Raw genomic sequence first — 57,462 nt, forward strand, 5'->3', positions numbered from 1 at the left:
GGCCAGCATCGGCCTGCACAGGCGACTGCGCCGTCCAGCGCTCGAACCTTATTCCCTGCTCGGCCAGTGTCGCGGCGATGTCTTCAAGGTGGGTCAGCACCTTGTTGGGAATGTCCGGGGTGGACTGGTGAAACACGCTCAGGCTGCTCATGGGGCCTTTTCCTCTGTCATTCGAAACGCAATGATAACGGCTGCGACCAGGGCCGCGACGCTGGCAATACTAAAGGTGATGGTGGCGCCCAGGGCGTTCCAGCTGTAGCCCGAATACAGGGCACCCAGCGCACCGCCAGTACCGGCCAGGGCCGCATACAGCGCCTGCCCCTGGCCCTGCTGGCGAGCGCCGAAGCTGCGCTGCACGAAGGCGATGGCGGCCGCGTGAAAACTGCCGAACGTGGCGGCGTGCAGCAACTGGGCGAACAGCAGCACGCCCGGATACTCGGCAAAGGTCCCCAGCAGCCACCAGCGCAAGGCCGCCAGTAAGAGGCTCGCCAACAGCACCCGACGCAACGAGAACCGCACCAGGATCCAGCTCATGGCCAGGAACATCAGCACCTCGGCCACCACCCCCAGCGCCCACAACATGCCGATGGTGCCGCGGGCATAGCCCAGGCGCTCCAGGTGCAGGGTGAGAAAGGTGTAATACGGGCCGTGACTCAACTGCATCAATGCCACGCACATGTAGAACGCGGCCACGCCAGGGCTGGCCAGTTGCCTGAGAAAGCCGCCACCATCGCTGCGCTCGTGCTGGCCTGGCGGCTGGGCATTGGGCACCCACAGGCTGGCCAGCACGATGCCGGCCATGATCGCCACCAGCGCCACCGGGTAGATGTCCAGGCTCAACCATTCGAACAATCGCCCCAGGGCCACCACGGTGAGGATGAAACCGATCGACCCCCACAGCCGCACCTGGCTGTAGCGCGCAGTCTGACCTTGCAGGTGGGCCAGGGTGATGACCTCGAACTGCGGCAGTACCGCATGCCAGAAGAACGCGTGCAGGGCCATTACCAGCGCCAGCCAGGCGTAGCTCTTGGCCACGAAGATCAACGAGAAGCTGGCCAGGGTGCACAAGGCCCCCAGACGCACGATCAGCAGGCGCTGGCCGCTGCGATCGCCCAACCAGCCCCACAGGTTCGGTGCCACGCAGCGCATCAGCATGGGGATGGCCACCAACTCGCCGATGCGCGCGCTGGAAAACCCCAGGTGATCGAAATACAGCGCCAGAAACGGCGCTGTCGAACCCAGCAAGGCGAAATAGAACAGGTAGAAGCTGGACAGCCGCCAGTAGGGAATCGGCGCCACGGCTCAGCGGGCCGTGGCGTCGACGTCGGGCAGGTGCACTACAGCTGGCCCAGCACCGGGGTGGCTACCCGCACATCGGCGTTCTGGCCGCGGTGGCGCAGCAGGTGATCCATCAGCACGATGGCCATCATCGCCTCGGCGATAGGGGTGGCACGGATGCCGACGCAGGGGTCGTGACGGCCCTTGGTGATGACCTCCACCGGGTTGCCATCCACATCGATGGAACGGCCCGGGGTGGTGATGCTGGAGGTCGGCTTGAGTGCCAGGTGCGCAATGATCGGCTGCCCCGAGGAGATGCCCCCCAGGATGCCGCCGGCATTGTTGCTGAGGAACCCTTCGGGGGTGAGTTCGTCACGGTGTTCGGTGCCGCGCTGGGCCACGCTGTCGAAGCCGGCACCGATCTCCACGCCCTTGACCGCGTTGATGCTCATCAGCGCATGGGCCAGCTCGGCGTCGAGGCGGTCGAAGATCGGCTCGCCCAGGCCGGGCATCACGCCTTCGGCGACCACGGTGATCTTGGCACCCACCGAGTCCTGGTCACGGCGCAGCTGGTCCATGTAGGCCTCCAGCTCCGGCACCTTGTCCGGGTCGGGGCTGAAGAAGGCGTTGTGCTCCACCGACTCCCAGGTCTTGAACGGGATTTCGATAGGGCCCAGCTGGCTCATGTAGCCGCGGATGCGGATGCCCTGGGTGGCCAGGTACTTCTTCGCGATGGCACCGGCAGCCACGCGCATCGCGGTTTCGCGGGCCGAGCTGCGGCCGCCGCCACGGTAGTCGCGCTCGCCGTACTTGTGGTGATAGGTGTAGTCGGCGTGGGCCGGGCGGAACAGGTCCTTGATCGCCGAGTAGTCCTTGGACTTCTGGTCGGTGTTGCGAATCAGCAGGCCGATGGCGCAGCCGGTGGTACGGCCCTCGAACACGCCAGATAGAATCTCGACCTCGTCGGGCTCCTGGCGCTGAGTGGTGTGCCGGCTGGTACCGGGCTTGCGCCGGTCCAGGTCGTGCTGAAGATCGGCCAGCGAAAGCTCCAGGCCCGGAGGGCAGCCATCGACAATGGCGACCAGCGCCGGGCCATGGCTTTCGCCAGCGGTGGTGACAGTGAACAGCTTGCCGTAGGTATTGCCGGACATGCAGGGCGCTCCGCGTTCAGCCTGATTTTTAACTGGATGGTAACAAGGCCAACCAGTATACGCAGGGTATACCCTTAGATCACCTCCAGGCGCGAACCTAATGCCGCCGGACGAGTCAAAACGCCACCTCCTCGCTAATGGCCTGATGATGCTGCGCACGTTCGCCCTGTTGTTCCTCCTGTTTACCGGCCTGGCCCAGGCTGCTGCCCCCACGGTACTGCAACGACCGATCAGCCTGGTGACCGACGACGGCACCCTGCAGGGCAGCCTGCTGTTGCCGCGCAGCGACACGCCGCCACCGGTGGTGCTGATCATCGCCGGCTCCGGCCCCACCGACCGTGACGGCAACAATCCCGCCGGCGGACGTATCGACAACCTCAAGCGCCTGGCCCTGCTGCTGGCCAACAACCGCATTGCCAGCGTGCGCTACGACAAGCGCGGGGTGGCCGCCAGCCGCGCGGCAACCCCCGACGAGCGCAACCTCAGCGTCGAGCGCTATGTGGCCGATGCCGTTGCCTGGGGCCATCTGCTCAAGGCCGACCCGCGCTTCGGCCCGCTGATCGTGCTGGGTCACAGCGAGGGCGCACTGATCGCCAGCCTCGCGGCCGAACAGGCCGGCGCCAGCGCGGTAATTTCAGTGGCAGGCAGCGGGCGCCCGGTCGATCAGGTGCTGCGCGAGCAACTGGGTGAGCGCCTGCCGGCGACCGAGCGGGCCCAGGCCGTACGCCTGATCGAGCAGCTCAAGGCCGGCCAGCCCAGCACCCAGGTACCGCTGCACCTGCGCGACGTGTTTCGCCCCAGTGTGCAGCCGTACCTGATCTCGCTGTTTCGCCAGGACCCGGCCGCCGCCTTCGCCCGCCTCCACTTGCCGGCGTTGATCGTGCAGGGGCGCAACGACGTCCAGGTCGAGGTCGAGGATGCCGAGCGCCTGCACGCTGCCAAGCCGGACGCCGAACTGGCACTGATCGACGGCATGAACCACATGCTGCGCATCAGCCCGCGTGCCATGAGCCAGCAGCGCGACAGCTACAACAACCCCGAGCTGCCCCTGGCCAGTGCCCTGGGCGAGCGGATCGTCGAGTTCATTCGTCGATTGCCGGCGGCATGAAGCGAATTGGCGCAAATTGTGTCTCCAGTCTTGCGCAAAGCGGCCGATAAGCCGGTGCAGGCGTCGCCCTTGCGACCCGCCTGCTGTGCACAAAAGGACCGCCGTGATGACTGAAGCCACCCCCCAGGACGCCCCAGACGCGACCGACGAATCGCCAGCCCCGGAAGCGGCCCCGCTGCCCTGGGCGGACGTTGTGCCCGAGCATTTCCAGATGCTGCGCCTGTCCCCGCAGCCCACCGACCGCAACACCGGCGCGCGGCCGCTGCGCTTCGTGCAGTACGGTTATGCCGAACGGCACAACAAGACCCACAGCCTGCTGCGCATGGAAGTGCGCCTGCCTGGGCAGAAGGTGCGCAAGGAGCAGAATCGCCTGGATATCTGGGTGGACCATGAGTTGCACCAGATCAAGATCGGCCCCGACAGTGGCTTGCAGATCGAGCCGGTCAGCCGTGGCCTGGGGCGCTTCCTGTTGTCGCAGGCGGTGCACTGGGTACAGCGCAAGTGGTCGCACTACCGGGTCGAGGGCATGGCCCTGGCCAACAAGGACGCACTCAACGAAGACACACGCCTGCGCCGCGACCAGGTGCTGCGCAGCCATGGCCTGGAGGTCGAGTACGCCGATGCGCAGCACCTGAAGGGGCGCTGCGTGGAAGTCCAGGCAGGTCAGCTCAAGGGTGGCTGGAACACCGACAAGGTGCAGAAGGTAGACATCCTGGATGCTGCGGGCATGCTGCAGCAGGCCGAGCAGAACCTGCAGGAGAAGGAAGCACAACTGCGCGAGCGCGATGAGCGGGTCAACAAGTACCGCCGCGAAGACAGCGGGTTGCGCTTCACCATCACCTGCCTGGTGGCCTTTGCGGTATTCCAGGCCGGGCTGCTGATCTGGATTGCCACCAACCGCTGAAAGCGTTGCGGGTCAAGCCCGCCCCAACACGGCAATGCGGCCCTGTTGGGGCGGGCTTGACCCGCGACAGGCTTGAAACCTGTATCCCTTACACCCGCGAAGCAAACAGCGCCTGATGCTGCCGGCATTGTTCGGCCGTGAGCATGAACACCCCGTGCCCGCCACGTTCGAACTCCAGCCAGGCGAAATCCACCTCCGGGTACAACTGCTCGACATGCACCTGGCTGTTGCCGACCTCGACGATCAGCAGGCCCTTCTCGGTCAGGTGATCCGCCGCCTCGGCCAGCATGCGCCGTACCAGGTCCAGACCGTCATTGCCGCAGGCCAGGCCCAGCTCCGGCTCGTGGTGGTACTCCTGGGGCATGTCGGCGAAATCCTCGGCATCGACATACGGCGGGTTCGACAGGATCAGGTCGAAACGCTGCCCCGGCAACCCCTCGAACCCATCGCCCTGCACGGTGAACACACGCTCTTCAAGACCATGGCGCTCGATGTTCTGGTTGGCCACTTCCAACGCCTCGAACGACAGGTCGGCCAGCACCACCTCGGCCTCGGGGAACACGTCGGCGCTGACGATGCCGATGCAGCCGGAGCCGGTACACAGGTCGAGAATGCGCGCGGGTTCGGCAGCCAGCCATGGCTCGAAGCGTTTTTCGATCAGTTCGCCGATGGGGGAGCGCGGGATCAGCACGCGCTCGTCGACGATGAACGACATGCCACAGAACCACGCCTCGCCAAGCAGATACGCGGTCGGCACGCGTTCTTCGATACGTCGCTTGAGCAGGCGCTGCAGCTTGACCAGCTCGTCGTCTTCAAGACGGCAATCGAGATAGGCGTCGGCCACTTCCCATGGCAGATGCACCGAACCCAGCACCAGCAGGCGTGCCTCGTCCCAGGCATTGTCGGCGCCATGCCCGAAAAACAGCCCCTGCTCATGAAAACGGCTGACAGCCCAACGGATGTGGTCGCGCAGGGTGCGCAGGCGGGAAGTGATCACGGGCAGACTCCTTTAAAGACGACCGGCAATTCTAACAGCCTGGAACACAAATGGGCCCGCCAATACGCCTCTGGCCGCAATTGTGCTCATGCCTGCAGGCCGCTATCCACGCCGCATGCACGCTAAGCCATTCACATAAGTCGCCAAGCAGGGGACAATAGGTGAAAAGCCCTATCCAAAGGAGCCCCTGATGTCCGTTCCAACGACGATGTTCCACCTCAGCGGTCGCGGTTATCCGCCGGCCAAGCTTAGCAACGCCAGCCTGGTGATTATCGATGCGCAAAAGGAGTACCTGAGCGGGCCCCTGGCGCTGTCGGGCATGGACGAAGCGGTGGCCAACATCGGCAAACTGCTCGAGGCTGCACGCAAGGCCGGCCGGCCCGTGGTGCATGTGCGCCACCTGGGCACCGTGGGTGGCCTGTTCGACCCACAGGGCTCGCGCGGCGAGTGGATTCCGGGCCTGGAGCCGCAGGGCGATGAAGTCGTCATCGAAAAACGCATGCCCAACGCCTTCAAGAACACCACACTGCACGAGACGCTGCAGAAGTACGGCCACCTGGACCTGATCGTGTGCGGCTTCATGAGCCACTCCAGCGTCAGCACCACCGTGCGCCGCGCCAAGGACTACGGCTATCGCTGCACCCTGGTCGAAGACGGCTGCGCCACCCGCGACCTGCCGTTCAAGGACGGCGTGATCCCGGCCGCACAGATCCAGCAGAGCGAAATGGCGATCATGGCCGACAACTTTGCCTGTGTCGCACCCGTCAACAGCCTGATCTGACCACCCGACAGGCAAGTGGAACCACTCTGGGGCGTTCGGGTCCAACCCCGGATACCCTTTGAGGAAAGTCGGAATGAAGTTATCCAGTTTCGACGCCAGGCGCCTGCGTCCCCGGGAACAACGCAATTGGGGCGCACGCCTGGCCACGGCGTTCTCGGCACTGCTGGCGATACTCGGCGTGCTCCTGACCATGGCCGGCGTCGCTGGCCTGCTGGGCCATGCCGAGGCGCTGGGCGAGCTCAACAACAACCGCCCCGGCGCTGCCGTGGTGCTGGGCCTGGGCTTGCTGTCGCTGTACCTGGGCGTCTGGTCCTGGCGCCGCAGCCGGTTGCGCCTGCGCCGTGCCAGGGGGCTGAACCTGTCGCCGCACCTGATGAAGAAACACGATTGACTGCAACCCTGTGGGGAGTCGCGTAAACTGCGCCGCCCAGGCGGAGGCTTACATGCAAGACGACGATTTTTCCCTGTTCAAGAGCCAGATGCACGGCGTCAAGCCGATCCGGCATGATCGCGCCGACACCGGCAAACCCAAGGCCGACCGCAAGCAACTGGCCAGCCTGCGCCAGGCCGCGACCGTGCGCAGCGACCAGACGGTGATCGACGGCCTGTCCGATCAGTTCGTCATCGACGTGGGCCCGGAAGACGACCTGCACTGGAGCCGCGATGGCGTGCAGGAAAGCCAGATGCGCAAGCTCAAGCTTGGCCAGATCGGTTTCGAAGGCAGCCTGGACCTGCACGGCATGACCGTGGAGAAAGCCCGCGAGACCCTCTGGGCATTCCTGGCAGAGGCCACGCGCTTCGAGGTGCGCTGCGTGCGAGTCACCCACGGCAAGGCGGTGCGGCTCGATGGCAAGCGTCCGATGATCAAGAGCCACGTCAACACCTGGCTGCGCCAGCATGCCCAGGTACTGGGTTTTACCTCGTGCCAGGCGCGCCACGGCGGCACCGGCGCGGTGTATGTCATGCTCAAGCGGACCATGCTTGAAGGGCGTGACGAGTAACGCCGCGCTTGCAGCGCCGTCACAGCCGCCGTACCCTTCGCTTTTGCGATAAATCCCACAGGTAGATCCATGTCCCTGGAACAGCACTACACCGCGATTCTCGGCCAACTCGGCGAGGATGTTTCCCGCGAGGGCCTGCTCGATACGCCCAAGCGGGCTGCGAAGGCCATGAAGTACCTTTGCCGCGGCTACGACCAAACCCTGGAAGAGGTGACCAACGGCGCCTTGTTCAGCTCCGACAACAGTGAAATGGTCCTGGTCAAGGACATCGAGCTGTACTCGCTGTGCGAACACCACATGCTGCCGTTCATTGGCAAGGCGCATGTCGCCTATATCCCGAGCGGCAAGGTGCTGGGCCTGTCCAAGGTGGCGCGCATCGTCGACATGTACGCTCGCCGCCTGCAGATCCAGGAAAACCTCAGCCGCGAGATCGCCGAGGCGGTTCAGCAGGTGACCGGCGCGCTGGGCGTGGCCGTGGTGATCGAAGCCAAGCACATGTGCATGATGATGCGCGGTGTGGAAAAACAGAATTCGTCGATGATCACCTCGGTGATGCTCGGCGCCTTCCGCGACAATGCTGCCACCCGCAGCGAGTTCCTCAGCCTGATCAAGTAATCGGCCGAGGTTCTGCGAGCCGACCTGCCCAGGTCGGCTTTTTTCATTGTGAGGAGTTGCCATGATCGTCAAAGCACTGCGGGTTGGCCTTGGCCAGCTGATCGTCTTCCTCGACTGGGTCAGCCGCCCGAGCAAGCTCAAGCGTGATGCGGCCGCCCAGGCGAATGTCGAGCAGCAGGCCAAGGGGCTGAGCCTGTATCAGTTTCACGCTTGCCCCTTCTGCGTGAAGACCCGCCGCACACTGCACCGCCTGAACGTGCCGGTGGCACTGCGTGACGCGAAGAACAACGAACAGGATCGCCAGGCCCTGCTGGAGCAAGGCGGCAAGATCAAGGTGCCGTGCCTGCGCATCGAGGAAGACGGCAAGACCACCTGGATGTACGAGTCCAAGGTGATCATCGACTACCTGAACCAGCGGTTCTCGACGGTCTGATAGCGCTTGGCCGGCAGGGCTGCTCCCTGCCGGCAAAACACCATCAATCGATCATGGGCACATGCCGCTCATGCGAGGCCACGCGTTCCAGCCAGGCGCGAATCTTCGGGTAATCATCCAGCAGGAAGCCAGCTTCGTGGGCCACATGGGTGTAGGCATACAACGCCACATCGGCAATCGAGTACTTGTCACCGACCAGGTAGGGCGTTTCCTGCAACTGTTTCTCCATCACCTTCAGCGCCTTGTGCCCGCCCTTCTGCAACGACTTGTATTCATCGACGCGATCTTCGGGCATGCCCAGGTAGAACTGGATGAAACGTGCCACGGCAATGTAGGGCTCATGGCTGTACTGCTCGAAGAACTGCCACTGCAGCACTTGCGTACGTAAACGCGGTTCACTCGGCAGGAACAGGCTACCTTCGGCGAGGTAGTTAAGAATGGCGTTGGACTCCCACAGATAACTGCCGTCCTCCAACTCCAGCACCGGCACTTTGCCGTTAGGGTTCTTGACCAGAAACTCAGGGCGCTCGGTCTCGCCATTGAGGATGTTCACGGGACACCATATGTACGGAATATCAAGCAAGTGCAACATCAGCTTGACCTTGTAGCAGTTGCCCGACTGGTAATCCCCGTAGACCTTGTACATTGTTCCCCCCTCTCCAAAGCTGAAACGAAACCGCCGTCCATAGTTGGCGACTGTACGGTTAAATGCAATGGTTGCTGTATGGCAAAACTCGCCCTATCGCAGCGTAGTCTGAAAAACCCGCTTACACCCGCACAAGGATTACTGCATGCCTGACGCCACCTCTGCGCCAATGCGTCCGCTGGCCGACACCTCCCCCTCGGCGGTGGTCGCCGGTTTCATTGCCATGCTCACGGGCTATACCAGCTCGCTGGTGCTGATGTTCCAGGCGGGCCAGGCGGCCGGCCTGACCACCGCGCAGATTTCCTCGTGGATCTGGGCGCTGTCGATCGGCATGGCGGTATGCAGCATTGGCCTTTCACTGCGATATCGCACGCCCATCACGGTCGCCTGGTCGACCCCCGGCGCAGCCTTGCTGATCACCAGCCTGGGCGGCGTGAGCTATGGCGAGGCAATCGGCGCCTACATCACCTGCGCCGTACTGGTGGTGATCTGCGGGCTCACAGGCAGTTTCGAACGCCTGGTACGGCGCATTCCGGCATCGCTGGCCGCGGCCCTGCTGGCCGGCATTCTGTTCAAGATCGGCAGCGAGATCTTTGTTGCAGCCCAGCATCGGACCGCCCTGGTGCTGGGGATGTTCTTCAGCTACCTGCTGATCAAGCGGCTGTCGCCGCGCTATGCGGTACTGACCGCGCTGGTGGTGGGCACCGCGATCGCCGCAGTGATGGGGTTGCTGGACTTCAGCAGCTTCCACCTGGAGGTGGCGACACCGGTATGGACCACGCCGTCGTTCTCGCTGGCTGCGACCATCAGCATCGGCATCCCCCTGTTCGTGGTGGCGATGACTTCACAGAACATGCCGGGTGTGGCGGTGCTGCGTGCGGACGGGTACCAGGTACCTGCCTCGCCGCTGATTTCAGTGACGGGCCTGGCCTCGCTGCTGCTGGCCCCGTTCGGCTCGCACGGCATCAACCTGGCGGCCATCAGCGCCGCGATCTGTACCGGGCCGCATGCCCATGAAGATCCGAGCAAGCGGTACACTGCGGCGGTCTGGTGCGGGATTTTCTATGGCATTGCCGGCGTGTTCGGCGCCACCCTGGCGGCACTGTTCGCCGCGTTGCCCAAGGAGCTGGTGCTGTCGATTGCCGCACTGGCGCTGTTCGGCTCGATCATGAACGGCCTGACGGTCGCGATGAGTGAGGCCAGGGAGCGCGAGGCGGCCTTGATCACATTCATGGTCACGGCCTCGGGCTTTACGCTGTTCTCGATCGGCTCGGCGTTCTGGGGGATTGTGGCGGGGGTACTGACGCTGATGATCCTGAACTGGCGCAAGGCTGCCTGATCGACACGGGAGGGCCTGGCCCTCCCCTGCCCCACCCGCTAGATAGCGGTGGCACCACCATCGATTGCCAGAGCCTGGCCAGTGGTGAATGCCGCACCGTCGCTGCACAGGTACAGGACCGCTGCAGCGACTTCCTCGACCTTGCCCACGCGGCCGACCGGGTGCATGGCGGCGGCGTATTCAGCCTTGCGTGGATCGGCCTCGTAGGCACGGCGGAACATGTCGGTGTCGATCACCGCCGGACACACCGCATTCACCCGGATCAGTTTCTTGGCGTACTCGATGGCGGCCGACTTGGTGAGCCCGATCACGGCATGTTTGGATGCGCTGTAGATGCTCATCTTGGGCGCAGCCCCCAGGCCGGCGACCGATGCGGTGTTGACGATCGCACCGCCGCCCTGGGCGAGCATCAGCGGCAACTGGTGCTTCATGCACAGCCACACGCCCTTGACGTTGACGCCCATGATCGCATCGAACTCGGCTTCGCTGCCGTCGGCCAGGCGCCCCTGCTCGATTTCTATACCGGCATTGTTGAAGGCGTAGTCCAGACGACCGTATGCCTCGACAGTGCGCGCCATCAACTGCTGCACGTCCTGCTCGCGGGTAACGTTGCAAGGTACGAACAGTGCCTGGCCGCCGGCGGCCTGAATCAACCCGACCGTGTGTTCGCCACCGGCGACGTCCAGGTCTGCCACCACAACCTTCAGGCCTTCGGCGGCAAATGCCAGCGCCGTGGCCCGGCCGATGCCGGCGCCGGCCCCGGTGACCAGGGCAACCTGGCCGGAAAAAGTCATGCTCATCGATAACTCCCGCAACGTAGTGAGGACAATGGCGGGAGTCTAGTCATCGGCGGTGGCTCCTGGGCAGCATCATCAGGCACGCAGTGAACACACCATCGAACCGGGTGATTTTAGCTGCTAGGCTCAATCATCCAGATGGATCAATCACCATTCGCCACAAGGCTGGACCTTGCCGATTTGCCGATGCAGGCCTATCAACAGGGTTTGCCTTCCAGAGAGAACCTTGCCATGACTGACAGGACCAACCGCCGCTTCGTGCTTGCCAAGCGCCCCACCGGCGCAGTGACACGTGATGACTTTACCTTTGAAACCGTGCCTGTGACCGAGCCTGTCGAGGGACAGGTAGTGGTGAAGAACCTGTACCTGTCGCTGGACCCGGCCATGCGCGGGTGGATGAACGAGGGCAAGTCCTACATTGCGCCTGTAGGTATCGGCGAGGTCATGCGAGCACTGGGTGTCGGTGAAGTGGTGGCGTCCAGGCACCCTGACTATGCCGTGGGTGATACGGTGAGCGGAGCCCTTGGTGTACAGGATTACTTCATTGGCGAGCCCAAGGGCCTGCATAAGGTCGACCCTAGGCTGGTACCGTTGCCACGCTATCTCTCCGCCCTGGGCATGACCGGAATGACGGCCTACTTTGCCCTGCTGGAAGTGGGTGAGCCCAAGACGGGCGAAACCGTGGTGATCTCGGGTGCAGCGGGAGCGGTCGGCAGCATTGCCGGGCAGATCGCCAAGCTCAAGGGCTGTCGTGTGGTCGGGATTGCCGGCGGCGAGCAGAAATGCCGCTACCTGGTCGATGAACTGGGCTTTGACGGGGTTATCGACTACAAGGCCGAAGACGTACTGGAGGGACTCAAGCGCGAGTGCCCAAAAGGGGTGGATGTGTACTTCGACAACGTCGGCGGGGACATCCTCGATGCAGTGCTCAGTCGCCTGAATTTCAAGGCGCGGGTGGTGATCTGTGGTGCCATCAGCCAGTACAACAACAAGCAGGCGGTCAAGGGCCCGGCCAACTACCTGTCGCTGCTGGTAAACCGCGCGCGCATGGAAGGTTTCGTAGTGATGGACCATGTGGCCAAGTACGGCACCGCAGGCAACGAAATTGCCGGCTGGCTGGCCAGCGGCAAGCTTAAGAGCAAGGAGGATGTTGTCGAGGGGCTGGAGACCTTTCCCGAAGCGCTGCTGAAGCTGTTCAGCGGGGAAAACTTTGGCAAGCTGGTGTTGAAGGTATAAGGGGAACGACTTCGCCAGCAAGGCTGGCTCCTACAAGGAGGAGCCAGCCTTGCTGGCGAAGGACCGAGTCGCTTAGCCGCGAATTTCGGCTACCACTGCTGCCAGCGCTTGAGCAGGGTCAGCCGCCTGGCTGATCGGGCGACCGATTACCAGGTAGTCGGAGCCGGCGTCCAGCGCCTGGCGCGGGGTAAGGATACGACGCTGATCGTCCAGGGCGCTGCCGGCAGGACGAATGCCCGGAGTCACCAACTGCAACGACGGGTGCGCGGCCTTCAGGGCCGGGGCTTCCAGGGCGGAGCACACCAGGCCGTCCATGCCGGCCTTCTCGGCCAGGGCGGCCAGTCGCAGCACCTGCTCCTGCGGCTCGATGTCCAGGCCAATACCGGCGAGGTCTTCACGCTCCATGCTGGTCAGCACGGTCACACCGATCAACAGCGGCTGTGGCCCGCTGCGCTGGTCCAGCACGTCGCGACAGGCTGCCATCATGCGCAGGCCGCCAGAGCAGTGCACGTTGACCATCCACACGCCCATTTCGGCTGCGGCCTTCACGGCCATGGCGGTGGTGTTGGGGATATCGTGGAACTTGAGGTCCAGGAACACTTCGAAGCCCTTTTCACACAGGGTTTCAACGATGCCCGACGCACTGCTGGTGAACAGCTCCTTGCCGACCTTGACCCGACACAGCGCGGGGTCCAGCTGATCGGCCAGTTTCAGGGCGGCGTCACGGGTAGGGAAATCCAGGGCGACGATGATAGGCGTCTGACAGGCGGACATGGGCAGGCTCTCTGGGCAAGTCGAAATCGGCGCGCATTGTAGCCGATGCGCAGTGCCAATGGGGGCCGGTGATCGCGAATTCGCCCCCAGGTGGTGGGCCTCTTATACTTGAACCATCGACGCTCGTGTCGAGTCCAACATCACAGAGGCGGCGCCATTCGCCGTCGATAAGGAGAAGCTCATGCCCTGGTATGCCTGGTTGATCTTGCTGGTTGCCATCGGCTCGATTGTCGGTGGTTTGATGATGCTGCGTGATACGGCGAAGAAGCTGCCCTTGACCGAAGAGCAACTCAAGCGCGTGCATGAGCGCAATGCCGAAGCCGATGCCAAGGACGCGCAAGACCGATAAGCGTGGCGCTTCCCCGCCTTCTGCAGGCGCCGGGGGCCCATGCCATTTGATGATAAAAACGGATCGAGCATTGCCCGACCCGCCCCTCCTCAGGTCACTTGACCGCCAGTTTGTCCCGGTTGCGCTCGATCAGCGCCTGGCCGATCCCCTTCACCTCCAGCAACTCATCCACTGACTCGAACGCGCCGTTGGCTTCGCGGTAGGCCACGATCGCTTCAGCCTTGGCCTTGCCGATACCTGCAAGCGACGACTGCAGTGTCGCCGCATCGGCAGTGTTCAGGTTGACGGTGGTTGAGGCGAGCGCTGCGCTGACTGTAGTGACTGGCAAGTCGCCTGCGGCCTTGGTGGCCGCCGCAAACGACGGCAGCGAGAACGCGCTGAGCAGCGCGAGCAGCAGAGAAACAAGAAAGGTATTGCGCATAACGGTGGCACTCCTTGGTGTGTGAGCTTGCTAAGGCAGCGATTCCTTGGCTGCCTGAAGAACCTAGCGGACTAAAACGCGCAAATCCACCGTCAAGGGAAACTTGATTCAAACAAGATATGACAACAAAGAAAAAGCATATAGGAAAAGATACCGCTCGGAGTAGAATAATTTTTTACGGAAGGGTCGCACTTGTAGCGGTCAACTGATCCCGGACACCACCTTAAGTTCGGCAACCGCAGGCGTTAAACCAGCGTCGAACTGATGCGGAAGTTACCGGTTATATCGCTGTACCAAAAACTGAGCGATATCCTGCTGAGCAAGGGGCGTTGATGCAGCCAAAGGTCGGAATCCGCTCTGTCTTCAGGCTACGAAACAAACGCTCCGTCGGTGCGTTGCCATGACAGGTCCCGCGCCGGCTCATGCTCTTTGGCAGCGGTAGCGCCACAGCCGTTGGCGGAAAGACTGGTTATAGGGGCTGTCCTGATCGCTGTGGAGTAAAATATTCTGTGGGGGCCCCGTTGCTCATATGCCATGTCTATGGCCTTGATCACCAAGTCGGCATCGCACTTCGGTGAGAACGACCAGCCCACCAAACGGCGCGAATACATATCAATCACTGCAACCAGTTAGTGCCAGCGATCTTGCGTTCATACGTACCTGATATCGCAGTACCAGACTTCGTTCGGTGCCGAAACATTGAACTCCTTACTCAGTACATTTGACATGTTGGGACGTTCAACCGTTGCCTTTTTATAGTGATGCGAGTCTGGCTGTTTACTGAATCAGCTTCAGCTTGCGCACCTTGGATCGCCCGATCTGTATTCCGTCATCGCGCAACATAAATATGATGCTCAGACTGCCAGCTGCGCTACGGCTCTGGGTGAAAAACTCATTCACCTAAGCGCGTAAAGCGAGCCGTTACATCCGGCGTTCGTCTTTGCGGCAGTGTGCGTAATAGCAAGATCGGGTGACTTCAAAAACCGAGAACAACAGATCAACCAGCTCTTCCGAACGGAATTGATCGACTAACGCAAGTTCTCGTATTCCTCGGCCATCAAGAGCGCGGTAACCTTTTTCAGGATCGACTTTCCCCATTCCAAGCGATTGATCTCATGGATTTTTCGCTGATCAGGTATCAATGCTTTGCTGGTCGGAGTGATAACGCCACATTCTTACCGAAGCTGGCTCTTTCACAGACGCAGGGCTGATTATACCTCAAAGTGAACGGGATCCTCGGCGTGTTATGGCCTTTGTCGAGCACCACGGTGGCGCTGAGTTCAAGTGAGAGGCGAGCATTCTCGTCTAAATAGGTGTCCGATCTCACTAGACCACTACAACTGCAATACGCCAAAAAAGGTAAAGCGGAATAATGAGCACCCTTACTTTAAAGTGTCAACGATCCTGGTCGAAAGGAGGCTTCAAAAAAGCACTTGGAGCAACTAACAGCTGCCCAAGCACTGACGATGAAATGATCAAGGTTCCAACCGGCGCTGTTGATAAATCCAGTCAACAATCTCGCCCTCTGGCGTGTAACCGCTGACGGTTTCTCGCAACAAAAGACGTACTCTCGAATAATCATCACGCTCGATAGCGCTCAACAACTCGCTGAGTTTTTCCTTGAGCAAATCCCAAGGAAGATAATCCTCATGCGCACTCATAATCATAGGATGAGTGGTTTCAGAAACATTATCGCCAATAAGCAACTCTTCATAGAGTTTCTCTCCAGGGCGCAGCCCGGTAAACTCGATAGCGATATCACCATAAGGGTTGGTATCACTTCTGACGGTCAACCCTGACAAGTGAATCATCTTGTTGGCAAGCTCGACAATCTTGACTGGCTCCCCCATGTCCAGCACAAATACATCCCCACCCTGCCCCATGGACCCAGCCTGAATTACCAATTGTGCAGCCTCAGGAATTGTCATGAAGTAACGTGTGATCTTGGGGTGCGTAACGGTCAGGGGACCGCCGGATTTTATTTGTTGATGGAATAATGGAATCACCGATCCCGAAGAGCCCAGAACATTCCCAAATCGAACCATGGTGAAACGTGTTTTGTTGACCTGGGAAATATTGCTCAAGTCGTCAAAAAGCACGGGGGCAATTTCTCGACTCAGCGCTTGCAACGTCATCTCGGCCAAGCGTTTGGTGCTGCCCATCACATTGGTCGGCCTAACCGCCTTGTCTGTTGAAATGAGTACAAAGTTGGCAACACCCGCCTGCAAAGCAGCCTGAGCAGTATTCAATGTACCGATGACATTGTTCAACACACCTTCAGCGATGTTGTGCTCCACCATGGGTACGTGCTTATAAGCTGCAGCGTGATAGACCGTATTCACGTGCCAGGTTTTCAACACATCCAGCAATTGCCTCTGATTGCGTACAGAACCAAGAATGGGTAGTAGCCTTACTGAGAGTGACTCACGCGCTATACGCTGCTCAAGCTCACTTAAAATCATGTAAAGATTGAACTCACTGTGCTCGAAGAGCAACAATGTACTGGGCTTATGCATCAAGATCTGTCGCGATAGCTCAGACCCTATAGAGCCACCGGCGCCCGTCACCAAAACCGACTGGCCGCGAATGCATCGCTCGAAAAGGTCAGGCTGCGCTGGAACAGCGTCACGCCCAAGCAGATCTGCGATATCAACTTCTTGAATATCATCAACGTTGACGCGCCCGCTGGCCAGATCCATCAGCCCCGGTACGCTGCGTACATGAAGAGGAAAACCTTCGAGGTAGCCAAGAATTTCTCGTCGACGTGCACGGCTGCACGATGGGATGGCAAGGAGAATCTCTTGAGCACCTGTCAGGTCGACCATCTGCTGAATACATTTGGGCTCGAACACTTGCAAGCCGGAGATAACGCGATCGGCAATGCTGCTGTCATCATCGATGAATGCTACCGGCTGCATGCTACGGCCCATACGCAACGCGGCAACCAGCTGATTGCCGGCAGCGCCGGCACCATAAATGGCAACGCGAGGTAATCCACTGTCGCGGTTGGCGAACGGAACGTGCCGAGAGGTGGCGATCCAGTCCCCAAGAAAATATTGCCGCATCACCATCCGTAGCCCACCGACCATTATCAGGCTCAGCCACCAGTAGTTGAAAATTATCGAGCGTGGCACCAAAGACTGACGGCTGCCGTACCAATAGACCACAAGTGCAAGGATTAAAGCAGACAGACTTACCGCTTTCACAATGCTAATCAGCGCATCATTTCCAAAGTAGCGCATTACGGCCCGATACATACCGAAGCGGATAAACAGCGGTATGGCAATTACTGGTGCACTGAAGAACAGCCAAATATGCGTAGCGAATGGATTGACCAAATCATCAAATCCCAGACGCACTACAAACGCAAGCCAGAGTGCGAGCCACACCAGCACGACATCAGTGGCAACCTGAAGCGCGCGCTTTTGCCCCCTTGGCAGGGCCAGCAGTAAACTCCTTAAATTCTGCATACCGGTTTGATACACCTCACATGACAACCTACTTCAAAGCAATTCGTAACGCACCGCGGTTTACCCGTTGCAAGCGTCCTGCATCACCATCTTCAAAATCTCGCACGTCTGTTCGATCTCATCTGCTGTCAGAGTAGGATGAACTAGGAACATGAGGCTGTTTTCACCCAATTCCTGTGCTATAGGCAAACGAACCGGTGGGCGCCACCCGGTGCCGTCGAATGCCTTTTCAAGGTACACCTCGGAACACGAACCCGAGAAGCAAGGAACATTAAGTGCAGCGATCTCATGCAAGATTCGATCACGGCTCCAACCATCTTTAAGTTGCTTGGGTTCTACAAAAACATAACACTTGTACGCGGCGTGAACGACGTCATGGGGGAGCCCAGGTACCCGCAAACCTGGCAGCCCTCGTGCACACGCCCAGATGCGTTGAGCGTTGCTCAGCCGACTCGAATGCCAATGCGCCATGCGGCGCAACTGAATGCGTCCGATAGCGCCCTGTACTTCCAACATCCTCCAGTTGGTACCAAAGCTGTCATGGACCCAGCGGAAGCCTGGGGCATGCTCACGCTCATAGACCGCTTCCCAGCTTTTTCCATGATCCTTAAATGACCACATGCTAGACCAGAGGTCACGATCATTGGTGGTCACCATGCCCCCCTCTCCGCCAGTAGTCATAATCTTGTCCTGACAGAAAGACCACGCACCGACGTGCCCGATTGAGCCGACCGCTCGCCCCTTGTAACGTGCGCCGTGGGCTTGCGCGCAGTCTTCGATCACTTTGAGACCGTGTTGTTGGGCCAGCTCCATGATAGGGTCCATATCGCAAGGCCAACCTGCAAGATGTACACATATCACAGCACGCGTGCGATTCGTCAACACCGCATTGATCGAGTGCGCGGTAATGTTTTGAGTATTACGGTCAACATCGGCAAACACCGGAACCGCCCCTACGTTAACGATGCTTGAAACTGAAGCAAGAAATGTACGAGAAGTAACGATGACCTCATCGCCGCAACCAATGTTGAGCGCTTTCAGCGCAAGGTCCAGTGCAACGGTACCATTGGCTAAGGCGATAGCATGTGCAGTACCTGTCCATGCGGCGAACTCTTCTTCGAACTTTCGGCATTCACACCCTGTCCAGTAGTTGACCTTGTTGGACAAAATAACATCGCGAGCAGCATCAGCCTCTTCTTGCGAAAAGGAAGGCCATGGGGAAAAACGTGTATTCAGCATACAAAATTCGCTCCATAAATTCTGTGACAAGGATAAGTTCGACGCACACCTAGCTCGGTAAGCAATTGATTACTTACTACCAGTGAATTTGGGCATAGTCGCTTCACCATCGGCACTGATCCCTTCGCGCACAATCACCTTCTTGATCGTCAAAAGGATTATTTTAAAATCCAGCCAAACCGAGCGGTTATCCACATACCATACATCAAGCGAGAACTTTTGCTCCCAACTGAGGGCATTGCGACCATTTACCTGTGCCCAGCCGGTGACACCTGGTGGAACATCGTGCCTGCGCATCTGCTCTGGGCTGTAAAGATCAAGATACTCCATCAACAATGGCCGTGGTCCTACCAAGCTCATCTCGCCTTTAAGCACATTCCACAGTTCCGGCAATTCATCCAGGCTGCTTGAGCGCAAGAAACTTCCAAATGCCGTCATGCGGTCGGCATCCGCCAAAGGATGGCCTTGCTCATCCACGGCATCGCGCATGGTTCTGAACTTTACCATCTCGAAAGGCCTACCATGCAGGCCTGGGCGAACCTGACGAAACAACACGGGAGCCCCCAGATTACGACGAATTTTCCAGGCAACGATCAAGATCACTGGTGAAAGCACCAGCAATCCAGTAAAGGAAAAAACTATGTCCATCCAACGCTTGAGCATAATCCAAACCCATAATAGCTCGACGTAAGTTTCGCGAGCTTAGTTCAATTTTCGATTGCTATGGCAACTTGAAGCACCCAGCTGCACCTTACAGGCCCATCTCCCGAATCATGATCTGATTGACGGCGTGAACGTCGAATTTGCTCTCGGCCATTTTTCGAGAAGCAAGACCCATTTCTTTTACGAGGCCCGGTGACCGGATGAACTTCATCATCGCTTGCGCCAATTCATTACTGTCGCCAACAGTCACCAGATAGCCGTTGACCTGATCACAAACGGTCTCCCTGCAACCTGGGGCATCGGTGGTTACGACTGCACGCCCCATAGCCATTGCTTCCAACACAGTGCGTGGCGTGCCTTCCCTGTATGAAGGCAACACGTATACGCTACTACCAGCGATCGCAGGACGCACATCACTCAAGCGGCCCAGAAAACTGATAGTGCCCTCGGTCACCCATGAATCCAACTCATCGGAACCTATGGCATCAGGATTATCGTCGATCCACCCAACCAGCTTGAACTCAATCTCCGGGTGATGTGCGCGGATGGCACGCGCTGCAGCAACGTACTCACGCACTCCCTTGTCCCCCAGCAGCCTAGCAATCAAGAGAAAACTGATGGTGGGTGGCAATTCACTCACTGCATACCTAGCAAGATCGACACCAGAACCGTTGACTACCATCGAGCGAGCCCCCTCACAGAGCAACTGCCTGCTTTTGAAGAGCGCCTGGTCATCAGGATTCTGAAAAAAAACGCTATTCGCACCTTTCAAGGCAAAAGCGTAAAGGCGCTGTACCAGTAAACGAAGTAACAAGCGTTTTCGGGATTGTCCGGCAGGCTCCTGAAACGTGTAGCCAAGCCCGGTAATCAATGCGAATCGTCTACGCACACCAGCAAACCGCGCACTTAACATGCCATAGATGACGGGTTTGATCGTATAGCCCAGCACAGCGTCCGGCCTGATATCCCTCATCAAACGCCAAAGGTCCCACACTGTGCGCAGATCCTTCAGAGGATTCATCCCCACCCGATTTAGGAGAATATCGTGTGCAACGAACCCGGCACTTTCGATATTTTTTAGAACCTCACTCCCCGGCAGCAGACCAGGTGCAGCGACGTGCACGATCATACCGCGCTTTTGCAGCGCTTTGAGCAGATCACCTCGAAACACAAGCAATGACTCGGGAAAGCTGGCAATCAAAAGAAAATTCATAGGTCGATTAGTATCTGCCTTTTTTAAACAATGCACACTCATTCGTGTTGCCCTATTACCTTCAACAGCAGGTGACACTAGCAAGTGGCAATCCTTCCGAAGATCAGTACTTACCCCAGACGGTACGATTGATGTAATCTACATAACTCAAAACCACACGGACGACCTGCACAGAAACCGGTCCTCCGAGGTAGTCAGGCACGACAGGAACACGCTGTTGACTGCGATCATGCTGGCTCACCACCACCTTGACCGCTTCAAGCACGCGGGTGGCTTTCAGTCCACTCATAATCAATGTACCTTGGTCCATTCCTTCAGGTCGCTCATGCGCTGTACGCAAGGTGACCGCAGGAAGGTTCAGTAACGACGCCTCCTCGGTGATGGTGCCGCTGTCGGAAAGTACACAAAATGCAGACATCTGCAGCTTGATGTAGTCCAATAGGCCAAACGGCTTCATGAATTGGATCAGTGGGTGATCCAGCGAAATCCCCAGGGTCTCCAGACGCTTGCGAGTCCGGGGGTGGGTGGAAACAATTACCGGGTAATGATAGTGCTCAGCCAGCACCATAAGGGTGTCGATCAAATCATTGAGATTTTCAGGACTGTCCACATTCTCTTCACGATGAGCGCTGACGATAAAAAATTTACTTTCTTCCAGCGACATACGCTTGACGACATCAGATTGGTTAATCTTCGGCAGATAGTAATCCAATACTTCAGCCATATGAGAACCAGTCTTGATGATGGTTTCTGGCCGGATCCCCTCAGCAATCAAGTAGCGTCGCGCATGCTCGGTAAGCACCATGTTGATATCGCTGAGGTGATCCAGAACTTTTCGATTCAGCTCTTCAGGAACGCGCTGATCAAAACAACGGTTGCCTGCTTCCATATGGAAGATCGGAATTTTACGACGTTTCGCGGCAATTACCGCCAAGCACGTGTTAGTGTCACCGTACAGCAATACTGCATCAGGCTTTTCTAGCTCAAAAACCGCATCCGACTTGCTTATGACTTCCGCAATAGTTTGCGCCGCCGTCTGACCCGCAGCCGCCAGAAAATGATCCGGTTTACGGATGCCCAAGTCGTCAAAAAACACCTGATTGAGCTCGTAATCGTAGTTCTGACCGGAATGAACCAGCACATGGTTTACTTGCTTATCGAGCTCGGCGATCACCCGGCTCATCTTTATGAGCTCAGGGCGAGTACCTACTAACGTCATGACTTTAAGCATTGATAACACCTTGAATGTAATCCAGCTTCAGTAGTACTTTTTTCACGCCTTCGATATCTAGACGCTCGGTGTTATGCGATGTATAGTCATCTTCGTCAGAAATTTTTTGCTCACCCTCGACGAAGTACTTCTTGTAGTTTAGATCACGATTATCGGCAGGAATACGATAGTAGCGCCCCATGTCCTCTGCCTTGGCCATTTCCTCACGTGACACGAGCGACTCATATAATTTCTCGCCATGGCGGGTACCAATGACCTTGACCGGCGCCTCCTTGCTCAGAAGCTCCTTCAGGGCTGCCGCTAGATCACCCACCGTCGAGGCTGGAGCTTTCTGAATGAAAATATCGCCTTGCTGACCGTGCTCAAACGCGTGCAACACCAGGTCAACAGAATCCTCAAGCGACATCAGGAAACGCGTCATTTCAGGATCAGTCACCGTGAGCGCATCACCTCTGTTGAGTTGCTCAACGAATAGTGGAATGACTGAACCGCGTGAGGCCATGACATTGCCATATCGGGTCGCGCACACAACCGTCCCCCCCTCTGGAATCATCCTCGATTTGGCAACCATCAGCTTTTCGGCCATCGCTTTTGATATCCCCATAGCATTAATAGGGTATACAGCTTTGTCCGTACTTAGCACAACGACGCGCTTGACACCGGCGGCAATGGCCGCGTTGAGTACATTTTCAGTCCCTTGGACGTTTGTCTTCACCGCCTCCATCGGGTAAAACTCGCAGGAAGGAACCTGTTTGAGTGCCGCTGCATGAAAAATATAGTCGACACCTACCATGGCTTGTATAAGGCTTGAGTAATCACGAACGTCGCCAATGTAAAATTTTACTTTATCGTTAGCCAACGCAATACGCATGTCCTCTTGTTTTTTCTCATCGCGGCTGAAAATACGTATTTCGCGTACACCTGTATCGAGAAATCGCTTCAGTACCGTATTACCAAATGAGCCAGTGCCGCCAGTAATCATTAGAACTTTGTCATCAAACATAAAATCACCCATTAATTCTTCGCTAGGCATGACCGAACGCGTCGATCTCCTGGAGTCGCTGAAGGTCGGCTGCACCTTGCAATGCAAGTATTTGTCCAGCACAATCTCAATAGATAGTATTCGTGCGCGTCTCGAACATTGTCTGGATCAGGGCTTTCCAGCCCGGCACAACATAGCCAGTGGCCGTATTGAAACGCTGAGCATCCAGAGAACGATCAATGACAACTCGCTCATCGGGAACAATCTCGATGACTTTTCCGTACTGCGCCGCAATCAAATTTAGTAGCGCATGCTTACTGATAGGGTCAGCGGCAACATGATAGAGGCCCGCCAACTCCGGACGCGTCAACACATAATGTTTTATCACTGATGCCAGCTCGGCGGTTGGTAATCCGGAAAATATGGCGTTCACATACCCTTTGACACTACCCTGCTGTGAGAGAAACCAATCGACCAATGAAACTGAAGAATTTAGCTCATGCCCGATAATTGATGTACGCAAGGTAATGGCATGCGAATCGTGATGCAACTCCCCCAGAAATTTTGACTTACCATACAGATCCTCAGCGTCAGATACATCATCTTCTTTGTACATCCCTTTACAACCTGAAAATACACAGTCAGTGCTGACATGTACAAGACGAATGCCTGCCAAACCGCACAAGCGTGCCAATCTGTGAGGGAACAACGAATTGAGAGGTAAGGCAATAAGAGGATCTTTCGCTTCAACAAACTGCTTGATCAGCCCAACACAGTTGATGACAACGTCAGGTTTGACATTTTCGAGCGTTCTGACCAGTGTATCAAGCTCAAGAACATTAACATCTGAAATAAGTTGAGAGTGAAGGCGCTTTGCAAAGTAGCGCATGCCTGATGCGCTGCGTAACGTGCCGAACACCTCGAAAGAGGCGTCCTGCCCAAGGGCATTAAGTACCGCACTCCCCAGCATGCCTGAAGCACCCAGCACCAATACCCGCATATAACACCTCGAAAATCAAAATTGAATAATTAGGCATTCACAAGAGCTGCACCCTCCTGCTGGCTCCATCCCATGCTCGCTAGCAAAGGATATGCCTGGCACCAAGAACGTCAGCGCGTGCCGACTAGGAAGCCCGCCTCCGCAATACCCCCGCCACCCCCCAAGCTTCCTTGACGCGCAAAAGCAGCAAACAGCCTAAATATACCAAAAAGAAGGGCACGAAAAGCGGTAACCAATAATCTGCCAGTATGCCATCAAGCCAACGCAGAGAACAATAAGACAGCCCGCCTGCCACCCCACACAACCCTACGATATGCCCCATAGGAAAAAACAGACTGAACCCAGTCTTGCGCTGGACCAGAAAAATACCCACCAGGCAGTTCAGAATCGTCGAGACTACCGCTGCAACTGCAAGTAGAACCAAACCATTGCGCTGATAGAACAAGCAGGCAATGACTGCGTTGACCAACAGCGCAAAAAGCGACAAGAGCACCGGAGTCAATGTATTACCATGAGAAAAAAACACCCTATTCATAATGTCTCTGAGCAAACAAAATGGAAGCGCCAATAACATTACAGATAACACCAACGCTACCCTAGAAACATCTTCGCTCAAAAACTTGCCTCGCTTGAAAAGGAGAGTAACGATCTCTTCAGAATAGAAGATCATGTAAATCGCTATCGGCACGGAACAGAGAACTACTACGCGTATACACACCGTCAGGTACCTAGCGAGCTCCGCACTGTCGTTACGTGCGGCCACCGCCGCAATACGAGGAAACAGCGAAGCCGTGAGAAATACTAGAAAAACTGAAAGAAATATCAAATTCAATTTTGTAGAGTACCCAAACACCGAAATCGCTCCGACACCCAGTTCGGCCGCAAAATACACGCCTACAAATCCGTTAAGTTGCTCCACGTAAAAAGACATGACAGCAGGAAGGAACAGAAAAATGAATTCTTTATCCTTGAAAAAATCAAACCCAACGCCGGGTAGCAACGTTATGCTTTTGCGAGCAATATAGCCATTGATAAGAACGAGCAGTAACCAAGCCAAAACCCCCAATAGCAGCACAGATTCAAACTGTTCGGGTGTACTGAACAAATACAGTCCCGTACAAAACACCAGATTGTTGCCTATCGGAACGATGTAGCTGGGAATGACTACCTTGTTGACCGTTTGAACAGCATTCAAAAGCGACACCAACGTAGACAACACGAACGTCAACGCCATTATCGACAAGTAGTTTCCGGCCGAATACTTGACCGACTCGCTCGCCCCTGACGCAAATAACTCAGTCAACGGGTGAGACAGGAAAAACACCGCTGAGCTGACCGCCAGCGAGAGCGTGCAGAAAAAGAAAAAGGCCGCAGACAGGCCCCGATCAATAGCGAGGCGATCTCCGACCAACATCAAACGAGAGTAAAGGGGAACAATCAATACGGGGATAGCTGAATAAATAGCCATGTATAGGACAGAGGAAATCGAGTTCGCCAGAAAATAGGCGTCTGTCGTGCTGGAAACTCCATGGTAGAAGGTAAACAATAAGTCCTTGAAAAAACCACTGACCTTGCTTGCGACGACCAAACCTAGTATCAGCAAAAAGTGCCCATGCTTTTTCAATTCGCAACCTCATCGTACGGGCGCTTTAACTCTATCTCACTTGCACGAGGCCCGCCCCCCGTGTTTCTTGAGGCACACCAACCCACGAAAAGAACCAGTAATACCAATACGCCTGCCAAACCATGCATAATTTGGTTATTTGCGTAACTAAACACCAAGCCCATGGAAAAATAAATGAACAAGGGGCCGGAGAAAGGGTTATTAGCTCTAACCGCTTGTAGCCAAATACGCGCATAGAAAAACGAGAAGATAGGAGTAAGAAGCAATACACCCAGAAAAGTTATGTCTGAAGCAAGCCAGGAAAATAGCGAATGCCATTTGTCAAACCCCCATCCATAAGCAAGACCCACGCGATATGGGTAAGTGTGTTCAAGCACAGAACCATCCGCCGAAAAAAGAATTTCTACGATGCGCCCCAACGAATATGAGTTACCAACGAAATAGGTCCATTCAAATGGCAACGTTAGGCTCAAATAGAGGCCATACAATCCATTGGTGAAGTAACCCAGAAAAATGCCCAACGCAAGAGCATAGTCTGAACTTACTACGCTCAGGACCCAGGCATTATCATTCCAAACAATTAACGGGTGCACCTTCTCATAAATGTTACCAACATTGATCCCCGCTGCCTGATAGCGTTGACGCAATATTTCAACGAACATCAAAAACACAAAACAGCCCAAACCAATACCGGCAAGAACCGCTGACACCTTGATCCTACTACCTCTGGCGGCAAAATTAACGACCATGCAGAAAAGAGTTAGAACTACAACATCGCCCAGATACTTTTGCTTACCAGCCGCCAGCACGTTGACTAGCAAATACGTTACAACCACGAATATAAACGCAAATCGGGAAAACCGCCCCATCACTGAAAAATAATAAAAACAAAATAGCAGCACAACTAACGTAAGCGATTGCTCAAAAATGTTCAAAACATACATTATGTCGATACTAGCTTGACCACGCTCATACCCCTGATAACCGGCAACATAGTTCTCCCCAATACTATCGAAGCCGACCCCCACCCCCGCAGAGACAAAAAAATACCATTGCAACAGTGCAGCCGTTACACTCAGTAGCAATAAGCCTTGAACAAGTCGCTCGACACGACGATAGGCAAAAAGGCGCTCTTTTAAGAGATCAAGATGCTTTCTGTAGTCACCCCGCGCTCCTGCAAGAAAGCCGATAATAAAAAGGAGTAGTGCAACGAACACAAAGGAAAACAGCACCAGGTAATCGAGCCCTTGATATTCCATGGGGCCTACTAACAGACTAAACAATACAAAAACAGAATAAACGATATAAACATTCAGCGGGAGGTAACGGTAGCTGATGATTTTCATTTTTTTTTGAAAATCCTTTTATATGCATCTACCTTATCCTGACCATACAGATGGCCGATTTTCAATGATTTTTCTTGAGCCCGCAAAAGCCAATCATCAGTGTGACTGATCACACGTGCCGGATTACCAGCAACGATGGTGCCATCTTCCACATTTTTCGTCACAACAGAATTAGCGCCTACTATGCAGTTACTGCCAATATGTACATTCGCCAAAATCAACGCCCCCATGCCAATAAATACATTGTCACCCACACTGATTTCTCCCGCCAATTCCAAATCTGGGATCATTTGGCGAAAAGGCAATGTAGAGCCATCGTGGCACACAAATTTCGCACTGACGCTGACGAAGACGTTATCACCCAGCGTCACCAAGTAAGGCTCCGAGCTGAACATATAGTAACTCGAACCATAAATCGTGACTGTCCCTTTCATCTGGACACCGACTTTTCTGGCATAGCTCACAGGCGCATAGGCTGCATGAAGCATATTAAAAGGGACGGTAAATATTTTTAATAACCTGCGTAGATTCATTTCAGACTCCTGAAGCACCCAAGAACGTCGAGACGGGAGCAGCATACTTACGATAATCAAAACTTTTGGATTCGTAAGACTGTCGTTTTATCTCCGCTATTTCTGCAGGCGTATAGGCCATCAGCTTTTTAAGCAGCTCTAGCTCAAACCCACGATGAGCCAGAAACAGGCCAGGGCAGCCTGTATAATTTTCCAAGCTGACCATGGTGTTGGAGATTACCGGTGTTCCACAGCTTATTGACTCAGCCAGTTTCGACGGAAACCCTGCTAATGTCACACGCGTACGATCGCGAAAAAAAATACTGAAGTCACTATCGACAATTTGTGCCAAAACCAATGCGTGGGGCTGCCTGCCGTGAAAACACACTAGCCCACTCATTTCCCTGAGAGGCTCTGAGTGCTCCGGGAATACATGTAGGTAGTCTTCAGCTGTGATGCCGTAGATATCAAAAGAAAATCGCTCTCCCGCACTGTACAACTGATGAAAAAGAGTAACGCACACATCCAGACGCTCTTTGAGGTTGGTACGCTGCTTATTGACTCGACCGGCATCGAATGGAGAGCCCATATAAATGAATTTCTTGTTAGGCCGGTCACTACTGCGGGGTGGCGTGACGAAGTTATCCGTATCAAAAAGTGTTGGAAGCTCCACCGTAATTTTACGCCTGCTAGCGTAAAAGTCAGTCAGAAACTTGCTTGTTGTTATGACCCCATCAGCAAGCCTATGCACGAGATGCATTCGTAATATCGTATCGGTGTACTTTATAGCACGATAAATCGGACCGCCCGCGCTAGCGTCATACCATTCAGTCGCGTCCGACAGCATTTTCAGCCCCAATGACTTGCATAACGCCCAAATACGCAAACTAGCAATAGCGGGATAGTTATAACAAATAACACCCCTTACCTGGACATTACGGGCCTGTTTTAAGAAGGACAAAATACCCGGCAACCCCACGATGTACCTAATCCAGGCCAGCGTTCCTTTTGGATATGGCACGCTCCAGCATTCAAAACCGAAGCAATCGTTACGTCGCAGGCCATTGCCCCGCTCAGTACAGCTATCGACACCCAGAAAAACAACATCGTAATCCAAGTCACGTAAAATTTTTCCGTTGGCCATCACACGATGCGCAGCGGCATTTCGGTCAGGGAGCTCAAAACCGCCAATGTATATTATTGTGCCCTTGCTCATACCAAGCCTAGATCCTGATCGCCTAGCGTTAATCATCGACTAACGCAAAATTAATTACGCCATAAGCCGCGTAGCATAGACGCCCTCAACGGAGGTCAGCAGCGTGCTTGAAGAAATCAATGTACCATGGCATCGCTTTCTGGATGCCACGCTGAATATCAAAGACAGGGGAGTATCCCAAGTGGCGACGTGCCTTATTGATATCCGCTTGAGAATGTCGAACATCCCCTTCACGAAAGCCGCGGTAAATTGCAGACTTCGTATATGAAATTCCATTTTCCCCAAGTGCCTTAGTCAGATAGCCGTACAACTCATTCAACGACGTCCTATTTCCGAGCGCAACATTGTAAACTTGATTTTTTGCGCTCGCCTGCGCTGTGGCTGCTAGCAAATTCATTTGCACGACATTTTCAATGAAACAGAAATCACGACTGGTTTCGCCGTCACCGTTCATGAAAAGATCTTCTTGATTTATCATTGCCGCAGTCCACTTGGGAATCACCGCCGCATAAGCACCATTGGGATCCTGGCGTTTTCCAAACACATTGAAATAACGCAAACCAATGGTATTGAAGCCATAGCAGCGCGAGAACACGTCGGCATACAGTTCGTTTACGTACTTGGTGACGGCGTAGGGCGAAAGCGGCTTACCAATTACATCCTCTACCTTGGGAAGCCCCGGATGATCTCCGTAGGTTGAGCTGCTTGCGGCATACGTCATACTTTTAACGCTGGCATCCCGAGCTGCGACCAGCATGTTCAAGAACCCGTCAATGTTGGCTCCGTTCGTTGTGATTGGATCATTGATCGAACGAGGGACCGAGCCCAATGCCGCCTGGTGAAGCACATAATCGACACCACTGCACGCCTTATGACAATCGTCTAGGTTGCGTATGTCGCCTTCGATAAAAGAGAACCGCAGCCACTGCTCTTGGCTTACGCTGGCCTGTACTTCATCCAAATTGCGTTGGTGGCCGGTGGAAAAATTATCCAGCCCCACAACACATTGATCAAGCGTGAGCAAAGTTTCCAGCAAATTGGAACCAATAAAGCCAGCCACGCCGGTGATCAGCCAAATTTTTGGGGCTACAGGCAATGTACTTAGCAATGTTTCATAAGATGTCATACGGTGAGCGAACCTCATGATATAAAAATGCAAAAAGAGGGACTCCCCCCTCTCCGTCTATATAGACGTTTAATAGCTAGTTTTACAATCTTAGGTCAGATTCTTCGGCAGTTAGTAGGTACTTAAGATCGTAAAGTACATGTTGTTCCTTACCAAACCGTCGAATCTCCGCAGCTCCCATATCCTTGAACTGATGGTGCGCAACTGCCAAGATAATACCGTCGTACGCTCTAAGTGTCGGCTCCGAAATAGGAGTAATACCATATTCATGCTCCGCCTGGTCCGTGGCGACCCAAGGGTCATAGACATCGACTTCGATATTGTAGTCAGACAGCTCAGCCACGATATCAACTACCTTGGTGTTACGTAGATCAGGACAGTTTTCTTTGAAGGTTAATCCCATTACAAGAACACGCGCCCCATCCACATGAATACGTCGTTTGAGCATACACTTGATGAGTTGCGAAGCCACATAACTGCTCATACCATCATTCAGCCGGCGACCGGCTAGAATAATCTCAGGATGGTAGCCAATAGCCTGCGCCTTGTGTGTCAGATAGTACGGATCCACGCCGATACAATGTCCGCCTACCAGGCCGGGCCGGAATGGAAGGAAATTCCATTTGGTTCCAGCAGCCTGCAAGACCGCTTCGGTGTCGATGCCCATCTTGTTAAAGATAATGGCCAACTCATTGATCAACGCAATGTTCAGATCTCGCTGAGTGTTCTCAATAACTTTGGCGGCTTCGGCAACCCTAATGCTACTAGCCTTGTGTGTGCCCACCGTGATGATCTGGTTGTAAAGCGCATCCACGATATCAGCTACCAAAGGGGTGGATCCGGCAGTAACTTTCTTGATCGTTGTAACCCGATGCTCCTTATCACCCGGGTTAATGCGCTCCGGACTGTAGCCCGCATAGAAGTCTACGTTGAACATCAAACCGGACACACGCTCCAGTACAGGAACACAGTCCTCTTCGGTAGCGCCAGGATAAACAGTGGATTCATAAATCACGATATCATCCGCCTTAAGGACGGCACCGATAGTCTCCGAAGCCTTGATAAGGGGGGTCAGATCAGGGCGGTTATGCTCGTCGATTGGAGTAGGTACAGTAACGATATAAACGTTGCACGCCTCGAGTGCTTGAATATCCCAACTAAACTCTAGACCGCTTGCATTGCTTAGTTCGTCATCTGCAACTTCAAGTGTGGCATCATGCCCTGCGCGCAGGGCCTCGATTCGCCGCTTGTCAATATCAAATCCAACTACGCTACGCTTCTTGCCAAACTCGACAGCTAACGGCAAGCCAACATAACCTAACCCTATAATGGCCAGCTTTACTTCTTCCAGAGTATGCATAAAATACGCCTGATCATAATCCTGTGATGGGCTCGGATCACTATTAACCGCGATGGCGCCCGGACTTCACCGCTTACCCCAGGGCCCCCATGCCCCGCTTTCCGCGAACTCCCTCGCCCATGGCCAGGAAGCTGCTGTATTTGTGCGCTGCTCGATTGGCTGCAGGCGCTATATAACAAGATGAAGGACTGGTCTACCATTATTGTTAACCGGACACAGCAGCAGTGTCAGTATATAGCCCTAAAACACGCACCGCCGCTGCTCAAGGTGCATTTACTCCTTATGGTGCGCCCTGGTACCCGCCCGGTACAGGTTACGCAGCAAGGCCAGACCGACCCCTAGAATCAGGCCAAAGACTGCACCAAGCATAACCACCCTTGACTTGTCAGGCTTAATTGGTGTGTCTGGAAGTTCCACCACTCCATCCTGACGATAGACCGCGACAGCTTCAGGATCTATCGAGAATGCACGATAGAAGGCAAGAGCCGTTTGCTGTTTGCGAATACCTCGAATAAAGGGATCATCGGATTTACGAGCCTGAAGATTGCTGATTTCTGCTTCGAGTGCGTTGCTACCACGCATGAATGTGAGTGGCCCCTCCATGTCGGCGGAAATTTCTGCTGCCTGGTTGCGCGAAATAATCGGTGGCTTTTCAAGCCCAATCGACTTCGCAATCAGCAGTGCTTCATTCAACTGAACTATCTGGTCTTCACGCAATTTGCGTGCGCTTTCCTGAGCTCTGCCAACTTGCTGCTGGAGATTATTGGCTTTTACCGTCGCCTCACTCTTGGTATTTTTCAGCACTTCCTGCTTCGCTCGTTCTCCCGCCATCCTGACATAATCAGTAACCCATTCGACTGCCTGGCGTGGGTTAGATACGTTCGCAGTGATAGAAAACCGGTTCGGGTTATCCTTGCCTGAAGGGGCTACTACTAAAAGCTTATTGAAACGCCTGTACAAGTCATCCTGTGAGCCCTGCTGGGCCTCTCGGCTCAAGGTAGGGAGGTAGACAGTCTGGAAGAACGTCCTGCGAAGTGCCTCAGACTGCAGGTGGCGCAAATACACCTCGTAGATTTCCTTCACAGTGAAACGCTTCAGATCAGTGTCGCCACCACGGCCATAGTTAAGGTGTGCAATATCATTTTGCGTAGGCTGCAGGACGAATATCTTCGCTTCATAGATAGGCGTTGCAAGCAACACATACACTACTGACGCCAGGCATAGCGCAACCGCTGTCCCAACGACCAGCACCTTCTGACGCCATATCCCTCTGACCAGCTCAATCAGGTCAATTTCATCGTTACCGGTCAGACGTTCACGCTCGTTGATCATTAGCTCTCTATTCCCTTGAGTCATCTCGCACCAGTAGGAGCAGAAACCATCTAAACCGTATATGGCAAAGGCGTTCGGTCGGATAGCAAGAAGGTTAACTATGGGAATTTACTTGAGAACATAAAAAAAAAAAAGACAAAAATCAAAAATAACATAAAATGACAATTGTTTATGCAATTTTGTTCTAACGAATTTAATGCATCTTAAAGCTGCCCTGCAAAAGGAGGCAGCCTATCTGAAGCAAAGGAATTCTGAGGGTAAGCAGGCAGCCGGGGCAGGCTGAGTAGCGACAATACTACAATTAAGAGCGGGCGTGCCTCATCAGTCTTGGAGACGGTGACCAGATGATGTACTACGCTGCTGCAGACTCCAGACTGTGCCGCATTAGGTCCAGGCTATGGGTTATGCAGGAACTATCTGAGGCTCAAGCCCTAGTACTTTCCCTGCGCGCTCGCCGTGCGGCGCGAAATCCGATGTAAGCCCCCATCACCGGCCCAACCAGCAACCCACCCACCAAGGCAACCAGCACCACAACCGACAACGGCAACGCCGGCGCAGCCCATCCAAACAGCACCAATGCCACCGACTGCTGGTTCTCCAGCACAAACAGCAGCACCACCGCCGCAACGGCCAGCACCACCAGCGCCAGCACTACACGCTTGAGGTTACGCATGACTTGCTCCTTGCTCAGCGGCCATCATGCGCCCTCCTCCTCATCGTTGACCCGATCACGCAACTCTTTACCGGGCTTGAAATGCGGCACGAACTTGCCGTCCAGACTCACCGACTGCCCCGTCTTCGGGTTACGACCCAGGCGCGGCGCCCGGTAATGCAGCGAGAAGCTGCCAAAGCCACGGATCTCGATTCGATCCCCTGTAGCCAGGCACTGGGACATCTGCTCAAGCATGGTCTTGATGGCCAGCTCCACATCCTTCGATGAAAGCAGCCCTTGATGGGTGACAATACGTTCGATCAGCTCCGACTTCGTCATATTTTTCCCTTCTTTATCAAGCAGCTAGATCATTGCTTACTCTGTTTGTAGCACGCCCTAGCTGATTTGAACAGGGTGGTTCTTGACTTAATAAAATTTTCAAGATTTGCGCACAAGGGTGACAACTGAGTGCCGCTGCCCGCAGGTGAGGCGGGGCAAGGGATTGGCGCATTTACTTCGCCCTGACGTGGACGAATCCGCCCTGGCGGAACACAGGAAGGCATGGGACCCCCTGCAGACTCATCGGCAAACAGACATGAATCGCAGGCACAAAAAAGGGCGACCGAAGTCGCCCTTTTTAATGATCAAGCAGAACTCAGTTCTGTTTGGCCATTGCTTCGCGCAGCAGTGCAGCCATGGTGGTATCGGCGGCAGCTTCCGGAGCGGCTTTCAGGCTCTGGATTGCTTCTTTCTCTTCAGCATCGTCTTTCGACTTGATGGAGAGGTTGATTACGCGGCTCTTGCGGTCAACGCTGATGATCTTGGCTTCAACTTCTTCGCCTTCCTTCAGGACGTTACGCGCGTCTTCAACGCGGTCACGGCTGATTTCGGAAGCTTTCAGAGTGGCTTCGATATCGTCGGCCAGGGTGATGATAGCGCCCTTGGCGTCAACTTCTTTAACGATACCTTTTACGATAGCGCCTTTGTCGTTGACAGCAACGTAGTTGGAGAACGGATCGTCTTCCAGCTGCTTGATACCCAGGGAGATACGCTCGCGCTCTGGGTCAACCGACAGGATGACGGTGTCCAGCTCGTCGCCCTTCTTGAAGCGACGTACGGCTTCTTCGCCCACTTCGTTCCAGGAGATGTCGGACAGGTGAACCAGACCGTCGATGCCGCCGTCCAGACCAATGAAGATACCGAAATCGGTGATCGACTTGATGGTGCCGGAGATCTTGTCGCCCTTGTTGAACTGGCCAGAGAAGTCTTCCCATGGGTTCGACTTGCACTGCTTGATGCCCAGGGAGATACGACGACGCTCTTCGTCGATGTCCAGAACCATGACTTCCACTTCGTCGCCGACTTGTACGACTTTCGAAGGGTGGATGTTCTTGTTGGTCCAGTCCATTTCGGAAACGTGTACCAGGCCTTCCACGCCTTCTTCCAGCTCTGCGAAGCAGCCGTAGTCGGTCAGGTTGGTGACGCGCGCCATGACGCGGGTGCTTTCTGGGTAACGTGCCTTGATAGCAACCCATGGGTCTTCGCCCAGTTGCTTCAGGCCCAGCGAAACGCGGTTACGCTCACGATCGTACTTCAGTACCTTGACGTCGATCTCGTCGCCAACGTTGACGATTTCCGACGGGTGCTTGATACGCTTCCAGGCCATGTCGGTGATGTGCAGCAGGCCATCAACGCCGCCCAGGTCAACGAATGCGCCGTAGTCGGTGAGGTTCTTGACGATACCTTTGACTTGCTGGCCTTCCTGCAGCGATTCCAGCAGAGCTTCGCGCTCGGCGCTGTTTTCGGCTTCCAGGACACTGCGACGGGAAACGACAACGTTGTTGCGCTTCTGGTCCAGCTTGATGACCTTGAATTCCAGCTCTTTGCCTTCGAGGTGGGTGGTGTCGCGCACAGGGCGGACATCAACCAGGGAGCCCGGCAGGAACGCACGGATACCGTTAACGTCGACAGTGAAGCCGCCTTTAACCTTACCGTTGATAACGCCCTTGACCACTTCTTCGGCGGCGAAAGCTGCTTCCAGAACAATCCAGCACTCGGCGCGCTTGGCTTTTTCACGGGACAGCTTGGTTTCGCCAAAGCCGTCTTCGACCGCGTCCAGCGCAACGTGAACTTCGTCACCGACCTTGATGGTCAGCTCGCCAGCTTCGTTGTAGAACTGCTCGAGCGGGATGACGCCCTCGGACTTCAGACCGGCGTGGACAGTAACCCAGTCACCGTCGATATCGACAACGATACCGGTGATGATCGCACCTGGTTGAAGGTTGAGGGTTTTCAGGCTTTCTTCAAAGAGTTCTGCAAAGCTTTCGCTCATTTTAATTCCTGTAGATTAGGGCGAGACATACGCCCATCAGCCACATTCCAGACAATGTGGGTTTCGTTCATATAAAGGGAAAGCCTGCAGGACGTTGACTGGTGCCCCTGCATGCCGCCCTGTATCAGGCGATATCGCGAAGTGCGATCTCGCTTCTGATGCGTTGCAACACCTGTTCGATGGACAATTCCGTGGAATCCAGCTGGATTGCATCGGCCGCCGGCTTGAGCGGGGCCACTGCGCGCTGGGTGTCGCGCTCATCACGCGCACGTATCTCATCTAGCAGACTCGACAGACTAACATCATCGCCCTTGCCCTTCAACTGCAAGTAACGACGACGCGCCCGCTCCTCGGCGCTGGCCGTGAGGAAAATCTTCAAGGGCGCGTCTGGAAATACCACCGTCCCCATATCGCGCCCATCGGCGATCAGGCCGGGAGACTCCTGAAACGCCCGCTGGCGCTGCAGCAGCGCATCACGCACCGCCGGCAGCGAAGCCACCATCGATGCGCCAGCGCCCACGGTTTCGGTACGGATCACATTGCTCACATCATCCCCCTCGAGGATGATCTGCTGCAACTTGCCCGGCTCGGCGGCGATGAATTGCACGTCCAGATGGGCGGCCAGCTTGACCAGCAGTTCTTCATTGGTCAGGTCGACACCGTGGTTGCCGGCGGCGAATGCCAGGAGGCGGTACAGAGCACCGGAATCCAGCAGCTTCCAGCCCAGCTCGCGGGCCAGCATGCCGGCAACGGTACCCTTGCCAGAACCGCTAGGCCCGTCGATGGTGATGACCGGTGCCAGCGCGTTCACGACTTGCCCTCTTCAGCTACGCGGATGCCGACTTCGGCACACAGCGCGAGGAAGTTGGGGAACGAGGTGGCGACGTTGGCACAGTCATGGATGCGAATCGGCGCGCAAGCGCGCAGCGAGGCGACGCTGAAGGCCATGGAGATACGGTGGTCGCCATGCCCATGCACTTCGCCACCACCGATGCTGCCGCCGTCGATGATGATGCCGTCCGGGGTAGGTTCGCACTTCACGCCCAGCGCCAGCAGGCCGTCAGCCATGACCTGGATGCGATCCGACTCCTTCACCCGCAGTTCTTCGGCGCCGCGCAGCACGGTACGCCCTTCGGCACAGGCCGCAGCCACGAACAGCACCGGGAACTCGTCGATCGCCAGGGGCACCAGGTGCTCCGGAATCTCGATACCCTTGAGCCTGGCGCCGCGCACTCGCAGGTCGGCTACCGGCTCGCCGCCGACTTCACGCTGGTTTTCCAGGGTGATGTCGCCGCCCATCAGTTGCAGAATGTCGATGACACCGGTGCGGGTCGGGTTGATGCCGACGTGCTCCAGTACCAGCTCCGAACCCTCGGCAATCGAGGCCGCGACCAGGAAGAAGGCCGCGGAGGAGATATCGGCCGGCACCTCGATGTGGGTGGCGGTCAGCTTGCCACCGGACTCCAGCGAGGCGGTAGGGCCATCGACGCTCACGCTGTAGCCAAAACCGCGCAGCATGCGCTCGGTATGGTCACGGGTAGGCGCAGGCTCGGTGACGGTAGTCTTGCCCTGGGCATACAGGCCGGCCAGCAACAGGCAGGATTTGACCTGGGCACTGGCCATCGGCAGCTTGTAATCCAGCGCCTTGAGCGTATGGCCACCGCGGATGGTCATCGGCGGGCGGCCCTCGGCGGCGGTCTCGATGACCGCACCCATTTCGCGCAGCGGGTTGGCCACACGGTTCATCGGGCGCTTGGACAGCGAAGCATCGCCGGTCAGCACGGTGTCAAACGGCTGCGCGGCCAGCAGGCCGGACAGCAGGCGCATCGAGGTACCTGAGTTGCCCAGGTAGATCGGGCCAGGCGGCGGCTTGAGGCCATTGAGCCCCACCCCGTGAATGGTCACGCGACCATGGTGCGGGCCTTCGATGACCACGCCCATGTCGCGGAACGCCTGCAGGGTCGCCAGCGCATCCTCACCCTCGAGGAAGCCTTCCACCTCGGTAGTGCCTTCGGCCAGGGAGCCGAGCATGATCGAGCGGTGAGAAATCGATTTGTCGCCTGGTACGCGAATACGGCCGGACAGGCGGCCACCAGGTTGTGCCAGGAAAATCAGGTCGTTGGAGTTCATAGCGTCCACATAGGCCCGACGGGCCAGGATTTTACTGAAATGCTCGCGGGCAACCCGGGCGCGGGTGAAAACGCCCAGCAGCTGGTGCCCATCCCCTGCATCGACCGCGTCGCGCAAGGCGTCGAGGTCGCTGCGAAATGTATCCAGTGTGCGCAGGACAGCCTCGCGATTGGCGAGGAAGATGTCATGCCACATGACCGGGTCGCTTCCGGCGATTCTTGTGAAATCGCGGAACCCACCGGCAGCGTAACGGAAGATATCGAGGTTTTCATTGCGCTTGGCCAGCGAATCGACCAGGCCGAAAGCCAGCAGATGCGGCAGATGACTGGTTGCCGCCAGCACTTCGTCGTGGCGCTCCACCTGCATGTGCTCGACATCGGCATCCAGTGCACGCCACAGGCGATCGACCAGAGCCAGGGCGGCCGGGTCGGTTTCTGCCAGCGGCGTGAGAATCACCTTGTGACGACGGAACAGGGCAGCATTGGAGGCCTCCACCCCACTCTGCTCGGAACCCGCGATCGGATGGCCAGGTACGAAACGCGGCAGCTTCTCGGCAAAGGCTTCGCGCGCAGCACGCACCACGTTGCCCTTGGCGCTGCCCACATCAGTCAGCACCGCCGCACCCAGGTCAAGCTGCGCCAGGCGCGCCAGGAGCTTTTCCATGGCCAGGATCGGCACCGCCAGCTGGATCACGTCAGCCCCGACACAGGCCGCAGCCAGGTCCTCTTCACAACGGTCGACCACACCCAGCTCGACCGCCAGCTTGCGCGATTGCGGGTCCAGGTCGACACCGACCACCTCGCGGCACAGGCCACTTTCACGCAGGCCCTTGGCGAACGAGCCGCCAATCAGGCCCAGGCCCACCACCACCAGCCGGCCAATGACGGGCCCGCCTTGCTTTACGACTTCAACCACGGAGCAGGACCCTGTTCAGAACATCACGCATTGGCATACCTCAGAGCACCGCCTTCGGATACGAGCCCAGTACCTTCAGGGCCACCGCCTCCTGGCTGATCTGCTCCAGCACCGCCTTGATCAACGGGTCACGATGGTGGCCGACGAAGTCGATGAAGAACACGTAGGTCCACTTGCCGCTGCGCGACGGACGGGTCTCGATGCGGGTCAGGTCGATGCCGTTCTCATGGAACGGTACCAGCAGTTCGTGCAACGCACCCGGCTTGTTGCTCATCGAAACGATGATCGAGGTCTTGTCATCACCGGTCGGTGGCACTTCCTGGTTGCCGATCATCAGGAAGCGCGTGGCATTGTCCGGACGGTCTTCGATTTTCTCCGCCAGGCGTGTCAGACCGTACAGGCCAGCCGCCATGTCACCGGCGATCGCCGCCGAATTCCACTCGCCCTTGACCCGCTTGGCAGCTTCGGCATTGCTCGATACCGCCACCCGCTCGACGTTCGGATAATGAGCATCCAGCCACTTGCGGCATTGGGCCAGCGACTGGGCGTGGGAGTAGATACGGCTGATGCTGTCGGTCTTGGTATTCTCGCCCACCAGCAGGTGGTGGTGAATGCGCAACTCGACTTCGCCGCAGATCACCATGTCGTGCTCGAGGAAGCTGTCCAGGGTGTGGTTGACCGCACCTTCGGTGGAGTTTTCCACAGGCACCACGCCGAAATTGACCGCGCCGGCGACCACTTCGCGGAATACCTCGTCGATGGCCGCCATCGGCTTGCTGATCACGGCATGGCCAAAGTGCTTCATGGCTGCGGCCTGGGTAAAGGTGCCCTCAGGCCCCAGGTAGGCGACCTTGAGCGGTTGCTCCAGCGCCAGGCACGACGACATGATTTCACGGAACAGCCGGGCCATTTCCTCGTTGCCCAGCGGGCCCTTGTTGCGCTCCATCACGCGCTTGAGCACCTGCGCCTCGCGCTCGGGCCGGTAGAACACCGGCACCTCGCCTTCTGCCAGGGTCGCAGTCTTGACCCGGGCGACTTCCTGGGCGCAGCGCGCACGGTCGCTGATCAACTCGAGGATCTTCTCGTCGAGGCTGTCGATGCGCACGCGCAGGGCCTTGAGTTCCTGTTCGGACATCAGGCGTGTTCCTTCTCGAATTCACCCATGTAGGCAACCAGTGCCTCCACGGCATCCAGGCCCAGGGCGTTGTAGATCGAGGCACGCATGCCGCCCACCGAACGGTGACCCTTGAGGTTGAGCAGGCCACGCTCGTCGGCGCCCGCCAGGAACGCCTTGTCCAGGCGCTCGTCGGCCAGGCGGAACGGCACGTTCATCCAGGAACGGGCATTGCTGCTGATCGGGTTGGTATAGAAGTCGCTCTTGTCGATGAAGCCGTACAGGCGGTCCTTCTTGGCGCGGTTGCGCTGCTCCATGGCAGCGACACCGCCCTGCTCCTTGAGCCACTCGAACACCAGGCCCGAGAGGTACCAGGAATAGGTTGCCGGGGTGTTGTACATCGAGCCGTTGTCGGCCGCGACCTTGTAGTCGAGCATGGTCGGGCAGCTGCTGCGGGCACGGCCCAGCAGGTCTTCACGCACGATCACCACCACCAGGCCGCTGGGGCCGATGTTCTTCTGCGCACCGGCGTAGATCAGACCGAACTGCGACACGTCGACCGGACGCGAGAGGATGTCCGAGGACATGTCCACCACCAGCGGCACGTCACCGGTCTGCGGCACCCAGTCGAACTCCAGACCACCGATGGTCTCGTTCGAGGCGTAATGCAGGTAGGCGGCGTCCTTGGTCAGGTTCCACTCGTTCTGACCCGGGATGGCCAGGTAATCGTAAGGCTTGGCGCTGGCGGCGACATTGATGTTGCCATAGCGACGCGCTTCCTCGATCGCCTTTTTCGACCAGATGCCGGTCTCGATGTAGTCGGCCGTACCGCCCTCGGGCAGCAGGTTCAACGGGATCTCGGCAAACTGCTGGCTGGCGCCGCCCTGCAGGAACAGCACCTTGTAGTTGGAGGGGATGGACATCAGGTCGCGCAGGTCCTGCTCGGCCTTCTCGGCAATGGCCACGTAGTCGTCGCTACGGTGGCTCATCTCCATGACCGACAGGCCTTTGCCGCGCCAGTTCAGCATTTCTGCCTGGGCACGCTGCAGCACAGCTTCAGGAAGCGCAGCAGGGCCTGCGCAGAAGTTAAAGGCTCGTTTGCTCACATCCACTCTCGCTCTGCTCTTGATGTCTGTGGGAGCAGACACCGCAGTGGCGGGCCTGCCCGCCCCCACAGCCGCTCCCATAGGTTGCGCTACTACAATTTATTCCTGCGGCGTCTCTTCGTCAGCTGCAGCGTCCAGTGGCGACCCTTCGCCGGCGTCCACGTCAGCCTCGGCATCCGCCACGAAGTCTTCGTCGTCTTCCTCGTCGGACGGCTCCTGCACTCGCTCCAGCCCCACCAGGGTCTCGTCGCTGGCCAGCTTGATGAGCGTCACGCCCTGGGTATTGCGGCCCAGGCTGGAGACTTCGCCGACACGGGTACGCACCAGGGTGCCCTGGTCGGAAATCAGCATGATCTCCTCGCCTTCCTGCACCTGTACCGCACCGACCAGACGGCCGTTGCGATCGTTGCTGACCATGGCGATGACGCCCTGGCCACCACGCTTGTACTCGGGGAACTCGGCGATGGCGGTACGCTTGCCGAAACCACGCTCGGAAGCGGTGAGGATCTGGCTGCCTTCTTCGGGGATGATCATCGAAATCAGCTTCTGCCCCTCGGCCAGGCGCATGCCGCGCACACCGCGGGCGGTACGCCCCATGGCACGCACGTCGGACTCCTTGAAGCGGGTAACCTTGCCGGCATCGGAGAACAGCATGACCTCGCGCTCACCATCGGTGATGGAGGCGGAAATCAGGATGTCGCCTTCGTCCAGCTCCAGCGCGATCAGGCCGACACTGCGCTGACGACTGAACTGCTCCAGCGGGGTCTTCTTCACGGTGCCGTTGGCGGTGGCCATGAAGATGAAGTGACCTTCGGTGTATTCCTCCACCGGCAGCATGGTGGTGATGACCTCGCCCTCGCCCAGCGGCAGCAGGTTCACCAGCGGACGGCCACGTGCGGCACGCGACGCCTCGGGGATTTCGTAGGTCTTGAGCCAGTACACCTTGCCCTTGCTGGAGAACAGCAGCAGCGTGGTGTGGCTGTTGGCGACCAGCAGGTGCGAGATGTAGTCCTCGTCCTTGACGCCGGTGGCCGACTTGCCCTTGCCGCCACGGCGCTGGGCCTGGTAGGCCGCCAGCGGCTGGGTCTTGGCGTAGCCGCCGTGGGAGATGGTCACCACGCGGTCCTCTTCCGGGATCATGTCACCCAGGGTCAGGTCCAGGCGTGCATCGAGAATCTCGGTGCGGCGCACGTCGCCATATTCGGCGCGGATCAGCTCCAGCTCTTCGCGGATCACTTCCATCAAGCGCTCGGCGTTGTTCAGGATGCGAATCAGCTCGCCGATCTGCTTGAGAATCTCCTGGTACTCGGCCAGCAGCTTCTCGTGCTCCAGGCCGGTCAGGCGGTGCAGGCGCAGGTCCAGGATGGCCTGGGCCTGTTCGGGCGAAAGGTAGTACTTGCCATCACGCAGGCCGTACTGCTCGTCGAGGGTTTCCGGGCGGCAGGAATCGGCGCCGGCGCGCTCGACCATCACCTGCACGGCGCTGGACTCCCACGGCGTGCCGATCAGCGCTTCCTTGGCCTCGGACGGCGTCGGCGAAGCCTTGATCAGGGCGATGACCGGGTCGATGTTGGACAGTGCGACCGCCTGGCCCTCGAGGATATGACCGCGTTCACGGGCCTTGCGCAGCTCGAACACGGTACGGCGGGTGACCACCTCGCGGCGGTGACGCACGAACGCCTCGAGCAGGTCCTTGAGGTTCAGCACCCGCGGACGGCCGTCGATCAGCGCCACGATGTTGATGCCGAACACGGCCTGCAGCTGGGTCTGGGCATAGAGGTTGTTGAGGATCACCTCCGGCACTTCGCCACGGCGCAGCTCGATGACGATGCGCATGCCGTCCTTGTCGGACTCGTCGCGCAGCTCGGTGATGCCCTCGAGTTTCTTTTCCTTGACCAGCTCGGCGATCTTCTCGATCAGCCGCGCCTTGTTCAACTGGTACGGCAGCTCGGTGATCACGATCTGCTGGCGGCCACCGACCTTGTCGATGTCCTCGACCGTCGAGCGGGCACGCATGTAGATGCGCCCGCGACCGGTACGGTAGGCCTCGATGATGCCCTGGCGACCGTTGATGATCGCGGCAGTCGGGAAGTCCGGCCCCGGGATGAACTGCATCAGCTCATCGACCGTGATGTCGGCGTTGTCGATCAGCGCCAGGCAACCGTCGATGACTTCACCGAGGTTGTGCGGCGGAATGTTGGTCGCCATGCCCACGGCGATACCGCTGGAGCCGTTGACCAGCAGGTTCGGGATCTTGGTCGGCATGACCGCCGGAATCTGCTCGGTGCCGTCGTAGTTTGGCACCCAGTCGACGGTTTCCTTGTGCAGATCTGCCAGCAGCTCGTGCGCCAGCTTGGTCATGCGCACTTCGGTGTATCGCATGGCCGCGGCATTGTCGCCGTCCACCGAACCGAAGTTGCCCTGGCCGTCCACCAGCAGGTAGCGCAGCGAGAACGGCTGGGCCATACGGACGATGGTGTCGTAGACCGCGGTATCACCGTGGGGGTGATACTTACCGATCACGTCACCGACCACACGGGCGGATTTCTTGTACGGTTTGTTCCAGTCGTTACCCAGTTCACTCATCGCAAACAGAACGCGGCGATGCACGGGCTTCAAGCCATCACGCGCATCGGGCAGTGCACGCCCGACAATGACGCTCATCGCGTAGTCGAGGTAGGACTGTCTCAGTTCGTCTTCGATATTGACCGGTAGGATTTCTTTGGCCAGTTCGCCCATGAGAAGCCTGATTCCTTTTTCTGGTGAAACCTCGTCACATCCATATGGGACGAACGAAGCTCGCCGCTGCAAGCAGATGACCGGCAGCGACTTACGACAAATCAACGAGTTATGCCATGGATCTGCGCAGTAAAGACCACCTCGGGAGGCGGTCTTGGAAACCGTCGGATGTTACCACAGTCCCGATAGGCTTGGGAGTATGGCAAACCGCCGCCGGATCTGAGGTCGGCTTGCCGGCAAAGGGCGCGGCGCGGACCTCAATGCAACCGCTTGCGGCACATCAACTGCGCCATCTTGGCCGCGTCCGGACGCTCGACGATGCCCTTTTCGGTCACGATCACGTCGATCAGGTCTGCCGGCGTCACATCGAACACCGGATTGAAAGCCTCTACCCCGGCCCCGACCCGTTCGCCGCCCACCTCCAGCAGCTCGCTGACATCCCGCTCCTCGAGTATCACCTCCTCGCCACTGGCCAGGTTGAGGTCGATGCTCGAACTGGGCGCCACTACCATGAAGCGAACCCCATGGTGCATGGCATTGACCGCCAGCTGGTAGGTGCCGATCTTGCTGACCACGTCGCCATTGGCAGTGATGCGGTCGGCGCCGACGATCACCCAGGTGATGCCCTTGGTCTTCATCAGGTGCGCGGCGGCGGAATCGACGCCGATGGTCACCGGCACCCCTTCGCCGGCAAGCTCCCAGGCGGTCAGCCGCGACCCTTGCAGCCAGGGCCGGGTCTCGGCCACGTACACCCGCTCCACCATGCCTTCCAGGTACGCGGCGCGAATCACCCCCAGCGCAGTGCCGAACCCGCCCGTGGCCAGCGCGCCGGCATTGCAGTGGGTGAGGATGGCCTGCTCGCTGCCCTGGTGCCTGCGAATCAGCTCGGCGCCCAGCTGGGCCATGGTCAGGTTGGCTTCACGGTCGCTCTCGTGGATGGCCTCGGCTTCGGCCAACATGATCGCCAACACGTCATCCCCGGCCTTGATCCGCAACAGCCGCTCGCGCATGCGGTTCAGTGCCCAGAACAGGTTGACGGCGGTGGGACGGGCTTCGCCCAGCAGCTCGAAGTCCTCTTCCAGAGCCATTTCCCAGTCATCGCCATCCGCCAGGCGCTGGCGCAGCGCCAGCACCAGGCCATAGGCTGCACTGATGCCGATGGCCGGGGCGCCGCGCACCACCATGGTGCGGATGGCCTCGGCCACCCCGACGGCATCGGTATACGCCAGCCAGCGCTGCTCGAACGGCAGCGCACGCTGGTCGAGCAGATACAGGGCACCATCCCGCCAATCGATGGCCGTCACCTTCTCCGCAGCCAACAGTCGATCGCGCATGCCTCACCCCGTCATTCGGACATCAAAAGCGCACGATTATAACGAGCCCCAGCCGCGGACGCTCGGGTATACTTCGCCCCCACCTTCCGCGATACCGGGATTTTCGCACATGCCCAAGCCTGCCCCTCCCCTCGACCTGTTGCTCCTGCCCTCGTGGCTGGTGCCCGTCGAACCGGCCGGGGTGGTTCTCAAAGGCCACGGCATCGGTATCCGCGACGGCCTGATCGCCTTCATCGGCCCGCGCGAAGACGCCCTGCGCCTGCAGGCCACCGAGGTGCGCGAGCTGCCCGGCTGCCTGCTCGCGCCCGGCCTGATCAACGCCCACGGCCACGCCGCGATGACGCTGTTTCGCGGCCTGGCCGACGACCTGCCGCTGATGACCTGGCTGCAGGAGCACATCTGGCCCGCCGAAGCCCGCTGGGTCGATGAAGCCTTCGTGCGTGACGGTACCAACCTGGCCATTGCCGAACAGCTCAAGGGTGGCATCACCTGCTTCTCGGACATGTACTTCTTCCCCAAGATCGCCAGCGAATGCGTGCACGACAGCGGCATGCGCGCGCAGATCGCAGTGCCGTTGCTGGACTTCCCGATTCCCGGCGCCCGCACCTTCGACGAAGGCCTGCACCTGGGCGTGGAGCTGTTCGGCGACCTGCGCCACCATCCGCGCATCACCGTGGCCCTGGGCCCGCACGCACCGTACACGGTCAGCGACGCCAACCTGGAAAAGGTCCGGGTGATCGCCGAAGAGCTGGACGCGCCGGTGCACATGCACCTGCACGAGACCGCCTTCGAGGTGCAGCAGTCCATCGACCAGTGCGGCGAGCGGCCATTGGCGCGCCTGGCACGCATCGGCCTGCTGGGCCCGCGCCTGCAGGCCGTGCACATGACCCAGGTCAGCGACGACGACCTGGCCCTGCTGGTAGAAAGCAACACCAGCGTGGTGCACTGCCCTGAATCCAACCTCAAGCTGGCCAGCGGCTTCTGCCCGGTGGAACGCCTGTGGCAGGCTGGCGTCAACGTAGCCATAGGCACCGATGGCGCCGCCAGCAACAACGACCTCGACCTGCTGGGCGAAACCCGTACCGCGGCCCTGCTGGCCAAGGCCGTGTCAGGTTCGGCCAGCGCCCTGGATGCCCATCGCGCATTGCGCATGGCAACCCTCAACGGCGCCCGCGCGCTGGGCCTGGAGGCCGTAACCGGCTCACTGGAGCTGGGCAAGGCTGCCGACCTGGTGGCATTCGACCTGTCGGGCCTGGCCCAGCAGCCGATCTACGACCCGGTCTCGCAACTGGTGTATGCCAGCGGGCGGGACTGCGCAAGACATGTCTGGGTGGCCGGCCGGCAACTGCTCGATGAGCGCCGCCTCACCCGGCTCGACGAACAGGCCCTGCATGCCAGCGCCTGCGACTGGGGCCAGCGCATCGGCGGCCTGTACGAATAACCCGTCGGCAGCCACGGCTGCCGACCTGTAGCGAATTATCAAAGTTTCTGAGGACCGTTCCATGAGCAACGTCGACCACGCCGAAATCGCCAAATTCGAAGCCCTGGCCCACCGCTGGTGGGACCGCGAGAGCGAATTCAAGCCACTGCACGACATCAATCCGCTGCGGGTCAACTGGGTCGACGAGCGGGTCAAGCTGGCCGGCAAGAAAGTGCTCGACGTCGGTTGTGGCGGCGGCATTCTCAGCGAGGCCATGGCCCTGCGGGGTGCCACCGTCACCGGCATCGACATGGGTGAAGCGCCGCTGGCCGTCGCCCGCCTGCACCAGCTGGAGTCCGGCGTCGAGGTGGAGTACCGGCAGATCACCGCCGAAGCCCTGGCCGAGGAAATGCCCGAGCAGTTCGACGTGGTCACCTGCCTGGAGATGCTCGAGCACGTACCCGACCCCTCCTCGGTGATCCGCGCCTGCTACCGCATGGTCAAGCCCGGCGGCCAGGTATTCTTCTCCACCATCAACCGCAACCCCAAGGCCTACCTGTTCGCCATCATCGGTGCGGAATACATCATGAAGCTGCTGCCGCGCGGCACCCATGACTTCAAGAAATTCATCCGACCGTCCGAACTGGGCGCCTGGAGCCGCGAAGCGGGCCTGAGCGTCAAGGACATCATCGGCCTGACCTACAACCCGCTGACCAAGCACTACAAACTGGCCAGCGACGTCGACGTCAACTACATGATCCAGACCCTGCGCGAGGAATGAGCATGCGTTTGCGAGCAGTACTTTTCGACATGGACGGCACCCTGCTCGACACGGCGCCGGATTTCATCGCCATCTGCCAGGCCATGCTGGCCGACCGCAGCCTGCCGGCAATCGACGATGAACGGATTCGCGAGGTGATTTCCGGTGGCGCCCGAGCCATGGTCGCCGCCGCGTTCGCGATGAGCCCCGAAGCCCCCGAGTTCGAGGCGCTGCGCCTGGAATTCCTCGAGCGCTACCAGAAGGATTGCGCGGTGCACAGCAAGCTGTTCGACGGCATGGCCGAGCTGCTGGCCGACATCGAAAAAGGCAACCTGCTGTGGGGCGTGGTCACCAACAAGCCGGTACGCTTCGCCGAGCCGATCATGCAGCAGCTGGGCCTGGCCGAGCGTTCGTCGCTGCTGATCTGTCCGGATCACGTGAAGAACAGCAAGCCCGACCCCGAGCCGCTGATCCTGGCCTGCAAGACCCTGAACCTGGACCCGGCCAGCGTGCTGTTCGTGGGTGACGACCTGCGCGACATCGAGTCGGGCCGCGACGCCGGCACCCGCACCGCAGCGGTGCGCTACGGCTATATTCATCCAGAGGACAACCCCAACAACTGGGGCGCGGACGTGGTGGTCGATCATCCGCTGGACCTGCGCAAGGTGCTCGACAGCGCCCTGTGCGGCTGCTGATCGCCGACACCCGCCAAAAGCTTCGCCGGCACGGCCGGCTCCTGCAACACCGCATCGATTTGTAGGAGCCGGCCGTGCCGGCGAATGCCTCACCACGATCTCGAGGGAATCCCATGTTCGACTACACCGCCCGCCCCGGCCTGCTCAACGGCCGGGTCATCCTGGTCACCGGCGCCGGTCGCGGCATCGGCGCCGCTGCTGCCAAGGCCTACGCCGCCCATGGCGCCACGGTACTGCTGCTGGGCAAGACCGAAGCCAACCTCAACGAGGTGCACGACCAGATCACCGCAGCCGGCCATCCGGCACCGGTGGTCGTGCCCTTCAACCTCGAAACCGCCCTGCCCCATCAGTACGATGAGCTGGCAGTGATGGTGGAAAACGAATTCGGTCGTCTCGACGGGCTGCTGCACAACGCCTCCATCATCGGCCCGCGCACCCCGCTGGAGCAGTTGTCGGGCGAAAACTTCATGCGCGTCATGCACATCAACGTCAACGCCATGTTCATGCTCACCAGCACCCTGCTGCCGCTGCTCAAGCTGTCTGAGGATGCCTCGGTGGTGTTCACCTCCAGCAGCGTCGGGCGCAAGGGCCGGGCCTACTGGGGTGCCTACGGCGTATCGAAATTCGCCACCGAAGGCCTGATGCAGACCCTCGCCGACGAGCTGGAGAACGTTGCCCCCGTGCGCGCCAACAGCGTCAACCCGGGCGCCACACGCACCAGCATGCGCGCCCAGGCCTACCCTGCCGAGGCACCGGAGAACAACCCGCTGCCCGAGCAGATCATGCCGGTCTACCTCTACCTGATGGGCCCGGACAGCAAGGGCATCAACGGCCAGGCGCTCAACGCGCAGTAGGCCTCAGGCGCCGACCAGGGCCGAGCGCGACCGGGCAGTGGAGCCCGGCTCGGCCTGTGGGGACTGCTCCAGCTGAAGACAGCGCTCCAGAAACAGGTACATGTAGTCGTAGCTCTTGCAGATCGCACGACGCAGCTGGGTCTGCAGCGCCTGTGGTGGGTTGTTGCCCGCCAGCGTGCAGATGATCTCCAACGCCTCCCAAGGGTGCTCGTCGTCATACTGCGCGTGCATCCTCAGCCATTTCATGGCGCGCTTGCGCCCGCTTTCGGGAAAGCCGTTGGCGTAGGTATCCGTCGAACACACCAGCGCCGACCATTCCCCCACCGCGCCTTCGATCGCATAGTTGGTCGCGGCCATGGCCACGATCAGCGAATCGGCCGCACAGGTATGCCAGCACCAGTCACTCAGCGCCTGCAACTCGGTCGGCACGTTCTGCTCGTTCAGATCGTCCAGGCTGACCCCGTGCGCCTGGGCCCAGTGCACCCAGTAGTCGGCATGGTTGAGCTCGACACGGATATTGCGCATCAGCCAGCGGCGCGCCATGTCTTCCCCCGGGTGGCGGGCAAAACTGGTCTTGGCCAGGTTCTGCGCCATGTACACCGAAAACTGTTCGACTACCGGCCAGCCGCCGATCAGATACTGGCGCAGGGTGCGCTGGCTCAGCTTGCCGTCGCGCAGGCGGTGATAGATTTCATGCTCTACCACCCGCTGCTTGCTCGCACTGCAATCCTCGATCAGTTTCTGAGCCCAGAGTGGATAACTTTGCGCGTCCATCAATGGACCCACTCGCTCAAATGCATCAATCACGGTCATATCCCTACATCCTTGTGATTTGAAGTGAACGCTCAGCGAAACGTCCCCGGCGTCCTGAACAGCAAGGGTCGCGAACGGATACGCCGGCGTTGCAAGCTTTCACAGGTGAACACCTGCGGCCGCTCGATCAGGTAGCCCTGGGCGTAATCGACACCAATTTCATGCAGCGCCTGTTCGATCAGGGGCGTCTCGACAAACTCGGCAATGGTGCGCTTGCCCATGACGTGGCCAATATGGTTGATCACTTCGACCATAGCCCGGTTAATCGGATCGTCAAGCATGTCCTTGACGAAACTCCCATCGATTTTCAGGAAGTCCACGGGCAGGTGTTTGAGGTAGGCAAACGACGACATCCCGGCGCAGAAGTCGTCCAGCGAAAAGTGGCAACCCAGCCCTTTCAATTCGTTGATGAAACGGATGGCGCTGCCCAGGTTGGCAATCGCACTGGTTTCGGTGATCTCGAAACAGATCATTTCAGGCGGTATGGCGTACTCGACGAACTGGCGCTGCAGATAATCCAGAAACTTGTCATCGCCGATGCTGCTGCCCGACAGGTTGATGGCGCACATTGCCAATGGCCCCTTTCGCCCCTCGTCCAGCGCCTGGCGAATCACCTTGAACACTCTGTTCACCACCCAGCGATCCAGGGCCGTCATGAGCCCATAGCGTTCGGCGGCCGGGATGAAGCTGTCGGGCAGGATGATGCGCCCGCTCTCATCATGCAGGCGCAGCAGTATTTCCAGATGACCGGCATCCGACTCACCGGCCGCCAGTGGCGCGATTTCCTGGGCATACAGGCAGAAGCGGTCTTCCTCCAGGGCGATGTGCAGGCGCTGGATCCAGGCCATCTCGCCAAAGCGCATGGACAGCTCGGTGTCGTCGGGGTGGTACACCTGCACCCGGTTGCGCCCCTTCTCCTTGGCCATGTAGCACGCCATGTCGGCCGCACGCAGCGAGGCCTCCAGCGTATGGGGTGCCAGTTGCAGGTGGACCAGGCCCACGCTCACGGTGGTCATGAACGGGCGCCCCTTCCACACGAAGTGCAGGCTCTGCACGGTCTGGCGCAGATTCTCGGCAATGCGCTCGGCCTGCTCGGGCAGGCAGTTCTCCAGCAGGATACCGAACTCGTCGCCGCCCAGGCGCGCCAGGGTATCGCCCTCGCGAACGCCCGCCTGCAGCACCGCGCAAATGTGACGCAGCAATTCGTCACCCGCCGCATGGCCGCAGGTGTCGTTGACCAGCTTGAACTGATCCAGGTCCAGAAACAGCAGGGTGTGGCGCGCCGCCTGGCGGCCCAGGTCGCCCAGCGCCAGCTCCAGCCGGTATTCGAATTCGCGCCGGTTGGCCAGCCCGGTGAGGGCATCATGGGTGGCCTGCCACGACAGGTTGGCGATGTACTGGCGCTCCTGGGTCATGTCGTGCAGCACCAGCACGATGCCACTGACCTGACCGTCACTGATGATCGGCGAGCCCACCAGGGCCACCGACACCGTGCTGCCGTCCAGCCGCTGGATCAGCTTGGCGTGCTCGCTGCCGCCCTTGAGGGTACCGCTCAGAATGCGCTCGGTAAGGGACAGGCTGTCTTTTTCGGCGTTGTCGTCCAGCAGGCTGAACAGCGCCGCCAGCGGCAGGCCCTGGGCCTGTCCGGCGCTCCAGTGGGTCAACTGCTCGGCGGCAGGGTTCATGTAGGCGATACAGCCTTCGACATCGGTGGTGATCACCCCATCGCCAATCGACTGCAAGGTGATCTGCGCCCGATCCTTCTCCACCTGCAGGGCACTGGCAAAGGCCTGGCGCTGCGCCAGCAGCTTGTGCGTGCGCAGGCAGGCCAGCGCAATCAGAAACAGTGCCGTGGCCAGGTTGACCACCAGCAGCAGGCGCAACAGCATGCGCGATCCTTCGCCCAGGGCATCGCTGAACGCCATGGCGGCGGGGGTTACCGCCTCGTTGATCGCGGCGATCTCACCCTTCCAGGCTGCAACCCGCTGCGCAGTGACATTCCCGGTGACGATACCCTGGTGGATCCGGTTGGCCAGCGCATCCAGCTGCTGCAGGTAGTCGTCCCCCACCGACCAGCGTTCGATGGCGCGTTCCATGTAGCTGACATGACGGAAATTCAGGTAGAGCCAGATGACGCTGTCGATGTCATCCGGGTGGTTGCCGCCCCTGAGGATGCCCTGGCGCGCAGCGGCCAGGTCCAGGGGCTTGGCGTCCAGCGCGGTGCGCAGCTGGTGCCCACCCTGGGGGATGGCGATGGCCTGCCGGTACTTCTGGTAGGCCGCCTCGTCGCGGCTGTCGGTATACAGGCTCAGGAAGTAGATGGCGTCCTTCTGCCCCTTGGACCACAGGCTCTCGCCCGCCACATAACCGCGCACGGCCGACAAGGCATAGAGGCTGATGCCCCCCAGCAAGGCCTGGAACAGTACGACCGCCACAAAAGGCCAGATGATGCCCAACAACCTGGGCGCTTCGAGAGTCCGTTTCTGCTTCATGAGGTCCCTTGCAGCAATGCGCAGCCCGATGAGTCTCATCCTGCACAGACACAGCCTAGGCCATTTGCCACCTGCCATCAGGCCCTTTTTCACCTGTACAACAGTTGTACAGTAGAAGGCCCTCAGCTCTGTTGCAAATGCCCATAGAGCTTGGCGTACAACCCGCCCTCGGCGATCAGCTGCTGGTGACCGCCATCCTCGGCGACATGCCCGCCGTCGAACACCAGCACGCGGTCGGCCTGCTTCACTGCCGACAGGCGGTGAGCGATGATCAGGGTGGTACGGGCGCTGAGGAAGCGGCTCAGCGCCTGGTGCAGGTTGTACTCGGTGGCCGCGTCCAGTGCCGAGGTGGCCTCATCGAGAATGACGACCTTGGGCTCGGCCAGCACCATGCGCGCTATCGCCAGACGCTGGCGCTGCCCGCCGGACAGACGCACGCCCGAACGTCCCACCACACTGTCCAGGCCCTGCGGCAGCGCGGCGATGGTGGCGTCGAGCTGGGCAATGCGCAGCGCCTGCCAGCAGGCCTCATCGATACTCTCGCGGCCCATGGTCAGGTTGGCGCGCACGGTGTCGTTGAACAGCGACGGGTGCTGCAACACCACCGCCACATGCTCGCGCAGGGTTTCCAGGCCGATCTCCTGCAAGGTCGAACCGCCGAAGCGGATGCTGCCGGCCTGGGCGCTGTACAGGCCCAGCAACAGCTGCACCAGGGTGCTCTTGCCGCCGCCGCTGGCGCCGACGATGGCCACCTTCTCGCCGGGTGCGATGGACAGGTTCAACTGGTCCAGCACCGGCTCCTCGCCATAGCCGAAACGCAGCCCGCGCACCTCGATGCCCACGGTGGTCTGCCCCGCGAAAGGGTCGATGCCGCCGGGATACTGCGGCTCGTCGCTGCGCGCCAGCAGCTCGTTGATCCGGCTCAGCGCACCACCTGCCGCGTAGTAGGCGTACTGCAGGTTGAGCAACTGCTCCACCGGGCCGATCATGAACCACAGGTAGCTGAACACCGCCAGCATCTGGCCGATGCTGAGGTCGGAAAACAGCACCGTGAGCATGGCCGCTGCGCGAAAGATGTCGATGCCGAACTGGAACAGCAAGCCACTGGCGCGGCTGCTGGCATCGCTCTTCCATTGCGAGGACACCGCATAGTTGCGCACCTCCTGGGCACGCATGCCCAGGCGCCCGAGAAAGTAGCCCTGGCGGTTGCCGGCACGGATTTCCTGGATCGCATCCAGGGTTTCGGTCAGTGCCTGGGTGAAGCGCGAGGTGCTGTCGTTCTCGAGTTTCTTCAGGTGCTTGACCCGCTTGCCCAACTGCACCGTGGCAAAGATCACCAGCGGGTTGAACAGCAGGATCAACAGCGCCAGCTGCCAGTGCATCCACAACAGGATCGCCGAGGTGCCGGCCAGCGTGAGCATGGCCACCAGAAAGCGGCTGAGGGTTTCACCGACGAACTTGTCCACGGTGTCCAGATCGGTGACCAGGTGCGTGGTCACCGTACCGCTGCCCAGGCTCTCGTACTCGCTCAGCGAGATGCGCTTGAGCCGCTCGATCAGGCGGATGCGCAGCCGGTAGACGATGTCCTTGGCCAGCCCGGCGAACAGCTTGGCCTGCACCACGTTGAAAGCCAGTGCCGCACAGCGCAGCGTCAGGGTGAAGACCAGCATCAGGCCGATGTAGCCGGCCGCCACCTGCCAGCTGGCGGGCAGCAGGTTGTTCATCCACTTGAGCGCCGCATCGCCGTGCCCCAGCAGCACTTCGTCGACCAGCAACGGCAGCAGCAGCGGAATCGGCACACTGCACAGGGCCGCCAGCACGGCCACGCCGTTGGCAGTCCACAGGGCTTTCTTGTGGTGTTGCGCCAGGCGCCGGATCTCGGCCCAGCTCAAGCGATCGACAGGTGCCGGCGTCGGCCCGGGCACCGGGTCGGGGGAGCCAGGCAGGTCAAGCATTGACCGCATGCTCCAGCCAGCGCCCCAGCAGCGGCTGCAGCGCCCCCAGGGCCTGGTAGCCGTTGGTCAGCAGGGCCAGTTGGCCATTGCGCTCGGCGAGCAGGGTCGGAAAGCCCGCGATGCCCAGGTCCTGCACCCAGGTGAAGTCGGCGGCGGTGGCGCTGCGGGTGTCGCCGCTGCTGAAGGCCTCGGCGAAGGCGGCGCGGTCGAAACCGGCCTGCTCGGCCAGTTCCACCAGCTTGACCGGCAGGGTCACGTCTTCGCTGCGCTGGTAGAACGCCTGCTGGATCATCCCCAGCAGCGTCCAGGCCCGCTGCGGGTCGAGGCTGCGTGCAGCCACCAGCGCGCGGCAGGCAGGTTCGGTGTCGTAGACAAAGCCTTCGGGCATCGCGCCCTCGAGCTGGAACGGCTGGCCGGTGGCCTGGTTGACCGCCTGCCAGTGTTCAAGAATGTAGCGCCGGGTGGAGACATCCAGCGCACTGCTGCCCGAGCGCAGGCCGCCGGGCACCAGGTGGGTGTCCACGCCGGCCTCGCGCGCCTGCCGTATCAGGGCCTCGGCCACGGGTGCGAAACCCCAGCACCAGGAGCACATCGGGTCCATTACATACAGCAGGCGAGCGGTCATCCATCACACCTCGGCTTTGCGATAGTTGTGGCCGATCGGGTGGGGCATGTTGCGGGCCTTGGCCAACTCGATCTGCTTCTGCCGATCGATGGCGCTGCGCCGGGTCTTCTCGCTCAGGCTGTCCCAGCAATGCGGGCAGCTGATGCCTGGCGAATAATGCTCGGAGGCCCGTTCTTCCACGCTGATCGGGGTACGACAGGCGTGGCACTGGTCGTAGTCGCCTTCGCTGAGGTCGTGACGCACGGTCACGCGGTTGTCGAAGACAAAGCAGTCGCCCTGCCAGCGCGTTTCTTCCTGGGGGACCTCCTCGAGGTACTTCAGGATGCCACCCTTAAGATGATAGACCGCTTCGAAACCCTCGCCGAGCATATAGCTGGAGGCTTTTTCGCAGCGGATGCCACCGGTGCAGAACATCGCCACCTTCTTGTGCCGGGCAGGGTCGAAGTTGGCCTTGATGTACTCGGGAAACTCGCGAAAGGTGGTGGTCTTGGGGTCGATGGCGCCCTCGAAGGTACCAATCGCCACTTCATAGTCGTTGCGGGTGTCGATCAGCAGCACTTCGGGGTCGCTGATCAGCGCGTTCCAGTCCTTGGGCTCGACATAGGTACCGACCGTCCGGTTCGGGTCCACGCCCGGCACGCCGAGGGTCACGATCTCTTTCTTGAGCTTGACCTTGGTGCGGTAGAACGGCTGTTCGTCGCAGTACGATTCCTTGTGATCGATGTCCACCAGGCGTGCATCGCTGCGCAGCCAGGCCAGCAGGCCATCGATGCCTTCGCGGGTAGCCGACACGGTGCCGTTGATACCCTCTTCGGCCAGCAGCAGGGTGCCCTTGACCCCGTTGCGCTCCATGGTCTCGAGCAGCGGCTCGCGCAGCTCGACGTAATCTTTCAGGGTGACGAACTTGTACAGCGCCGCCACGACGATAGCTTGGGTCATGCCTTGATTCTCCAGGTGGTCACCCTCGCAAAGGGCGGACCGGGTCGACAATAAAAAACGCGCCGACAGGCGGCGCGTTGCGGATTCTAGCAAAAACCTGAAAGGGATTTCAGTGTTTGCTGCCTCCGGCGCAGGTGGGCGAAGCCGGCGCGCTGCCGATTTTCTGCCATTCCTGCGGGGTGTAGGTATGCAACGCCAGGGCATGGAACTGCCCCATCAGGTCACCCAGGGTGGCGTAGACCTTCTGGTGGCGCTTGACGCTGTTCAAGCCATCGAACTGTTCGCTGACCAGCACGGCCTTGTAGTGGGTCTGCTGGCCCCGGCTGTGCATGTGGCTCTCGTCCAGCACCTCGAGGTGCTGCGGGGCGAGCGCCGCCAGGCTCTGTTCGATCTTCTGCTGCATCGACATGCTGGGCTCCGCTTAAGGTTTCTTGGCCGGTGCGGCCGCCTTGCCGGCGGACGGGTCCAGCTCGTTGGTCATGTCGGCCAGCAGCTTGTTGACCACCGGCACGGCGCTTTCAAGCTTCTGCTGGGTCAGCTGGGCCGACTGCTGGGTAACGGCAGGCATCTTTTCCAGGACTTTCTTGCCCAGTGGCGACTGGTAGAAGGCGACCAGGTCCTTGAGCTCGGATTCGCTGAAGGTGCTGGTGTACAGCTTGATCATGTCCGGCTTGAGCTTGTTCCAGCCGATGGCCTGGTCCAGGGCTGCGTTGGCCTTGGCCTGGTAGGTTTCAAGCACGGCCTTTTTGGACGCCGGCGCCTTGGTCTGCTCGAAGCGCTGGGCAAACATCTGCTGCACCTGCATGTAGACCGGGGTACCCAGTTTGTCGGCGTGCGCCATCACCAGGAATTTTTCAGCGCTGGCGTTATGGCTGGCGGTATCGGCGAGTGCCTGGCCGCTGGCGCAGACCAGCGCGACAGCCGTGCAGAGGGCGCGAAGACGGGTCATCGAAATTCCTTAAAATAAAAAGAGGGCGTACCCAGAGTAGAGCATTCTGCGCCGACTGGGGCAGCCTGCTCAAGAGGGACGACAGGCAATGGAACCGCCATGCCGAATCAGGGCCTAAACTGCGCAAACAAGCCATTGAAGGAGTGCGTACCGCATGAGCCGTATCGAAACTGACAGCCTGGGCCCGGTTGAAGTTCCTGACGAGGCCTACTGGGGTGCCCAGACCCAGCGCTCGCTGATCAACTTTGCCATCGGCAAGGAACGCATGCCGCTGGCGGTACTGCACGCGCTGGTGCTGATCAAGAAAGCCGCAGCGCGGGTCAATGACCGCAACGGCGACCTGCCGGCCGACATCGCCCGCCTGATCGAACAGGCCGCCGACGAGGTGTTGGCCGGCGAGCATGACGACCAGTTCCCGCTGGTGGTGTGGCAGACCGGCAGCGGCACCCAGAGCAACATGAACGCCAACGAAGTGTTGGCCGGGCGCGCCAACGAGCTGGCCGGCAAGGGCCGCGGCGGCAAGGTGCCGGTGCACCCCAACGACCACGTCAACCGCTCGCAGAGCTCCAACGACTGCTTCCCGACCGCCATGCACATTGCCGCCGCACAGGCGGTCAACCAGCAACTGCTGCCGGCCATCGCCGAGCTGTCGGGCGGGTTGGCCGAACTGGCCGCACGCCACATGCAACTGGTCAAGACCGGGCGAACCCACATGATGGACGCCACCCCGATCACCTTCGGCCAGGAGGTCTCGGCCTACGTGGCCCAACTGGACTACGCCCAGCGCGCCATCCGCGCGGCGCTGCCGGCGGTGTGCGAACTGGCCCAGGGCGGTACCGCCGTGGGTACCGGGCTGAACGCGCCGCACGGCTTTGCCGAGGCGATCGCCGCCGAGCTTGCCGCCTTGTCGGGGCTGCCGTTCGTCACCGCGCCCAACAAGTTTGCAGCACTGGCCGGGCACGAGCCGCTGATCACCCTGGCCGGTGCGCTGAAAACCCTGGCCGTGGCCCTGATGAAGCTGGCCAACGACCTGCGCCTGCTCGGCTCCGGGCCGCGCGCGGGGCTGGCCGAGGTGCGCCTGCCGGCCAACGAGCCGGGCAGCTCGATCATGCCCGGCAAGGTCAACCCGACCCAGTGCGAGGCACTGTCGATGCTGGCCTGCCAGGTGCTGGGCAACGACACCACCATCGGCTTTGCCGCCAGCCAGGGCCACCTGCAGCTCAACGTGTTCAAGCCGGTGATCATCCACAACCTGCTGCAGTCGATCGAACTGCTGGCCGATGGCTGCCGCAACTTCCAGCAGCACTGCGTGGCGGGCATCGAGCCAGACCCGCAGCAGATGGCCGAGCACCTGGAGCGCGGGCTGATGCTGGTGACGGCGCTCAACCCGCATATCGGTTACGACAAGTCGGCGCAGATCGCCAAGAAGGCCTACGCCGAAGGCACCACCCTGCGCGAGGCAGCGCTGGAACTGGGGTATCTGACCGATGCGCA

53 protein-coding genes (2 of these 53 running past the window's edge) are annotated in these 57,462 nt (G+C 58.9%); 15 read left to right on the forward strand and 38 right to left on the reverse strand.

The features are described from left to right. The 3 genes in view from NJH59_RS19600 to aroC are tightly spaced (at most 38 nt apart) and all read right to left on the reverse strand, a layout consistent with a single transcriptional unit that may run on beyond the window. Positions 1-151: the start of an acireductone dioxygenase gene (locus tag NJH59_RS19600; protein ID WP_104572084.1), read on the reverse strand. The gene continues 377 nt to the left of window position 1, outside the view; the window shows 151 of its 528 coding nt (coding positions 1-151); its start codon is at positions 149-151; its stop codon lies beyond the left edge, outside the window. Further along, positions 148-1,299 carry an MFS transporter gene (locus NJH59_RS19605; RefSeq protein WP_253087199.1) on the reverse strand — a complete coding sequence of 384 codons (1,152 nt, stop codon included), beginning with the start codon at positions 1,297-1,299 and terminating at the stop codon, positions 148-150. The genes NJH59_RS19600 and NJH59_RS19605 overlap by 4 nt, the downstream gene beginning before the upstream one ends. A 38-nt stretch (positions 1,300-1,337) precedes the next feature. Continuing rightward, on the reverse strand, positions 1,338-2,429 hold the full coding sequence (aroC, locus tag NJH59_RS19610; RefSeq protein ID WP_043862708.1) for a chorismate synthase: 1,092 nt from the start codon (positions 2,427-2,429) through the stop codon (positions 1,338-1,340). Between the two features lie 145 nt (positions 2,430-2,574). Between aroC and NJH59_RS19615 the strand changes: the two genes are divergently transcribed. Together NJH59_RS19615 and NJH59_RS19620 are read left to right on the forward strand one after the other, a co-directional pair. Then, positions 2,575-3,537, forward strand: coding sequence for an alpha/beta fold hydrolase (locus NJH59_RS19615; protein ID WP_043862707.1), 963 nt, complete (start codon positions 2,575-2,577; stop codon positions 3,535-3,537). Between the two features lie 106 nt (positions 3,538-3,643). Further along, positions 3,644-4,441, forward strand: coding sequence for a hypothetical protein (locus NJH59_RS19620; RefSeq protein ID WP_054915840.1), 798 nt, complete (start codon positions 3,644-3,646; stop codon positions 4,439-4,441). Between the two features lie 88 nt (positions 4,442-4,529). Here the strand turns inward: NJH59_RS19620 and prmB are convergent, their stop codons facing one another. Continuing rightward, the gene (gene prmB / locus NJH59_RS19625) at positions 4,530-5,438 is read right to left on the reverse strand and encodes a 50S ribosomal protein L3 N(5)-glutamine methyltransferase (protein WP_054915841.1); all 909 of its coding nucleotides are present in this window, start codon (positions 5,436-5,438) and stop codon (positions 4,530-4,532) included. A 190-nt stretch (positions 5,439-5,628) separates the two neighbouring features. Between prmB and NJH59_RS19630 the strand changes: the two genes are divergently transcribed. The 5 genes from NJH59_RS19630 to NJH59_RS19650 all read left to right on the forward strand — a co-directional run bounded on the left by NJH59_RS19630 (position 5,629) and on the right by NJH59_RS19650 (position 8,268). After that, positions 5,629-6,219: a cysteine hydrolase family protein gene (locus NJH59_RS19630; RefSeq protein WP_054915842.1), complete on the forward strand. Its 591-nt coding sequence runs from the start codon at positions 5,629-5,631 to the stop codon at positions 6,217-6,219. Positions 6,220-6,292: 73 nt separating this feature from the next. Next, positions 6,293-6,610, forward strand: coding sequence for a hypothetical protein (locus tag NJH59_RS19635; protein ID WP_043862703.1), 318 nt, complete (start codon positions 6,293-6,295; stop codon positions 6,608-6,610). Positions 6,611-6,662: 52 nt separating this feature from the next. Next, the gene (locus tag NJH59_RS19640) at positions 6,663-7,220 is read left to right on the forward strand and encodes a Smr/MutS family protein (protein ID WP_043862702.1); all 558 of its coding nucleotides are present in this window, start codon (positions 6,663-6,665) and stop codon (positions 7,218-7,220) included. 69 nt (positions 7,221-7,289) lie between these two features. Then, positions 7,290-7,835, forward strand: a complete 546-nt coding sequence (gene folE, locus NJH59_RS19645; RefSeq protein WP_054915843.1) for a GTP cyclohydrolase I FolE — start codon at positions 7,290-7,292, stop codon at positions 7,833-7,835. Between the two features lie 61 nt (positions 7,836-7,896). Beyond that, positions 7,897-8,268, forward strand: a complete 372-nt coding sequence (locus NJH59_RS19650) for a glutathione S-transferase N-terminal domain-containing protein (protein ID WP_253087200.1) — start codon at positions 7,897-7,899, stop codon at positions 8,266-8,268. Positions 8,269-8,311: 43 nt separating this feature from the next. Here the strand turns inward: NJH59_RS19650 and NJH59_RS19655 are convergent, their stop codons facing one another. Beyond that, positions 8,312-8,914, reverse strand: a complete 603-nt coding sequence (locus NJH59_RS19655; protein ID WP_100634492.1) for a glutathione S-transferase family protein — start codon at positions 8,912-8,914, stop codon at positions 8,312-8,314. A gap of 145 nt (positions 8,915-9,059) precedes the next feature. On the opposite strand from NJH59_RS19655, the gene NJH59_RS19660 reads away from it, so the two are divergent. Next, a complete protein-coding gene (locus tag NJH59_RS19660; protein WP_253087201.1) occupies positions 9,060-10,253 on the forward strand; it encodes a benzoate/H(+) symporter BenE family transporter in 1,194 nt (397 codons plus the stop codon). Between the two features lie 38 nt (positions 10,254-10,291). On the opposite strand, the gene NJH59_RS19665 is transcribed toward NJH59_RS19660, so the two are convergent. After that, positions 10,292-11,053, reverse strand: coding sequence for an SDR family oxidoreductase (locus tag NJH59_RS19665; protein ID WP_253087202.1), 762 nt, complete (start codon positions 11,051-11,053; stop codon positions 10,292-10,294). Positions 11,054-11,281: 228 nt separating this feature from the next. Between NJH59_RS19665 and NJH59_RS19670 the strand changes: the two genes are divergently transcribed. Continuing rightward, the gene (locus NJH59_RS19670; RefSeq protein WP_253087203.1) at positions 11,282-12,286 is read left to right on the forward strand and encodes an NADP-dependent oxidoreductase; all 1,005 of its coding nucleotides are present in this window, start codon (positions 11,282-11,284) and stop codon (positions 12,284-12,286) included. Positions 12,287-12,358: 72 nt separating this feature from the next. Here NJH59_RS19670 and pyrF read toward each other — a convergent pair whose 3' ends face one another. Next, the gene (gene pyrF, locus NJH59_RS19675) at positions 12,359-13,060 is read right to left on the reverse strand and encodes an orotidine-5'-phosphate decarboxylase (protein WP_054915847.1); all 702 of its coding nucleotides are present in this window, start codon (positions 13,058-13,060) and stop codon (positions 12,359-12,361) included. Positions 13,061-13,241: 181 nt separating this feature from the next. Here pyrF and NJH59_RS19680 point away from each other — a divergent pair, with 181 nt between their 5' ends. Then, a complete protein-coding gene (locus tag NJH59_RS19680; RefSeq protein WP_078479756.1) occupies positions 13,242-13,409 on the forward strand; it encodes a DUF2897 family protein in 168 nt (55 codons plus the stop codon). Between the two features lie 94 nt (positions 13,410-13,503). On the opposite strand, the gene NJH59_RS19685 is transcribed toward NJH59_RS19680, so the two are convergent. From NJH59_RS19685 to mtnA, 24 genes are all read right to left on the reverse strand, one after another. Continuing rightward, complete coding sequence (locus tag NJH59_RS19685) at positions 13,504-13,830, reverse strand: helix-hairpin-helix domain-containing protein (RefSeq protein WP_043862694.1); 327 nt, start codon at positions 13,828-13,830, stop codon at positions 13,504-13,506. A 1,475-nt stretch (positions 13,831-15,305) separates the two neighbouring features. Further along, on the reverse strand, positions 15,306-17,300 hold the full coding sequence (locus NJH59_RS19690) for a nucleoside-diphosphate sugar epimerase/dehydratase (RefSeq protein WP_253087204.1): 1,995 nt from the start codon (positions 17,298-17,300) through the stop codon (positions 15,306-15,308). A gap of 60 nt (positions 17,301-17,360) precedes the next feature. Further along, a complete protein-coding gene (locus NJH59_RS19695; RefSeq protein ID WP_253087205.1) occupies positions 17,361-18,539 on the reverse strand; it encodes a DegT/DnrJ/EryC1/StrS aminotransferase family protein in 1,179 nt (392 codons plus the stop codon). Positions 18,540-18,608: 69 nt separating this feature from the next. Continuing rightward, entirely contained in the window at positions 18,609-19,202 is a 594-nt protein-coding gene (locus NJH59_RS19700; RefSeq protein ID WP_253087206.1) for a sugar transferase, read from the reverse strand. A gap of 88 nt (positions 19,203-19,290) precedes the next feature. Further along, entirely contained in the window at positions 19,291-20,457 is a 1,167-nt protein-coding gene (locus NJH59_RS19705) for a glycosyltransferase family 4 protein (protein WP_253087207.1), read from the reverse strand. A gap of 61 nt (positions 20,458-20,518) precedes the next feature. Continuing rightward, positions 20,519-21,646 carry a non-hydrolyzing UDP-N-acetylglucosamine 2-epimerase gene (gene wecB / locus NJH59_RS19710; protein WP_253087208.1) on the reverse strand — a complete coding sequence of 376 codons (1,128 nt, stop codon included), beginning with the start codon at positions 21,644-21,646 and terminating at the stop codon, positions 20,519-20,521. Then, positions 21,639-22,649 (reverse strand): polysaccharide biosynthesis protein, encoded by a 1,011-nt coding sequence (locus NJH59_RS19715; protein ID WP_253087226.1) that lies wholly within the window; start codon positions 22,647-22,649, stop codon positions 21,639-21,641. The genes wecB and NJH59_RS19715 overlap by 8 nt, the downstream gene beginning before the upstream one ends. 106 nt (positions 22,650-22,755) lie before the next feature. Then, a complete protein-coding gene (locus NJH59_RS19720) occupies positions 22,756-23,628 on the reverse strand; it encodes an SDR family oxidoreductase (protein ID WP_253087209.1) in 873 nt (290 codons plus the stop codon). Positions 23,629-23,752: 124 nt separating this feature from the next. Next, positions 23,753-25,252, reverse strand: coding sequence for a murein biosynthesis integral membrane protein MurJ (murJ, locus tag NJH59_RS19725; protein WP_253087210.1), 1,500 nt, complete (start codon positions 25,250-25,252; stop codon positions 23,753-23,755). Continuing rightward, positions 25,249-26,598, reverse strand: a complete 1,350-nt coding sequence (locus NJH59_RS19730; RefSeq protein ID WP_253087211.1) for a hypothetical protein — start codon at positions 26,596-26,598, stop codon at positions 25,249-25,251. Before NJH59_RS19730 ends, murJ begins: the two co-directional genes overlap by 4 nt. Further along, complete coding sequence (locus tag NJH59_RS19735; protein ID WP_253087212.1) at positions 26,595-27,131, reverse strand: acyltransferase; 537 nt, start codon at positions 27,129-27,131, stop codon at positions 26,595-26,597. Before NJH59_RS19735 ends, NJH59_RS19730 begins: the two co-directional genes overlap by 4 nt. A 1-nt stretch (position 27,132) precedes the next feature. Next, complete coding sequence (locus NJH59_RS19740) at positions 27,133-28,326, reverse strand: hypothetical protein (RefSeq protein WP_253087213.1); 1,194 nt, start codon at positions 28,324-28,326, stop codon at positions 27,133-27,135. A gap of 85 nt (positions 28,327-28,411) precedes the next feature. Continuing rightward, complete coding sequence (locus NJH59_RS19745; protein ID WP_253087214.1) at positions 28,412-29,452, reverse strand: NAD-dependent epimerase/dehydratase family protein; 1,041 nt, start codon at positions 29,450-29,452, stop codon at positions 28,412-28,414. A gap of 82 nt (positions 29,453-29,534) precedes the next feature. After that, positions 29,535-30,812 (reverse strand): Vi polysaccharide biosynthesis UDP-N-acetylglucosamine C-6 dehydrogenase TviB, encoded by a 1,278-nt coding sequence (gene tviB / locus NJH59_RS19750; RefSeq protein ID WP_253087215.1) that lies wholly within the window; start codon positions 30,810-30,812, stop codon positions 29,535-29,537. Positions 30,813-31,085: 273 nt separating this feature from the next. Further along, positions 31,086-32,144, reverse strand: a complete 1,059-nt coding sequence (locus NJH59_RS19755; protein ID WP_253087216.1) for an LPS O-antigen chain length determinant protein WzzB — start codon at positions 32,142-32,144, stop codon at positions 31,086-31,088. Positions 32,145-32,568: 424 nt separating this feature from the next. Then, positions 32,569-32,817: a lipopolysaccharide assembly protein LapA domain-containing protein gene (locus NJH59_RS19760; RefSeq protein ID WP_253087217.1), complete on the reverse strand. Its 249-nt coding sequence runs from the start codon at positions 32,815-32,817 to the stop codon at positions 32,569-32,571. A gap of 24 nt (positions 32,818-32,841) precedes the next feature. Then, entirely contained in the window at positions 32,842-33,135 is a 294-nt protein-coding gene (ihfB, locus tag NJH59_RS19765; RefSeq protein WP_043862681.1) for an integration host factor subunit beta, read from the reverse strand. A gap of 316 nt (positions 33,136-33,451) precedes the next feature. Beyond that, a complete protein-coding gene (gene rpsA / locus NJH59_RS19770; protein WP_043862680.1) occupies positions 33,452-35,128 on the reverse strand; it encodes a 30S ribosomal protein S1 in 1,677 nt (558 codons plus the stop codon). 124 nt (positions 35,129-35,252) lie between these two features. Beyond that, positions 35,253-35,939: a (d)CMP kinase gene (gene cmk, locus NJH59_RS19775; protein ID WP_043862679.1), complete on the reverse strand. Its 687-nt coding sequence runs from the start codon at positions 35,937-35,939 to the stop codon at positions 35,253-35,255. Then, complete coding sequence (locus NJH59_RS19780; protein ID WP_043862678.1) at positions 35,936-38,173, reverse strand: bifunctional prephenate dehydrogenase/3-phosphoshikimate 1-carboxyvinyltransferase; 2,238 nt, start codon at positions 38,171-38,173, stop codon at positions 35,936-35,938. Before NJH59_RS19780 ends, cmk begins: the two co-directional genes overlap by 4 nt. 40 nt (positions 38,174-38,213) lie before the next feature. After that, a complete protein-coding gene (gene pheA / locus NJH59_RS19785) occupies positions 38,214-39,308 on the reverse strand; it encodes a prephenate dehydratase (RefSeq protein WP_043862677.1) in 1,095 nt (364 codons plus the stop codon). Beyond that, positions 39,308-40,393, reverse strand: coding sequence for a 3-phosphoserine/phosphohydroxythreonine transaminase (gene serC, locus NJH59_RS19790; protein WP_043862751.1), 1,086 nt, complete (start codon positions 40,391-40,393; stop codon positions 39,308-39,310). Before serC ends, pheA begins: the two co-directional genes overlap by 1 nt. 99 nt (positions 40,394-40,492) lie before the next feature. Further along, positions 40,493-43,132 carry a DNA gyrase subunit A gene (gene gyrA, locus NJH59_RS19795; protein WP_054915857.1) on the reverse strand — a complete coding sequence of 880 codons (2,640 nt, stop codon included), beginning with the start codon at positions 43,130-43,132 and terminating at the stop codon, positions 40,493-40,495. A 257-nt stretch (positions 43,133-43,389) separates the two neighbouring features. Further along, positions 43,390-44,466 carry an S-methyl-5-thioribose-1-phosphate isomerase gene (gene mtnA / locus NJH59_RS19800; RefSeq protein ID WP_253087218.1) on the reverse strand — a complete coding sequence of 359 codons (1,077 nt, stop codon included), beginning with the start codon at positions 44,464-44,466 and terminating at the stop codon, positions 43,390-43,392. Between the two features lie 109 nt (positions 44,467-44,575). On the opposite strand from mtnA, the gene NJH59_RS19805 reads away from it, so the two are divergent. From NJH59_RS19805 to NJH59_RS19820, 4 genes are all read left to right on the forward strand, one after another. Further along, positions 44,576-45,907 (forward strand): TRZ/ATZ family hydrolase, encoded by a 1,332-nt coding sequence (locus NJH59_RS19805; protein WP_078479775.1) that lies wholly within the window; start codon positions 44,576-44,578, stop codon positions 45,905-45,907. 61 nt (positions 45,908-45,968) lie between these two features. Further along, entirely contained in the window at positions 45,969-46,667 is a 699-nt protein-coding gene (gene ubiG / locus NJH59_RS19810) for a bifunctional 2-polyprenyl-6-hydroxyphenol methylase/3-demethylubiquinol 3-O-methyltransferase UbiG (protein ID WP_043862673.1), read from the forward strand. A gap of 2 nt (positions 46,668-46,669) precedes the next feature. Beyond that, entirely contained in the window at positions 46,670-47,341 is a 672-nt protein-coding gene (mupP, locus tag NJH59_RS19815) for an N-acetylmuramic acid 6-phosphate phosphatase MupP (protein ID WP_043862672.1), read from the forward strand. Positions 47,342-47,454: 113 nt separating this feature from the next. Then, positions 47,455-48,195, forward strand: coding sequence for a YciK family oxidoreductase (locus NJH59_RS19820; protein ID WP_054915860.1), 741 nt, complete (start codon positions 47,455-47,457; stop codon positions 48,193-48,195). A 3-nt stretch (positions 48,196-48,198) separates the two neighbouring features. On the opposite strand, the gene NJH59_RS19825 is transcribed toward NJH59_RS19820, so the two are convergent. The 7 genes from NJH59_RS19825 to NJH59_RS19855 all read right to left on the reverse strand — a co-directional run bounded on the left by NJH59_RS19825 (position 48,199) and on the right by NJH59_RS19855 (position 55,968). Continuing rightward, positions 48,199-49,002 (reverse strand): TenA family transcriptional regulator, encoded by an 804-nt coding sequence (locus tag NJH59_RS19825; protein ID WP_054915876.1) that lies wholly within the window; start codon positions 49,000-49,002, stop codon positions 48,199-48,201. 38 nt (positions 49,003-49,040) lie between these two features. After that, positions 49,041-51,500 (reverse strand): EAL domain-containing protein, encoded by a 2,460-nt coding sequence (locus NJH59_RS19830; protein ID WP_043862670.1) that lies wholly within the window; start codon positions 51,498-51,500, stop codon positions 49,041-49,043. A 122-nt stretch (positions 51,501-51,622) separates the two neighbouring features. Next, entirely contained in the window at positions 51,623-53,455 is a 1,833-nt protein-coding gene (locus NJH59_RS19835; RefSeq protein WP_253087219.1) for an ABC transporter ATP-binding protein, read from the reverse strand. Further along, positions 53,448-54,080, reverse strand: coding sequence for a DsbA family protein (locus NJH59_RS19840; protein ID WP_253087220.1), 633 nt, complete (start codon positions 54,078-54,080; stop codon positions 53,448-53,450). Before NJH59_RS19840 ends, NJH59_RS19835 begins: the two co-directional genes overlap by 8 nt. A 3-nt stretch (positions 54,081-54,083) precedes the next feature. After that, positions 54,084-55,019 (reverse strand): rhodanese-related sulfurtransferase, encoded by a 936-nt coding sequence (locus NJH59_RS19845; RefSeq protein WP_253087221.1) that lies wholly within the window; start codon positions 55,017-55,019, stop codon positions 54,084-54,086. Between the two features lie 109 nt (positions 55,020-55,128). Continuing rightward, on the reverse strand, positions 55,129-55,428 hold the full coding sequence (locus tag NJH59_RS19850; RefSeq protein WP_253087222.1) for a BolA/IbaG family iron-sulfur metabolism protein: 300 nt from the start codon (positions 55,426-55,428) through the stop codon (positions 55,129-55,131). Positions 55,429-55,440: 12 nt separating this feature from the next. Then, positions 55,441-55,968 (reverse strand): DUF2059 domain-containing protein, encoded by a 528-nt coding sequence (locus NJH59_RS19855; protein ID WP_043862665.1) that lies wholly within the window; start codon positions 55,966-55,968, stop codon positions 55,441-55,443. 154 nt (positions 55,969-56,122) lie between these two features. Between NJH59_RS19855 and NJH59_RS19860 the strand changes: the two genes are divergently transcribed. Then, positions 56,123-57,462, forward strand: partial view of a class II fumarate hydratase gene (locus tag NJH59_RS19860; protein WP_043862664.1) — the 5' portion only. The gene runs 55 nt beyond the window's last position; only the first 1,340 of its 1,395 coding nucleotides appear in the window; it begins with the start codon at positions 56,123-56,125; its stop codon lies beyond the right edge, outside the window.

The organism is Pseudomonas sp. VE 267-6A, assembly GCF_024126555.1.
Taxonomy (GTDB): Bacteria; Pseudomonadota; Gammaproteobacteria; order Pseudomonadales; family Pseudomonadaceae; genus Aquipseudomonas; species Aquipseudomonas palmensis.

What these genes read in the sequence shown, in the direction of transcription:
- aroC (WP_043862708.1), bottom strand. Translation starts at nt 2,429, where the DNA reads ATGTCCGGCAATACCTACGGCAAGCTGTTCACTGTCACCACCGCTGGC.
- NJH59_RS19615 (WP_043862707.1), top strand. Translation starts at nt 2,575, where the DNA reads ATGATGCTGCGCACGTTCGCCCTGTTGTTCCTCCTGTTTACCGGCCTG.
- NJH59_RS19620 (WP_054915840.1), top strand. Translation starts at nt 3,644, where the DNA reads ATGACTGAAGCCACCCCCCAGGACGCCCCAGACGCGACCGACGAATCG.
- NJH59_RS19630 (WP_054915842.1), top strand. Translation starts at nt 5,629, where the DNA reads ATGTCCGTTCCAACGACGATGTTCCACCTCAGCGGTCGCGGTTATCCG.
- NJH59_RS19635 (WP_043862703.1), top strand. Translation starts at nt 6,293, where the DNA reads ATGAAGTTATCCAGTTTCGACGCCAGGCGCCTGCGTCCCCGGGAACAA.
- NJH59_RS19640 (WP_043862702.1), top strand. Translation starts at nt 6,663, where the DNA reads ATGCAAGACGACGATTTTTCCCTGTTCAAGAGCCAGATGCACGGCGTC.
- folE (WP_054915843.1), top strand. Translation starts at nt 7,290, where the DNA reads ATGTCCCTGGAACAGCACTACACCGCGATTCTCGGCCAACTCGGCGAG.
- NJH59_RS19650 (WP_253087200.1), top strand. Translation starts at nt 7,897, where the DNA reads ATGATCGTCAAAGCACTGCGGGTTGGCCTTGGCCAGCTGATCGTCTTC.
- NJH59_RS19655 (WP_100634492.1), bottom strand. Translation starts at nt 8,914, where the DNA reads ATGTACAAGGTCTACGGGGATTACCAGTCGGGCAACTGCTACAAGGTC.
- NJH59_RS19660 (WP_253087201.1), top strand. Translation starts at nt 9,060, where the DNA reads ATGCCTGACGCCACCTCTGCGCCAATGCGTCCGCTGGCCGACACCTCC.
- NJH59_RS19665 (WP_253087202.1), bottom strand. Translation starts at nt 11,053, where the DNA reads ATGAGCATGACTTTTTCCGGCCAGGTTGCCCTGGTCACCGGGGCCGGC.
- NJH59_RS19670 (WP_253087203.1), top strand. Translation starts at nt 11,282, where the DNA reads ATGACTGACAGGACCAACCGCCGCTTCGTGCTTGCCAAGCGCCCCACC.
- pyrF (WP_054915847.1), bottom strand. Translation starts at nt 13,060, where the DNA reads ATGTCCGCCTGTCAGACGCCTATCATCGTCGCCCTGGATTTCCCTACC.
- NJH59_RS19680 (WP_078479756.1), top strand. Translation starts at nt 13,242, where the DNA reads ATGCCCTGGTATGCCTGGTTGATCTTGCTGGTTGCCATCGGCTCGATT.
- NJH59_RS19685 (WP_043862694.1), bottom strand. Translation starts at nt 13,830, where the DNA reads ATGCGCAATACCTTTCTTGTTTCTCTGCTGCTCGCGCTGCTCAGCGCG.
- NJH59_RS19690 (WP_253087204.1), bottom strand. Translation starts at nt 17,300, where the DNA reads ATGCAGAATTTAAGGAGTTTACTGCTGGCCCTGCCAAGGGGGCAAAAG.
- NJH59_RS19695 (WP_253087205.1), bottom strand. Translation starts at nt 18,539, where the DNA reads ATGCTGAATACACGTTTTTCCCCATGGCCTTCCTTTTCGCAAGAAGAG.
- NJH59_RS19700 (WP_253087206.1), bottom strand. Translation starts at nt 19,202, where the DNA reads ATGCTCAAGCGTTGGATGGACATAGTTTTTTCCTTTACTGGATTGCTG.
- NJH59_RS19705 (WP_253087207.1), bottom strand. Translation starts at nt 20,457, where the DNA reads ATGAGTGTGCATTGTTTAAAAAAGGCAGATACTAATCGACCTATGAAT.
- wecB (WP_253087208.1), bottom strand. Translation starts at nt 21,646, where the DNA reads ATGCTTAAAGTCATGACGTTAGTAGGTACTCGCCCTGAGCTCATAAAG.
- NJH59_RS19715 (WP_253087226.1), bottom strand. Translation starts at nt 22,649, where the DNA reads ATGTTTGATGACAAAGTTCTAATGATTACTGGCGGCACTGGCTCATTT.
- NJH59_RS19720 (WP_253087209.1), bottom strand. Translation starts at nt 23,628, where the DNA reads ATGCGGGTATTGGTGCTGGGTGCTTCAGGCATGCTGGGGAGTGCGGTA.
- NJH59_RS19730 (WP_253087211.1), bottom strand. Translation starts at nt 26,598, where the DNA reads ATGAAAATCATCAGCTACCGTTACCTCCCGCTGAATGTTTATATCGTT.
- NJH59_RS19735 (WP_253087212.1), bottom strand. Translation starts at nt 27,131, where the DNA reads ATGAATCTACGCAGGTTATTAAAAATATTTACCGTCCCTTTTAATATG.
- NJH59_RS19740 (WP_253087213.1), bottom strand. Translation starts at nt 28,326, where the DNA reads ATGAGCAAGGGCACAATAATATACATTGGCGGTTTTGAGCTCCCTGAC.
- NJH59_RS19745 (WP_253087214.1), bottom strand. Translation starts at nt 29,452, where the DNA reads ATGACATCTTATGAAACATTGCTAAGTACATTGCCTGTAGCCCCAAAA.
- tviB (WP_253087215.1), bottom strand. Translation starts at nt 30,812, where the DNA reads ATGCATACTCTGGAAGAAGTAAAGCTGGCCATTATAGGGTTAGGTTAT.
- NJH59_RS19755 (WP_253087216.1), bottom strand. Translation starts at nt 32,144, where the DNA reads ATGATCAACGAGCGTGAACGTCTGACCGGTAACGATGAAATTGACCTG.
- NJH59_RS19760 (WP_253087217.1), bottom strand. Translation starts at nt 32,817, where the DNA reads ATGCGTAACCTCAAGCGTGTAGTGCTGGCGCTGGTGGTGCTGGCCGTT.
- ihfB (WP_043862681.1), bottom strand. Translation starts at nt 33,135, where the DNA reads ATGACGAAGTCGGAGCTGATCGAACGTATTGTCACCCATCAAGGGCTG.
- rpsA (WP_043862680.1), bottom strand. Translation starts at nt 35,128, where the DNA reads ATGAGCGAAAGCTTTGCAGAACTCTTTGAAGAAAGCCTGAAAACCCTC.
- pheA (WP_043862677.1), bottom strand. Translation starts at nt 39,308, where the DNA reads ATGTCCGAACAGGAACTCAAGGCCCTGCGCGTGCGCATCGACAGCCTC.
- gyrA (WP_054915857.1), bottom strand. Translation starts at nt 43,132, where the DNA reads ATGGGCGAACTGGCCAAAGAAATCCTACCGGTCAATATCGAAGACGAA.
- mtnA (WP_253087218.1), bottom strand. Translation starts at nt 44,466, where the DNA reads ATGCGCGATCGACTGTTGGCTGCGGAGAAGGTGACGGCCATCGATTGG.
- NJH59_RS19805 (WP_078479775.1), top strand. Translation starts at nt 44,576, where the DNA reads ATGCCCAAGCCTGCCCCTCCCCTCGACCTGTTGCTCCTGCCCTCGTGG.
- ubiG (WP_043862673.1), top strand. Translation starts at nt 45,969, where the DNA reads ATGAGCAACGTCGACCACGCCGAAATCGCCAAATTCGAAGCCCTGGCC.
- mupP (WP_043862672.1), top strand. Translation starts at nt 46,670, where the DNA reads ATGCGTTTGCGAGCAGTACTTTTCGACATGGACGGCACCCTGCTCGAC.
- NJH59_RS19820 (WP_054915860.1), top strand. Translation starts at nt 47,455, where the DNA reads ATGTTCGACTACACCGCCCGCCCCGGCCTGCTCAACGGCCGGGTCATC.
- NJH59_RS19830 (WP_043862670.1), bottom strand. Translation starts at nt 51,500, where the DNA reads ATGAAGCAGAAACGGACTCTCGAAGCGCCCAGGTTGTTGGGCATCATC.
- NJH59_RS19835 (WP_253087219.1), bottom strand. Translation starts at nt 53,455, where the DNA reads ATGCTTGACCTGCCTGGCTCCCCCGACCCGGTGCCCGGGCCGACGCCG.
- NJH59_RS19840 (WP_253087220.1), bottom strand. Translation starts at nt 54,080, where the DNA reads ATGACCGCTCGCCTGCTGTATGTAATGGACCCGATGTGCTCCTGGTGC.
- NJH59_RS19845 (WP_253087221.1), bottom strand. Translation starts at nt 55,019, where the DNA reads ATGACCCAAGCTATCGTCGTGGCGGCGCTGTACAAGTTCGTCACCCTG.
- NJH59_RS19850 (WP_253087222.1), bottom strand. Translation starts at nt 55,428, where the DNA reads ATGTCGATGCAGCAGAAGATCGAACAGAGCCTGGCGGCGCTCGCCCCG.
- NJH59_RS19855 (WP_043862665.1), bottom strand. Translation starts at nt 55,968, where the DNA reads ATGACCCGTCTTCGCGCCCTCTGCACGGCTGTCGCGCTGGTCTGCGCC.